Below are 57,671 nucleotides of genomic sequence, written 5' to 3'. Positions count from 1 at the left end.
TTGTGAAAAATCTCTTACCCTTTTTAACAAACGGTTTGCAATTCTAGGTGTTCCTCTAGATCGTCTCGCCAGTTCATACCCAGCTTCTTTTGATAAAACGGTATCAAATACGTTTGCTGACCGCTGGACAATTTGAGCTAGATCTTCTGGATTATAGTACTCAAGTCTCGAAAGTACGCCAAAACGATCACGTAATGGCGCAGAAATCATCCCCGCCCTCGTTGTTGCTCCAACTAACGTAAATGGTGGCAAGTCTAAGCGAACAGAACGCGCTGTTGGGCCTTTTCCAATAACAATATCCAAGCAAAAATCCTCCATTGCCGGATAAAGCACTTCTTCTACAACTCGATTGAGACGGTGAATTTCATCTATAAACAAGACATCCCCTGGTTCTAACGCCGTTAAAATCGCTGCTAAATCTCCCGCTCTTTCAATTGCCGGACCTGAAGTTGTTCGAAGTTCTCCTCCCATTTCAGCTGCAATGATCGATGCGAGTGTCGTTTTCCCAAGACCAGGAGGACCATATAATAAAACATGATCCAACGCTTCACCACGAAGTTTTGCCGCCTCCATAAAGACAGATAAATTATCCTTCACATTTTTTTGTCCTATATAATCATGGAGCGTTGCCGGTCTTAATTGCTGCTCAGATGTTAACTCCGTATTTGTTGCTTCACTCGAAACAAGCCGATCATCCAAAGTCACTATCACTCACTCCTAAGTTTTTAACATAAGTGCAAGCGCACGTTTTATATACTGATCTGTCTCTAATGTCTCAGACTTTAACTCTTTTTCAACTTTTTTCAGCTCTTTTTCCACATACCCTAGCGAGCGTAGCGCTTCTAAAGCGTCTTGAAGATTATCTTTTTTATCAATTTCAACCGTAGGATTAGTTGGATTTAGCAGCGATGGTGATAACTCCTCTAATTTCCCTTTTAGATCAAGAATAATTTGGCGTGCCGTTTTTTTCCCAATTCCAGGATAACGGGTAAGTAAGGAATCATTTTCTGCTTCAATTGCACTTACAACCTGTTCTGGCTCACCAGACGCTAAAATTGCTAAAGCACCCTTTGGACCGATACCAGAAACGCCTAACAGCTTTTCAAATAAGGTTCGTTCAATTTTATTTTTAAACCCATAAAGTCGTTGAATATCTTCACGTACATAATGGTATGTAGGAATTTGCACCTCTAATGAAAGATCAGTTGAAAATCGATATGGATTGGCGCAAATAAGTTGATAGCCAATTCCATTAACATCAACGACGAGATAAGCTGGCTCAATTTCGATGAGCGTACCTTTTATGTAATCAATCATATTTCCTTCTCCTTAGCCCTTAAAAAAGCGAACATTTATTTCTATTTTAGCATAGTGTGTGCGCATCGTCATTAATGGAACACTAAAAAAACTACCGTCTCCGGTAGTTTTCCTTTATTTTAATTCCAATAAAATTTGTTCTAACTCAGCTAAGTTCGTTAGCTTCATTCCTTGGTTTAAGCGATCAAGTTGAGCTGCAGTTAAATTTGAAACATCAATATCATCAAATGTCTTTACAATAGACATAGCCTCAGTTTGACCTGTATATAGCACTACATTCATTTGATCTGATAGCCCTAAGTAGCCATTTCTTTTCACCTCAGGGGATAAATCCAGTATTTCTTGCCGAAAATGTGCAGCACCAGGGCCATGTTCTACTAACTGCCACTCTTCATACTCATACCAGAAATCCTCCAATGAATAATAATCCTCTGTTACATGTTCTTCTCTTGTGTTTCCATCAGCAAAAACCGTTTCCAATAAAACATCAATAGTCTGTGCTGGTTGTTGCGCGACTGTCTCAGGTGGAGCCGATGGACCCTCTGTTTGTTGCATAATCTCTAGCTGATTCACGAGTAAAAAACTTCCATATAAGAACAAAACGGATATGGCCCCGAGAGCAAATGGCACACCATGACGGTTTACTAGTTGTTTAAGCATGATAATCTCCTTTAAAACAAGTCATGCATTTATCCTCGACAACTTTTTAGAAATTTATTCCATGTAAAAATATAAACTGACACACGATGCTCATACTTTTTTAATTTATCTTGTATAAAGCATTGTAAAATGGAAATAGTTGATAAAAGGAGCGTGATGGTATGAAAAAAATAATCATTCAATTAACAGGAATTGTTTTTATCCTTTTTCTAGCAGCTTGTGGAGGTAACGACGAGGGCGATCAACAAGATGCCGAACAACCAGAAGATTTCTCTGGAGAAACCCTCACCATTCAAGCAATGAATTGGCATTTTGATCAAGAAGAATATTCCGTACCTGCTGGAGAAACAATGATTGAATTACAAAATGAAAGCGGAAATCACGGTATCATAATTAGAGAAGCAGATTCTGGTGAAGATGTAGTATTAAACCGTTCTGGATCTACCACAGCAAATCTGGAGCCTGGTGAGTACACAATTATTTGCTCCATTCCTTGTGGTTCTGGACATAGTGAAATGGTCGCAACCTTAGTTGTCACGTAACATGAAAAAGCTTAAAAGGAGCTAACTCCTTTTAAGCTTTTTTGTTATCTGCTTTTTTCAAATGGACGTTTCGCAGCGTTTCCAAGATCTTTCATCATATCAGAGAACGTATTTTCAATTTCTTTAAATGCTGTACCTGAACGAAGTCGATCATCCATTTTTTGCATTGAACTATACATCTTTTTATCAGCTGTAACCATAACATGTTTTCCATCGCCAGCAGTTTTCTTCATATGGTCACGGATTTTATGATCCATATCGCTATGGTTCCCATCCGTTTCATATCCAATTACCACGTCATTATCATGCATCATTACTCGAGCACTTTTTATTCCATCCATGCTTTCAATGTCTCGCGTTAACGTTTGGACATGTTTTCCATCGTAATCATGATGATAATTCATGGATTGTTTTGTGGCTTTTTTATGCATGGTTGGGTTTTTAAAATTCATTCCACGCTGAATGTGATCTGTTTTTCGATTTAAAATACCGTTCTCATCAACCATACCTGAACGGTGGTTTCCTGTCATTCCACGAACCATTTCAGTACGGTTATGATTATAATGAGCTCTAGCATTATTCATACGTCCATTTTTTTCTGAGAATCGATTATCTTGATAGTATTCTTTGCCACCAACACCAGTACCATAATAAGGATAGTTTGCTGAGTAACCACCCTCATCGTAATTCATTTGTGCGTTAGAACCCCGGTACATATTGGCTTGACTATTGTCATTGTTTCCACACCCTGTTAAGCCGGATACAAGTACACTTGCACATAAAAACGATAACGTTATTTTTTTCAAATGAAAATCCCCCTTCTGCTGTTAGTGTGCACAATTAGGGGGATTCTATTTTGTTAGTTGTTGCCTTTAAGTCCAAAGAGGATAAAATTAATCGTCCTGCTCATCATAATCATTCAATGATTGTTTTGGCTCATATTCTTGAAAAACAGGACCTCTTTGCTGTGCGTTTGTTGTCGCCCAGAGAGGAGCTTGATGATGTTGAGGTGACTGTTGAGTTCTGTTAAATGGATACGGATACGGTTTATTTATATCTTGGGGTTGTTCCATGAATTGATTGCCAGAATCAGCATGACTTGTTTCAGCATACCAAGGCGCCCCCATTTGAGCCATCCACTGGTTATTCTCTTTCATAAAAGCATTCATAGGTATCATTTCAGCATGTATATTTCCAGTTTGTCCCCCCTGCTGGTGATTCATCATCCTCATGTTTGGTGACATTCCTTGTTGATGATTCATCATTCCCATGTTTGGTGACATTCCTTGCTGATGGTTCATCATCCCCATGTTCGGGGGCATTTCTTGCTGATAATTCATCATTCCCATGTTTGGGGTCATTCCTTGCTGATGATTCATCATTCCCATGTTCGGGGGCATTCCTTGCTGATGATTCATCATTCCCATGTTTGGTGACATTCCTTGCTGATGATTCATCATTCCCATATTCGGGGGCATTTCTTGCTGATGATTCATCATTCCCATGTTCGGGGGCATTTCTTGTTGATGATTCATCATTCCCATATTTGGGGGCATTTCTTGTTGATGATTCATCATTCCCATGTTCGGGGGCATTTCTTGTTGATGATTCATCATTCCCATGTTCGGTGACATTCCTTGTTGATGATTCATCATTCCCATGTTCGGGGGCATTTCTTGTTGATGATTCATCATTCCCATGTTCGGGGGCATTTCTTGTTGATAATTCATCATTCCCATGTTCGGGGACATTTCTTGTTGAGTCATGTTTTGTTGATTCCACTTGTTCATTTGATGGCCACTCATTTGTTTATTTGTCATGTTTCCTGATTGACAAGGTTGGCACGGTGGTTTTGGTGGCAATGGACCTTTATCAGTTGTTTTTACGTTCTTTTGCATCTCTTGAGTCATCTGTTTTTTTGGAGGCGCATCTAGATTCCATTCGTCATTCTTTGTTTTAACTTGCGGCTGCTTAACTTCAGGTTTATTCAACGGTTTTATTTTTTCTTGTTTTGGTTCAATGACTTTCTCTTTTCTAACTGCTACCGTTGCAGTCGGTACTTTTATTTTCATACCTGGCATAAGCATTTCCGGATTTACAATTGTTGGATTGGTTGCCTGAATTTGATCAGGGTCAGTGTCATACTTCTTTGCTAACTTCCATAAAGTATCTCCCTTTTGTACTATATGAATTCTCACTTTAAGAATCCCTCCTAAGGTAATTTGGGCATTCGTACAATGTATGCATCTTTTTGAAATGAGTTCTTCTCTCACAGCACACTTTATGTTAAAAAAACTTGCCTTATTACAGTTAGAACCCTTTATGTAAACAAATAAGTGATTAAACCGATTATTGTTCGTACAAAGAGAATGAAGCATGGTATACTAATTTCACTTTACTCCTAAAAAAGCAGTTTATTACGTAAACCGTATTAGTTATAATGAATTGATAACAGTTGTAGGTGATTAAAAATGAAGCAAAAAAAATTAGTAGCTGGAGAACGAAGAGAGGCAATTATCCGTTGGTTAGTAGAAGAAAATAACCCGATAACCGGTAGTGAACTAGCAAAACGAGCTTCGGTGAGCAGACAAGTTATTGTGCAGGACATGTCTATTCTTAAAGCAAAAGGAGAACCGATTTTTGCTACTGCGCAAGGATATCTTTATTTGAATCAAGAAGAATCAGTAAAAGTGCAACAACTTATTGCTGTTAAGCATTCACCTCAACAAACTGTTGAAGAATTATATATTTTTGTTGATTGTGGACTCAAAGTTCTGAATGTATCTATTGAACACCCTATATACGGAGAGTTAACTGGAGCTATGCATGTAACCAACCGACAAGAAGTGGATACATTTTATCAAAACCTTCAACAGACAAAGGCAAGTTTGCTTTCCGAACTAACGGATGGCATTCACCTACATTTGGTTGAGAGTAACCAGCAAGAACAAATTAATCAAGCAATGAAAAAGCTTGATCAAAAAGGATTTTTATTAAAATAAGAAGAGTAAGCACATCATGCCTACTCTTCTTATTATTGTTTTATTGCCGCAGATACTGATTGATCGCTATACGACGGGTAACTGCCTAATACCTCAACATGACAACCCAAAGCCGTAAGTTCAGCTATTGCTCCTGGTAAGAGCACATCATCCATTAATTGGTCGACTTCTATTATAAAGAAGTAGTTACCCAAGCCAGTCTTTGTCGGTCTTGACTCAATTTTCGATAGATTTAACTTTCTCCAAGCAAACGCTGATAACACTTGATGCAGGGCACCTGTAAAATCTGAAGGCAAAGTGATCATCAAAGAAGTTTTATCACCCAGATGGCGTGCGTTTTTTATTGTTATCGGTTGCTGCGTTTTCGCCGATAATACAACAAACCTTGTTTGATTGTGATCATAATCCTGAATATCTCGGGCTGCTATTCTTAAACCATATGTTTTAGCTGCCTGCTCGTTTGCAATTACGCAAACGTCTTCATTTGAATGCTGCGCTAACCATGCAGCTGCCTGCCCAGTAGAATCTGCATACTCAATTTCAACTTCAGGATAATGCATCTGCAAATAGCGATGACACTGAGCAATCGCTTGAGGGTGCGATAAAATCTTTCGAGGAATATAGGTTTCCACGTTTTTTGAAGGCGACATTAACAAGTGTTGATTAATACCAATAGATAAAGAAGCTACAATCGGCATTGGTTTTTGATGAATTAAGTAATCAAGGGTGACGTTAACAGTGCCCTCTATCGCATTTTCAATTGGTACAACAGCATAATCAATGGTTTTTGAAAAAGCATGATCAATGACCTTTGGAATAGATCGTATTGGAATAAGTTCATCTTCAGGAAACGCTTGTTTCGCTGCTATTTCTGTGAATGTACCGCGTGGACCTAAATAACCAATTTTTTTCAAACCTTTCATTCCCTTCTACGAACCTGAGCCAACCATTTCTACACTTTCTACAGCTTCTAATGACTCCATTTGGTCAAATAACTCATGTAAGTTAATTGTTAACGGTGCTGTATCGATTGATAACGTAATATTCGCTCGACCTTGTAATGGAATCGTTTGATTAATCGTTAATATATTTGCTCCTGTATCTGCAACAATACGCAGTAACTGCGACAATGTTCCCGAGCGATCCTCTAAATTAATCATAAGCGTTATGATTCGTTCTTTTGCGATAGCGTGAAATGGAAAAATTCCGTCCTTATATTTGTAGAAAGCACTGCGGCTTAAGCCCACTTGTTGGACAGCTTCATTAATTTTTTTAGCTTTTCCATTCGCTAATAAGGATTTTGCATCTAGTGTTCGTTGCATCGCATCCGTAAGCATATCTTCTCGTACAAGAAAAAACTGTATTTTTGACATTGTGCGGCACCTCCCTTGCTTTATAAAAACCGGCGGTGGATTGTTTACAATGGCAGGTAAGACAGAATAATCTGCCTTACGCTATTCAATAAATTCAAATTCATACTTCAAGATACGAACTAAATCGCCATCTTTTGCACCTCTCTCACGAAGAGACGCATCAACTCCCATATGCCTTAATTTACGGGCAAAGCGTCGAACAGATTCATCTCGTGAGAAATCAGTCATTTTAAATACACGTTCAAGTTCTGCACCTGTTAATTCATAGACTCCATCATCAGCTCTGGTGATAATAAACGGATCAACTGGGACTTCATGTTTGTAAATAACGCGCGCTTCTTCATCACTTTCCTCATCGTATAACGGGAATTCGGGCGCATGCTCAAGCTCATCTGCAATGGCTAGCAAAAGTTCACGAACGCCGTCCTTCGTTAGAGCAGAAATAGGGAAAATTGTCACATCTTCTCCTACTGCTTCTTGGAATTTTTCTAAATTAGTCTGTGAATCAGGCATGTCCATTTTATTCGCAACCACTATCTGCGGTCTTTCCGTTAATCGATAATTGTATTCGGCCAATTCTTCATTAATTTTATGGTAATCCGCAATCGGATCTCTACCTTCTAGAGCAGACATATCAATCATATGCACAATCACTCTTGTCCGTTCGATATGCCGTAAAAATTGATGCCCAAGCCCAATTCCTTCGTGAGCACCTTCAATTAAACCTGGTAAATCTGCCATAACGAAGCTTCGATTATCTTGTGTGTCGACAACACCAAGATTAGGTGTGATCGTCGTAAAATGATAATCGGCAATTTTAGGCTTCGCCGATGAAACAATTGACAGTAGCGTTGATTTTCCTACAGATGGAAAGCCTACTAAGCCTACATCAGCTAATACTTTTAGTTCTAGAACTAAATTTCTTTCTTGCCCAGGCTCCCCATTCTCAGCATGATCTGGAGCTGGGTTTACTGGGGTTGCGAAGCGAACGTTGCCTCGTCCACCTCGTCCACCTTTAACAACAATTGCACGCTGACCATGCTCCGTCAAGTCTGCTAGCATAATACCCGTTGCTTCATCCGTAACAATTGTCCCTGGTGGTACTTTTACAATTAAATCAGAGGCGTTTTTACCATGCATGTTTTTAGACATGCCATGTTCTCCTCTCTTTCCTTTGAAATGCCGATTATAGCGAAAATCCATTAATGTTCTTAATCCTTCTTCTACTTCAAGGATGACGTTCGCACCTCTTCCGCCATCACCACCCGCTGGTCCTCCATCAGGTACATATTTTTCTCGACGGTAAGCGGCCATTCCATTCCCACCGTCACCCGCTTTTGCATAAACGGTTACTTTATCTACAAACATGTTTATTCCACCTCATTAACTTTCTTTAAAGCTAAGCATTTATTAATATCGTTACAGCGTATCCTTCTCTGTCAATCGTCTTGAACTGAATCTCAGACGGAAGTGTTGCCCAACATGTATTAAACTTATCTTTGTTTAAATCGTAGTCAGAACTTACTTCAATTAAACATTTTGAATCAAAGAACGTAAAAGAAAGGGTTAAATGACCATTCACTTCAGACTGAAGTTGGTTGTATTGATCCAAAAACAAAGCGAAACAAGAAGCTAATGAATGATCATATTTACGTAAAGAAAACAATTCACCATCTACCTCAATCTCAAGAGGTTGCTTTGAATAACTCCATTTCTGCTGAAGCAATAGAAAAATCGTATTAGGCATATCCAAACTACACAATTTGCTTTCATTTGCCGAGTGTTCAACAGCCTCTTGAATAACCGCTTCAATTCGTTCTTCATTCCCTAACGCTAAATTCCCTTTGATTAATTGGAGGACATTCAACCAATCATGGCGAATCGCGCTAAATATGTCAATCATCTCATCATTATCGCTTCTCAAGACCAATTCCCCTTTCTATTCATTTAATAGCACATCTTTTCTATTATAGCATAAACTAAATAAGTCAAACAGCGCTGATTTTCAGTTGAACAGAACCATTTTCTCTTCTTTTCATTTTTTCTAAAAATAATTCTTTACAATTTTGTGAACGTAGATTATACTCTTAAAAGTAAGTAATTATCTAGTAGAGGAGAAGAACAAAATGAATGCTTTAAAACATTTGTTAGCACTAACTTTATACAGCTCATCTTGTTCATCTTTCGCTCGTTAATGTCTTATTTAGCTTGAAAACGATCGCAGGGGAACGCTCTCTGTCCAATCGTCGCGCAGAGAAACTGCGTTTTTTTTGTGTCGTTTTTTAATGGAAAATTTAGGAAGGAGAGAAGACAATGTGTTTTTTAGATTTAACTGCTTTGAATAACAAATGGTTATTATTAATTGACGAGGTGCCAGGCTGTACCTAAAGTGGCACCTTCTTTGAAAGGAGGCGAATAAGGTTATGACTTTTTCATTTATATTTTTTACGATCAGCATTAAGAAACGTTCATATACAGAAGAAGAGTTGAAATCGTTCATTCATTCAGAACAGGTGATTGAAGACATTGAACGATTAAGAAACAACTACTATTCACCGATGTAAAAAACGACGTGGGCATTTGCTCACGTCGTTTTTTTAGCTATTTTTTTAGCGTAGGCTACTCCTTGGTTGACACAATCAGGCAAGCCTACTCCTTCAAATCCAGCTCCAGCCATATACAAGTGAGGAAATTCTTCAATCAGAACTTCTCGTAAGCGAGTCAGACGCTCGACGTGACCAACTTTGTATTGCGGCATAGCCTCTTTCCACCTCGTTACTTTATATGAAGAGGGCCCATCAACAAATGACATCACTTGTTTTAAATCTTGAAGCACAGCTTTCACAATATCTTTATCAGCTCTATCCACAATTGCCGAATCATCCGGACGACCTACATACGCTCTTAATAGTGTCTGATTTCCTTTACTCGTATGTGGCCACTTAACATCTGTCCAAGTACAGGCTGTAATCGTCTCTTTTCCACCCCGAGCAACTACAAAACCTGTTCCTTCATAATTGTTCTTTATCGATCCCTCCGGAAAAACAAGGGCTACCGTTGCACAACTAGTCGAGATCATGTTTTCTGCTGCTTGATTTAAGCGGTTATTATTTAAAAGCATTGCTGCTTTTTTAGGAGTGAGTGTAATAAGAACATCATCATACGTTTCAGTATGACCACTAATCGTTTTAACTTGATAGCTATTATCATTAAGGCGAGAAATGTTGTTGACTTGCTCATTTAAAAGTACCGTATTCTCTTTTAATTGTTTTACAGCTGCTTCTAATACAGTTTGAAGTCCAGACGTTACCGTTAAAAACATCCCTTGTTTTGCTACGGCCGGATTCTTACTTGGATCTTTTTCTACCGCCCGTAAAATGCTGCCCTTTTCTTTTTCATATTCTAAAAAATGAGGGAACGTGGCCTCCATACTCATCTCGTATACATTTCCGCCATAAATACCACCTAGCAAAGGCTCAATGAGCGATTGAACCATCTCTTTACCGAATCGATACTCAAAAAAATGTCCAAGTGAGACATCTTTATCTCCTCGATTATATGCAGGTTTAGTGTATTCGTTTTGCACTTCCTCTTTCCCCTGTTTTGAAAGCAACTCCGTATTCAGAAATTCCTCTAAGTCTGTCGGAATTCCTAGAACGGTTCGTTTTGGGTTGGGATGCAGCTCTCCGTCTTTTAAAATATAGGCTTGGCCAACTTCATTACGAACAAGTTCGCTCTTTAAGCCAACACGCTCAATAAAGTGCGTCATACTCTCTTTTCGTTCTAGATACGAGTCCGCGCCACCTTCTACGACCAGATCTTCACTTGAATAGGTTACGACCTTACCGCCTACTCGATCGTTCGCTTCATAAACCGTGTATGTTACGTCTGAATGATCCTCTAACCATAAAGCCGCTGAGAGTCCAGTGATACCGGCGCCAATAATCGCAACACGACGGTTAGTCATTTATACTCACATGCGCTAAACGTTTTGATACTGCACTTGCCATCGCTGCTAAAAATAGAGGGTCTGCATTAGGCATTGGCGGTCTTAAATAGGTTGCATTTATTTCATCCGTGACAACCTTACATTCATAGTCATTGTCATAAAGGACTTCTAAATGTTCCGCGACAAAACCAACAGGGCAGTACATAAATGTTTTATAGCCTTTTTGCGCATAAACTTCTCTCGTTAAGTCTTGCACATCTGGCCCCAACCAAGGATCAGGAGTATTCCCTTCACTTTGCCAGCCCACTTCATAATGTGGAACGTTCGCTAGATCAGCTAAAAGCGCAGCCGTTTCATTAAGCTGTTCTGGGTACGGGTCACCTGCCGCAATAATTTTCTCAGGAAGACTGTGTGCAGAAAAGATTACGCATAGCTCATCAAGCGAAGACACCTTTTTCATTTCAGCTTCTATTTGCTGTTGCCAATATTGAAGGAATTTGGGTTCTTTATACCAGCTTTCAATTGAATAAATCGTCAGTCCTCCGACTTTTTCTGCTTCATCCTGAGCCCGTCCATTGTACGATTTCACACTGAATGTTGAGAAATGGGGTGCAAGCACAATGGAAACTGCTTCCTCCATTCCATCTTGTTTCATTTTCGCAACTGCATCTTCAATAAAAGGAGCGATATGCTTAAGTCCAAGGTATGGAGTAAATTCAATTTCATCCTGTTGTTCGTTTAAAATATGAGCCAAACCGTTCGCCTGTTCTTCTGTAATCTGGGCGAGCGGACTGATTCCACCAATTGCTTCATATCGATCGGTTAGATCTTGTAACGCCTCTTTGGAAGGTGGACGTCCATGTCGGATATGCGTATAGTAGGGCTCAATCTCTTCCTTCTTACGAGGAGTTCCATAAGCCATTACAAGTAGACCCATTTTCTTTTTCATTCGTACCTACCCTTTCTGTGTGCGCTTATAATCTGCTGAATACTCATGAATAAATGCCGTTAAGCGTTTTAATGTTGCTGGTTTCACTTCCGGGAAAACACCTTGCCCTAAATTAAAAATAAAATGATTTGATTTCATTCCTTCGTCTAGAATGTTACGCGTTTCTCGTTCAATGACGTCCCACGGAGCGAGTAATATAGAAGGATCTAAATTTCCTTGAACGGTTTTAGTAATACCAATTTCTCGTGCATCGGCTATTGATGTTCTCCAATCAAGCCCAATAACATCAGCAGGCATTTCTTTCCACTCTTTCATTAGATGAGGTGTGCCTACTCCGTGCAGAATGAGTGGTACACCATCTGTTTTCACTTCTTCTAGAATCCGTACCATCACAGGTTTAATAAACTGATTATAATCTGCTACGCTTAATGTACCTACCCATGAATCAAATAGCTGAATTGCCTGAGAACCTGCTTTAATTTGAGCCGATATATAGGCAATTGTCATATCTCCTAGTTTTTCCATTAAACGATGCCAAGCTGCAGGTTTTGAATGCATAAATGCTTTCGTTTTGTGATAGTTACGTGAAGGACCTCCCTCAATCATGTAACTAGCAAGGGTAAAAGGAGCTCCGCCAAAGCTAATCAACGGTACATTAAGCTGCGTACGAAGTAGCTTAATTGTTTCCAAAACGTGTGCTACATCTTTTTCTGGATTAAGAACCCCTAACGCCTCTACATCCTTTTCCGTTTCAATCGGGTTATAAATAACCGGACCAACACCTGATTTAATTTCAACGTCTACCCCAATGAATGGAAGCGGAGTCATAATGTCTTTATAAAGAATGGCTGCATCGTTGTTGTATTGATCAACCGGTAGTTTTGTCACATAAGCACAAAGCTCTGGATCATGTGTAATATCAAAAAGCGAGTGAGTTTCTTTAATTTTCAAGTATTCAGGTTGTGTTCTACCTGCTTGTCTCATGTACCATACCGGGACGTGATCGTGCGCTTCCCCCCTACATGCTTTTAAAAACGTATCATTAAATAAATCCGTACTCATTTGTTCGTCCACCTCTCCAACACACCAAAATTCACAATATCTATCTTACTTTATAAATGAGAGAAAATCATTGATTCTGCTTACATCTATGAACAATCTACTCTACTATAATAACCCACAGACCTCTTGTATACACCTTTATGGGAATTGTCACGAATTTGAACTATTCATCCAATACAAAAAACCCATTCGAAATTATGCATAATCAAAAAACCTTGAGAATAGGATCACTCTCAAGGTTTTAAATAGTCATTTGTTTTTATTAAACAGACGCAAGTTCCGGCTCTTTTTCTACTGGGCGGTTCCAGCTAGGATTAGTGCCAAAGTAAATTTCATACCAGACTAAGAAACTATAGACGGACCAGATTTTCTGCATATTTGAATGGCCTTCTTGACGATGCTCTTCAAGTAAAACAAGCAGTTCATTTTGTTCAAAAAAGTGGTTCGCTGCTTCTGTCTGGAATTGGTCTTTGACCATTTGAAAATAAGCATCCTCTTTTAGCCATTGGGCAAGTGGAGATGGAAAACCAAGTTTTCTCCGATTTGCCGTTTGCTCTGGCAGTTCTCTAATGGCTGCTTTTCGTAAAGCAACCTTTGTTTGTTCCTTAGTAACGCGATACTCAGATGGAATACGCAGCGCAATGTTTAACATTTCCTTATCTAAGAAAGGGACTCTCAGTTCTAATGAATGGGCCATGCTCATCCGATCCGCTTTTACCAAGATGTTGTGATTTAACCATGCTTGGATATCAAAATACTGCATTTGTGATTGGGCATCTAAATGACTGACTTGATCAAAGATCGGGCCAACAATTGCTTTACAGTCACGATTTAATGCTTTGTTTTTTAACAAACGTGCGCGATCTTCATACGAGAAGACATAATCGATGCGGAAGTAACGCTCCTTAAACGACTGTGCACCACGCAGAAGAAAACGACGCCCCTTCATTTTTGGAAGTTTCTCCGCCACTTTTCCAGCCAGTTTACGGAAAGCCAAAGGAATACGCTCATAACGCTCAAATACAGCCGCTTCTTTATACTGGTTGTACCCGCCAAACAACTCATCCGCACCTTCCCCTGATAAAACAACCTTCACATGCTTACTTGCTTCTTCTGCTAAATAATACAAAGGAATAGCAGACGGGTTTGGCAGAGGCTCATCCATGTAATACTGAACATTCGGTACTGCATTGAAAAACTGTTCCGCAGAAACTCTTGTTTCATAGTTCCGAACTCCGATTACTTTTGCAAACTCGGATGAAGACCCTAGTTCACTATACTTCGATTCCTCATAACCGACAGAAAAAGATTTTACATCGCTTTCTTTTGCTACTTCGTTCAGTACATAGCTTGAATCAATTCCTCCGGACAAAAAAGCCCCAACTTCTACATCGCTTACTTGGTGATGCTTTACTGAATCACGAAAGGTGTTGACAATCTGGTCCACATATTGATCCATTTGCTGGCTATCATCTCGGGTAAAATTAACCGTATGATAAGGATGCGTTTGAAATTCACCCTTTTTATATTCAAAATAGTGACCTGGAAGCAGCGAATAAACATCTTTAAAAAGTGTTTCGTTTGTTGGAATATATTCGTAGCTTAAGTACTCTGGTAAAAACTCTTCGTTAAACGTTTTTTTGAAATGTGGATGGGGAAGTAATCCTTTGATTTCCGAACCGAAAATAAATTGATCTTCCTGATTAAAATAAAAAAACGGCTTAATACCGAAAATGTCACGTGCACCAAATAATTTATCTTCTTTTTTATCCCAAATAACGAAAGCAAACATGCCGCGTAGCTTTTCTAAAAACATCGTACCGTATTCTTCATATCCATGAATAAGAACTTCAGAATCAGATTCTGTCGTGAACTGATGTCCTTTTTCAATTAAATCTGTTCTTAATTCTTGGTAATTATAAATCTCACCGTTAAAAACCAAAACCATTGATTCATCTTCGTTGAATAACGGTTGTTTTCCATGATCAAGGTCAATAATTGATAGGCGTCTGAAGCCTAAAGCAATGTCTTGATCCGTGTAGTACGCTTCATCGTCAGGACCACGATGAATGATTTGATCAGCCATGTTTTTAATGATTTGATTTTGCTCTATATTATTAGTGATAGTGTTTTTAAATCCAACGAACCCACACATAACGTCATTCCCAACTTTTCATAATAGATTTTAAAATCAATGTACTTGTTTCAGTAAGCAAGTACTGAATTATTGACGGTACTGAAAACCTATAGAGTAGTATAATGGATAGGTATTTAATTGTCGATGCAACTTACTAACTAATTCCAATTGTGTAAGGAAGGTTTCCAAACCTTCCTTACTTCTTACCATGAAAATTGTGGTTTTAGTATTTCAGACTTTGAGCCTTCCGTTTCCGTCACTGGGTCATAGGCAACAATTTGGTAGCTTGGCAGTGCAAATGGATTGTAACGCCCTTCATTAAAGAAAGGTTCTTTTAAATTTGATGCGACTCGTTCCGTCACATCATCTTTAACCTCATAAACATGGAATTCAATTCGGTCATCATCAAAATCCTCCCATGTTAGCTCAACACTAATTAAACCACTCCCGCCGAGGGAGTAATGAGCATTAAAACCAGCTATATCTTCCATTGCTATTGGAGGTGAAAGATCATCGGTTCCTTCAGGCTGTTGGAATGCTGTTGCTTGTAAAGAAGCAGGAAGGCTATTAACCATTTCTTTAAAGAGTTGCGTTGGATACCGACTCCCCCCCGTTAAGTATTGATTCTCATTCGTTTGGTCATACCCCATCCAAACTGAACCAATTACCTCAGGTGTATATCCGACAAACCAGGCGTCTCTAATCGCCCCATCAATTCCAGGGTAACCCTGTGTTCCCGTTTTTCCTGCAACAGGAGACGTTGTTGTCCCCCCTGATACACCCGTACCGGCAACCATGACGTTCTCGAGCATTCGCGTCATTGACCATGCAGTTTGTTTTGAAATGACTTCAGTCTCGACTCGATTGGTCCCACCAACGCGCTTCCCATCGCGATCATATAAGTCTTTAATAAAGTGCGGTTCAATCATCTGACCTTCATGAGCAAAAGCTCGATACGCTTTTGTCATCTCATATGGTGTAACACCTTCGGATAAACCACCAAGTGCAATCGCGAGTTGGCGATCAGGCAATTGGAACCCAAATTTACGTAACTGTGAAATTGAATCTTGAATCCCCATTTCATTTAATAGCCATACCGCAGGGGCGTTTGCTGACTCCGTCAACGCATCATACATCGTTAATTCACCTTTGTATTCACCCGTTACGTTTCCAGGTGCATACCCTGATGTTTCATCATCTTTATAAATTAATTGTTCATCTCTTAAAAGTGAATAAGGGTTGTACATCCCACTTTCTATTGCTGGAGCATAAACGGCAAGCGGTTTAAACGTCGAAGCAGGAGGACGCTTCACATTTACTCGATTTAACCCTCTTCGAACATAATCCCGACCACCTTGTGCGGCAAGAACACCACCTGTTTCAACATCCATAAACATCATAGCGGCTTGTGCATCTTTGCTTCCGTCTGGAAAATAGGAATCATCTCGAATCGCAGTATAGGTTTTATGCTGAAAATCTAAATCAATCGGACTAACAATCCGATAACCACCTGTTAATAATTCTTGATGACTAATATTGTATCGATCTCGCGCTTCATCCATCACCATATCAATGTAAGTAAATAAAGCTTCATCAAGCACATATTCTTGTCGATCTGTTGCAATTGCGGTTTCTTTGTAAGCCTCGGCCTCATCCGCACTTAAATAATTTTGCTGTTCCATAACGGTTAGGACAACATTACGACGTTCTTTATTACGCTCTGGATTATCAAATAACGAGAAAGTACTTGGTGCATTAACAACCGCTACAAGTGAAGCTCCTTCAGCTACAGTTAACTGTGCTGCTGGCTTATTAAAATAGAGGTTAGCGGCAGCTTCTATACCATATGCACCATGTCCAAAATAAATTTGGTTTAAATACATTTGTAAAATCTCGTCTTTACTATAGCGACGCTCCAAGTTCATCGCAATTAAGACTTCGTTCGTTTTTCGTAACCATGCTTTATCGTTCGATAAAAACATATTTTTTGCCAATTGCTGCGTGATGGTTGAACCACCTTCGACCTTGGCTCCAGCTAAAATATCTCGGTATAACGCTCGTCCAATCGCTCGAAAATCAATTCCTTGATGTTCGTAAAAGCGTGAATCTTCCATTGCTACAAATGCTTCTTGAACATGTTTTGGTATTTCATCAATCAAAATCACTTCTCTATTTTCCATATACAAATTCGTAATAACCGTACCTTCAGCATCAACTAGTACACTAGAGTTATTCATCACAAGTTTCTCTTCATCAATTTGATACGTACCTGCTAAAATAACCATTGCAAAAATAATAAATGACAAAGCCAGCATACCAGCTAGAATGCCACCAACTATGCTTATTTTCTTAATCAGCTTGATGACCCCCTTTAGGTCATTTTTTCTCTAGAACTCCAATAGTCCTATCATAGCGAAAAAATAGGCATTACGCATAAAGTTTCCTTCTTTTACATGGTATTTATTACTTATTTGACAATTGAGCTAGGAAAATCAATTCTTTTTTCACTAATACCGTTTATGAAATGTTAACATCATTTGTCTTTTCAGGATCAATTCGCCGCACTAGGCTTGAACATGTTACACTACCGTTAGTCATATACATGTACATAATGAAACAAACAGATAAGGAGCTGTACGAGAATGGACGTTACCTTGAGCATTGCTTTTTTCGCAGGGCTTGTTTCTTTTTTTTCACCTTGTATCTTCCCGCTAATGCCCGCTTATTTGTCTCAATTAACGGGATCAACTGTTTCTGGAGGAGCCATAGCTGCACCTAGAAAAGTCATTATGTCGCGCAGTTTAGGTTTTATTGGTGGCTTCACACTCGTATTTATGTTGTTTGGCCTTGCCAGTACGATGGTTGGTCAACTTTTTATTGGGAATCGCTTTCTGTTAGAACGGTTAGGTGGCATTGTTATTATTTTATTTGGTTTACAAATGACAGGCCTTATCTCTATTCGAGCTTTGTTCTCAGATAAACGAATGGAAGCAAAACCTAATTCATCAGCTAGTTTTTCCAAATCATTTCTACTAGGTTTTCTTTTTGCAGCAGGTTGGACTCCTTGTATTGGTCTCGTGTTAGCAGCTATCTTAACATTAGCAAGTACGTCAGCAACCATTTGGAGTGGAATGTTTTTACTTCTTATTTACTCAATTGGTCTAGGTATTCCTTTCTTCTTAATTGGCTTAATATGGGCGCGATCGTTAAATAAGATCAAACGGATTCACAAATACCTACCACTCATTCAAAAAGTGAGCGGCTATATCATGATTCTACTTGGTATTTTGTTATTTACTGGATATTTTTCAATTCTTGCTGGGATGATGGCTCAATATACTCCAAGCTGGCTTCAATAAAAAAGTGCGCATAATGCGCACTTTTTTATTGAAGCGTCCGGATTCTTTCATGATATTGATTATTCAAGCTACTTATTTTATTCTTGGTTTCGTTGCCTTGAATCTTTAGACGATCTACTAATTCCCCCACTGCCTGCTTTGTGTTACTGACTTGCTTAATTGAATCTGTTATTTTTCCGTGTACCATCCAATCTACAACAAAGCCATCAAAGAAGTAATCGGCAAACGTCATAAATCCGCCAATAGCTATTGTATGGTCCGTAAACTGATTTACATCCTTAAGCTCATCCTCAAAATGCCGTAACGCTCTTTGAGCTCGATGGACATGCTTTTCTGCATCATCCAGATGGCTATGCTTAATAGCGGTTGAAATGACGCCACCACCAAACATATCCCATGTTGACCATCCTTTCGCGGAGTCAAGAGCATCAAGCGTTATGCTAAGCGCTGATTTTGCATTTTCACCAGCAGCTATCGCTTCTTTTAATTCATTTTCTTGAAGCTCTAATCTCGTTTGTTCGTCAGTTAATAAGAGTAACTCAGCATGAACCTCTTTCCGCTCTATCTTAATTAACTCTCTTTTTTCAAGAAAAATCCCCTCCAACTGCTTCTCTAGATTACCAATCTTAGCAATTTCTTCATCATACCTGCTAATCTCCATTTGCAGATCATCAATCGTTTGTCGATTTTCATCGTATTTTAGTTTCGCCGATGCAATTTTTTGCGTGTGTTCGTCAACACGCTCAAGTTTTCGACCGGATATAGTTACTAATACATTACGAAACGACAAACTTTCAAGTTGACTTAACCCTTTTTTTTCATCTTCCAAAACGCTTTTTAACTCGTTTGCCTTTATTTCAAACTCCTCGAGCTTCATTTTCGAATCATCTCTATGCTTCAGCCATTTCTCCTGCAAGCGCTTCTTTTCACCTATTTTAAGTTGACGCTGTCTTAATTCTTCAAACATCTTCATCACCTCAGTATTTTATACGTAAGATTTGCAACAAGAGATTCAAAAAAAGGTAGACGTTCAATATAGAAAAAAAACGTCTCATTCTGGGCTAGTCGTTCTACCACAAGTAGTTTGAATTCATAAAGTATGGTATGCACTAAAAATCAAATAGGACGAGGTAGGTTCTTGTCCTTTTTTAAAAGGTGATTTATGTCAAAGATAAAAGAAACACTTGAAATTGCCAATCAAGAAGTTGGCTCAGAAGAATTTCCTATTAATTAAATAAAATACAATGATTGGTACTATCATCAAACCGTTAATGGAGATGACTATCCTTGGTGCGCAACTTTCGTATCGTGGGTTTTAAATCAAGCAGGCCTTCTCTCAACAATTGGAGGTAAACATGCTTCCTGTTGAAAAATGTTCTCTTTGCTAGAGAGAAAAGGACAAGTAGTGAGATACCCACTTGCAGGTGATCTTGTATTTTTTTGCTGGACTGGTGATAGGCATATTTGATACATTGGGTTTGTCGATGAAGTAGGCCCCTTCTCAATTATGACAATAGAAGGCAATTCTAGGAGACAAAGTTCAACGGTTAGAAAGAGAACTACTTTCCTATCAATACGGCCTTTCTTTTGTCCGTTTAGTTGAACGCTAGCGTAGCTGACTCTCTAAAATGGTATTCAACTCTTGCACTCAGAACCTGGAGCATAAAGGAGATAACACAAAACGTCGTATTCTACTAGAAATCACGAACACGAATACAAGCGCTACAGGAGAAACACCCGCTTTTCGCCGGCACGGTCACAATCTCTTCCGCTAAAAAGCACTGCTCGAGAGGCTTCAAGCATGTGCTCTCCCTGCAGAAATTTCCGTTTCTCCTTACGCTCGTTCCGATAAATGATACGAAAAGACGATTAATCCTAATTTAGATTAATCGTCTTTCCATTCTGTTCATATCCTATTGTGCATGCCTCTAAAAAAATTAACGCACTCGACGATACTTTCCTTTTTTCCGATGCACGAGAGTCTGACTGCCGTAAAAAGCAAGCAATCCTGCTAAAGTTAGCGCTGCAAATGCATAGACTGGAGGAGCCGTGAAGATTGTCACTGTACTATAAACAACAACGAGGACAAACAATAACCGCAACGTAATTAAACTAAGTGCTTGTTTCTTTTCATCCGATCGAATTGGATAAAGGTCTACCCAAATACTTGAAACGTGGTGAAATGACAGCGTCGATAGTTGCATCATTGTGATGTGAGTAAACAATAACGCTATTGCAAGTTTCATCCAACCTTCTGGAAGAAAATAAATCATGATGCCACCCACCGCCATTAAGCGGACAAACATACCTAAATAATCATTTGCACGGATAAAGGTACGGGCATATAAGTAATGATATACAGCTTTTTTTGTACCACCAAGTAAAGGAATTGCCCATTGCAGATATGTACGTTCTCTTACTTTATTACGTAATTGAGGTACATCCGTAAAAGCATTTGCAATTCGATAAAAGAACATAACCATGCTGTTTTCCACTTCAATTAAACGATCCCACTTTAACGCATATTTCTTTTGAAACGAGCGCCAATAAAACATGTATAAACTAATCATTAAAACAAGTAATATGCCCGTTAACCAAATAGTTGCTTCAGAGAAGAGCAAATAAGCCGTAACCCCATTTATGATTAGTCGCAATATAATATGCGAAAGGCGATCTCCTCTTGAGACTAGACGTTGTTCTTCCCAGACGCACAGTAGGTTCCAACATTTTACGATACATAAAACAAGTAAAACGGACCAAAAGACCGCACCAGAGCCAATGAGAGCCGTAAACATCGGACCGATTGCCATGAATAATAAAAGAATATAAGCTAATTGCCACAAGCTCGAATAAGCGATTGCCCGTTTAAAATAGTCTGTTAAATGGGCCTCATAGGGCAATAAGAAGACGACATCTGCTGGCTTAACAAATGTCCGAATGGACCCAGCTGTTAAACGCCATGCAAAAAGAGCCGTTAATAATGGAACAAGTGGAAAATCTGGTGAAAGGTCGGCAACAAACTGTTGGTAATAAACCGTCAAAAATAAAAATAAGAAATAAGCGGAAACAACAAACCCACTATTTAAAATAAGCTTTAAATAACTTCTTGCTTCACGCCAATAATGATGGCGCCTGCTCTCCCATAATGTTTTTGCATCCGTCATTGGCGATCTTCCTTAGTCATCTCAATATAAATATCATCAAGGGTCGCATTAGGCTGTTCAATTGCTACTCTCATTTCAGCTAGAGTTCCGGTTAAAACAACCTCACCTTGATGCAAAATAACAAACCTGTCACAGTAGCGCTCAGCAGTCGCTAGGATATGTGTAGACATCAAAACAGCAGCACCTTGTTCCTTCATTGCTGAGATCCAATTCAAAAACGATTGTATGCCCACAGGATCTAATCCAACAATTGGCTCATCAACAACATATAAAGAGGGCTCAGCTAAAAAAGCACTCATAATCATTACTTTTTGACGCATCCCTTTTGAAAAATGATTCGGATACCATTTTTTCATTTTTGACATATGAAATTCTTTTAACAACTTTTCTGCTCGTTGGACAAAGACATCGTGTTCAATTCCATATGCGACACTTGTTAACTCTAAGTGTTCCCAGAGCGTCAATTCATCGTAGAGCATTGGTGTTTCAGGTATGTATGCAAAAGATCGACGGTACGTATCTGCATCATCGGAAAACTGTAAATCATTGATCTTTACTTGTCCCTTTTGCGGATCCATTAGCCCAAGAACATGCTTTATTGTTGTACTCTTTCCCGCCCCATTCAGTCCGATTAGACCGACAATCTCTTCTTGTTTCACCGTAAAGGAAACATTATGCAAAACAGGTTTTTTCGGTGTGTAGCCACCCGTTAATTGTTCAATTTTCAATAAATCAGACATGCAAATCATCACTCCCTTGTTGTAGTTTAGCAAAAATAAGCTTGAAGCGCACTTTCAACACCTAGATATAAGTAATTCCCCATATTTTTCAATATTCCTGTAGTATATTATTTGATCTTTTTTTTCGATACACGTACACTAAAATAACAAAAAACATAGAACGAGGTGTTTTGATGTCGGACTGTATATTTTGCAAAATTATTGATGGTTCCATTCCGTCAGTTAAGCTGTATGAGGATGATCAAGTTCTTGCTTTTTTTGATATTTCTCAAGTAACAAAAGGGCATACTCTTGTTATTCCAAAAGATCACCATGAATCCATTTATGAGCTTCCTGAAAAAGTAGCGACTCATCTATTCTCAGTTATTCCGAACATTGCTAACGCATTAAAACGTACTTTTGAGCCTACAGGTTTAAACCTTTTAAACAATAATGGTAAAGACGCTGGACAAACAGTCTTTCACTATCATATTCATTTAATTCCAAGATATGGTGAGCCAGGGCTGCACGGCGCACTATGGGAGAACGCTTCCAATGACGTTAATGTCAATCAGTTAGCGGACTATGCTCAAGAAGTAATGAAAAATTTAACGCAAAAGTAACAGACAATCTGCTAATCACGTATTAGCAGATTTATTTTACCAGAAAATAAATTTCACTTGAAAAACTTTTAAAATTGAGTCCGTATTTCTTACAAATATGATATGATCTAAACATACTTTAAAGCAATAAAGAGGAGTCGTTTCGCATGAGTACTATTTATAATTTTAATGCCGGACCGGCAGCATTACCTAAAGAAGTTTTGCAAAAAGCTCAAAGAGAAATGGTGGAATACGGAAATACAGGCATGTCTGTAATGGAGTTAAGCCATAGAAGTAATGCCTATGAGGACATACATAATCAAGCAATTTCTCGTTTAAAGTCGATTGCAAATGTAAACCAGGATTACCATGTACTTTTCATGCAAGGTGGTGCGAGCCTTCAATTTACGAGCGTTGCCCAGAATTTTCTGAAGGGTCAATCTAATTATATTCTTACAGGTGGTTGGTCTGAGAAAGCAGCAGCAGAAGCTCAAAAAATCGGAAACGTCGTAATAGGCGCTTCTAGCAAAGAAAATCAGTATAGATCAATTCCATTATCTGATACGCTGCTATACGATTCTAACGATTCCTATATGCATGTCACGTCAAATAATACGTTATATGGCACACAATGGCAATCGTTCCCAGACGCTTCAATACCTCTCGTATGCGATATGTCAAGCGACATCTTATCACGATCAATCGATATGAATCAGTTTGATCTCGTTTACGCTGGTGCCCAAAAAAACCTTGGCCCTGCTGGTGTTACCGCTATATTTGTGAAAGATTCTTTTCTAAAGCAAGCCAATAAAAACATTCCAACAATGCTATCCTATCAAACCTACGCGGATTCTAATTCGTTGTATAACACGCCACCTGTTTATTCTATTTACATGCTTAATTTAGTACTTGAATGGATTGAAGAGCGTGGCGGCATTGATTATATTGAAGATCAAAATGATCAGAAAGCAAAGATTGTCTATGAGGCCATTGATTCAAGTGACGGCTTTTACAAAGGCCACGCACAAATCGATGCACGCTCAAAAATGAACGTAACCTTTACGCTAGCTACGGAGGCATTAACCACTACCTTCTTAAAAGCGGCAGCTGATGCTGGTTTTGTTGGACTGCCTGGTCACCGATCTGTTGGGGGCTGTCGTGCTTCCATCTATAATTCGGTCTCACTTGAATCTTGTGAAGCTTTAGCGAAATTCATGAATCAATTTAAAAAAATGGTTTAACTAAGGTCATTCAAAACCTAGTTTTTTACCAGAAGATTTTGCTTTATTTCTTTTCAATTATTCTGCATAATATAAGAAGGTATTTAAGAATAGTATATGACTATAATCGTTTATTCTGTTTAAGGGGGATCGTCCATGAATCATGTTCTAAAAGACTCCGTTATGTATAGCTATAAGATGGCTGTATTAAGCAAAGCGTTATGGAAATCAGTTGAAAGAGATTGGCAAGCATGGATTAAACCTTTTGACCTTAATCTAAATGAACATCATATTTTATGGATTGCTTATCAATCCGATGGAGCATCGATTTCGGATATAGCGACACACGGAGTCATGCATGTATCTACCGCATTTAATTTTTCTAAGAAATTGGAATCACGAGGTCTTCTCACATTTTCAAAAAAAGAAGAGGATAAAAGAAATACATATATTTGTTTAACTAGTGCTGGGAAGGCACTTTTCTGCGAAACAATGAGTCATTTTAACGAAAAGACATATAATGTCTATCAAGGGACTCTTCCAATCAAAGAGTTATACGGTAAATTTCCAGAGTTCTCTGAGTTAATAAGTGTTCTACGTCATTTGTACGGCAATGATTTTATTGATCAATTCGATCACCAACTTTTAAATTTCACCAATGAACTTGAAGAAACAGAAGGCAAGCTTTCATTAAACCCTAATTAAGAAGCGTCTTCTTTAGTCAGAACATAAAAAACCGCAACGATTAGTTTTCCGTTGCGGTTTCTTTGCGGATTAAACTTAATTCAATTTGATCATCTGCTAAGGCTACTTGTTTAAACTGAAGACCGTATGGAGACAGTTCATCCATCTCATTCAGCTCGAGCAGGATGGCTTCATCTTCAGGATGGATGTGTATCCACTCAGGTAGTTCCGCAAACTGATTAAACATTCTTAATGCGTTGCTAGCTGAGATTGAAACCACGCCAGCCGATAAGCTATTTGCTTGTAACACTAACGAACCATCGTCACGAACAAGCGGATCAAACATCATATGTATATCCACTTCAGAAAATAGAACATCTAATTCACCTGTTAAATGAATTCCATCTTCTTCTAATTGAAACTGAAAAGGCATCTCGTCCTCACTAACTAAATCGGTTAATAAAACATTGGTTTGTTCCCGGTCCAACTGAAACGTGACTAATTCGGCTAAATTGCCGTCACTCGTTGCTGGAGGCAATGATTGACTCTCACCTTCAGCAAATAATCTGGACACAATGATAACGATTGTTAGGATGAGTACAGTAAACAACGTAAGGATTGTAAAAAATCCAATCCGATAAAAACGATTTCTACTACCAGTTTGACTTGCATCTCTTTGCACGATATACCTCCGCTTCTTCTCCTAAATTGGTCTAAGAGTAAACATACATTTCTTATACCCTAACTTACTTGATTTGAATAGCCATTTTTATGAATTACAAAAAAAAGCCTGAGTTTCCTCAGGCTGAGTACATTAAGCTATCCAAGAAGCCCCAATAATTACCAATAAGATAAATAAAACCACAATTAAAGCAAACCCGCTATTGTATCCTCCACCTGCATAACTCATGTACATTTCCTCCTTTGATAATTTCACATTGTTTTTGATAGAAAGCACCTTGTAACAAAGACTTTTGTTGAATTATTACAAGGCTTTCAGTGAAGCAGTTGCTTACACCTGCTTTACACAAGTGCTTGAAACACTTCTCTGTGCTTTGTTACCATATCCTATGCAGAATTGAAATATGGGTACTGGGCGTTTTACCCAATTTTAGTGACTTCCCCGTGATTGTTGACTATTTTTTTTTATGGTATAGTAGGTTTTGTGTACGAAAAGATTGGGTAAATTATCTAATTGTCCTTCTTTGATTGTACAAGCTATTGAACGACTAGATACGACCAAGGAGTGTGCCAAATGAAGAAAATCTCACTAATTGCTTTTAGCGCCGTTTCTCTTACAGTACTCGCAGCTTGTAATAATAGTGATGACCAATCACCTATTGCGACAATTGATGGTGGAGAAAACATTACAGCGCAAGATCTTTTAACTGAATTACAGGCAAACCAGAATGGAGCACCACTTCTACAAAATGCTTTTTTCGGAGAACTTTCTTCTCAGCTTTTAACGCTAGCTAGCGAGGATATGGATATTACTGACGAAGAAATTGATGAAATGATTGCTTCCATGCAAGAAGAATACGGAGCTGCCGATGAAGAAGAACTTATTAACATGTTCTCAATGGTCACATCAATTGAAGATCGGGAAGGTTTAATTAATGACGTTGTCTTACCTGAGCTGACGTTAATGAATCTACAATCAGAAGGCGTTGATTTGTCTCAGGAAAATCTTGAAGCTCATTACGATGAAAACAGTGATGAATTCGATACAATCTCTGCTCGCCATATTTTAGTTGAAGATGAAGAAACAGCAAATGAAGTATTGGATCGCTTGGAGAGCGGCGATGACTTTGCTGATTTAGCTGCTGAATTTGGTACAGATGGAACGGCACCAACAGGTGGTGAACTTGGCCAGTTTAGTCGTGTTGCCCCTCCAATGGAGCCTGTTTTCTTAGAAGCAGCTTTTGGATTAGAACTAAACGAAGTAAGTGAACCTGTTGAAACAGAAAATGGATTTCACATCATAGAAGTGACCGAACAATCTTTTGGTTTTGAAGCAAATGCAGAAATGGTGGAACGTGCTTATATTGAGCAAGAAGGCACCAATATGATGGTTGTTATTCAACAGTTATTAGAGACGTATGACGTAAATGTGGAAGATGAATTCTATCAAGGAGTCATTGATCAAATTACAGCGACCCCTGCCGAAGAGGAACAACCAGTTGAAGAAGAACAACCAGCTGAGGAAACACCAGACGCTGATGAAGAAGAAACGCCTGCTGAAGGCGAAGAAGAAACAGAGGCACCTGCTGAAGAAGAATCAACTGATGAATCTGAGGAAGAGTAAAAAAAAGACAGCTGGCTAAGTCAGCTGTCTTTTTGCATTGCATTTCTGCGGGCTTCTTCTATTCTTTCCATATACACATTGCCTTCTTGCTCAATCCATTCTTGATCCACTTCATTTTCGTCTCTAATCGTTTTTACCCACATATAGCCACTAAAGCCAATTCCAACAATTAATAAGTAAATCCACCAAGGGCTTGCAAGAACAATTGCTCCAATTGATGTTTGCGTGAGAATGAATGCCACGATAAGTGCGGCAACCGTACCTAGTGCTACTAGTTGGCTTGTCTGTTTCGTTTTCATTAGAAAGTCACCCTTTTTCGTAAAGTTTGGATTCTATTCTAATTGTATTCAGACAAGCAATGAAATAGAACGTTACTTATAAATCAAGTGGTTTTTTATGAAAAGTAGGCTTATAGAAGCTGCGATTTTCAAGAGCCATAACGCGTTCAGAGAACTCTCCAGGTTCTACGCGTTCAAGTACACGGTCCATCATATTAATTTTTGCGTCTACATTATCAATAAGGTGAAGTACCTCTGCTTCACGAATAACTGGAGCTTTTGGACTCCCCCACTCACCTTTTCCATGGTGACTCAACATTAGATGTTGTAAGATCAATAGCTCTTCTCCATCAATACCTAATTCTTTGGCTGCTTCAGCAATTTCATTCGCACCGATTGAAATATGTCCCAGCAACTTTCCTTCTAGTGTATACGTTGTATCAATAGCACCCGATAATTCACGTACTTTTCCTAAGTCATGGAGAATGACCCCTGCATAAAGTAAGTCCGGATCTAATGATGGATAAAGTTGAGTGAGACTTTTAGCAATCCGTAGCATTGAAACAACGTGGTAGGCTAACCCCCCCATAAATTCATGATGGTTTTTAGTAGCTGCAGGTGATTCAATAAATGCTTGCTGATGTTTTTTGACTAAAAAACGAGTCACTCTTTGAATGCTTGGATTTTGTATCTCAAAAATATATTGATTAACCTCATCTAGCATTTCTTCAGCAGATAGGGGAGCAGAGCGAACGAAATCATTGATTTTCACTCCATCCATTGGGGATGTAGGACGAATGCTTGCAATCTTTAGCTGTAACCGTCCACGGTAATCTATGACATCTCCTTGGATATGTACAATAGTCTTGTTTACAAATGTGGTTTCGTCCTCTGGCGATACTCCCCATAATTTCGCTTCAATCTCACCAGTATGATCACCTAATATCAATGTTAAAAAAGCTTTTGAATTGCTAGCAATTTGCTTTGTAGCCGTCTTAATTAATAAGTATCGATCAACCGCTTCTCCGACTTGATGATGCTTAATTCCTTTGTCCATCATAATCACCTCATACTGTCTAATCTTCATTCTAGTATAGCATACATACGTAGCGAAACTGTTGATCGATTTACACAAAAGAAAACAAGAACTGGTTATTCCATGTTCTTGTTTCCTTGGTCACGCTTCTTCTCTTTTTTCTTGCTTTTTCCTTCCGATAATAAGCTTGTTTTCGGTATTCTTATGGTAAAGCGAACACCCTTCTCAACATTTTCAACAGTTGCAGAACCATGATGCAGCTCAGCTATTTGTTTTACAATAGCCAACCCTAGCCCAAACTGCCCCTTATTTCCTTTATAAAAAGGACTGAAGAGTTTATTTAGGTCTGCTTCAATCGGATCGCCTTCATTCTCGACAATGAGATACGAATTAAACTCATCCTCATCTGCTCGAATTAACAACGTTTCATGGGCGTAGCGAAGACCATTCTCAACTAAATTTTCAAGTAAAACTTCACATTGTTCAGGGTCCACTTGAATCATTCGCTCTGCACCTTCGACTTCAATCGTCACATCTTCTCGCTGGTATCGAAAGCGCTCTTCAATTTGATAGGCTAATCTGCCAAAAGGAAAGGTCTCCACGTTGAGCTGATCTTTTTTCATTTGATCTAACTTCGTGTAATAAAGCATATCAATCACGCGACGTTCCATCCGGTTTGCTTCTTCCGTAATCACGTCCATCGTTTGATTCAAATCTTCTTTTGGTAAGATGCCATCTTTAACAGACTGCGCATAGCTTTTTATAACCATGATTGGCGTCTTCAACTCATGGGAAGCATGCTGAATAAAGGTTTTTTGCGCTCTGTCATAGCTATTCAAGTTCTGACGCATCCGCTCAAACTGGTAGGACAAGCGTTCAAAGTCTTCATCTCCTTCCCAGCGAAGCGGTTCCTGCCAATTGCGATTGGCAATTTGTTCTAAGTGATTTTCGAGCACAGCTAACGGTTGACGTAGATAGTGTTTTAGCCAGATTGCGGGAAGTAAGCTCAAAGCACTCGTTAACAACAGTAGATAGAGAAGTCGTTCCCATAAATTTTGGACCATCTCATCACGGTATGTGTCCCACATATACGTAAACAAATAATCTTCATTTGTGAACTTATTTACGACATAAAACAAGGTTTGGTCATCATAGGTTAATTCATACTCGCCTCGACTACTTGTTTGTTCTCTCGCATTCGTAATCATTTCTTCGAACGTTGACTTGGGTGGTGGCAATAAGATGTCGTTAACCCTTATTCCTACGGGACTATCACTTACGAAAAAAGAAACGGTCGCTCTTTGCTCTTGCCTTGATTCATGAAAACCGGGTTGCCCAGGTAAATATTCTGGTGTTTGATTCTCTCCAGAAAAAATCTGTTCAACGCTATTATCAATAATTTGGTATGTCTCTTCTGTTAAGGCTCCGCGTATAGATAATGGATACACAATGATAATCGATAACGCTACAAGCACAATTAACGAAACGAATGCTAACCAGATTCGTCTCGTCAAATTTATTTTTATCATGAGGATAAGATACGGTAGCCATACCCGTAAAGCGTCTCTAGATGAATTCGCGGCATTTTTTTACGAACCCGTCGAACAACATCGTCAACTGCACGCTCTGAACCGAAATAATTTTCGCCCCAAACATGTTCAATGATTCTCTCACGTGAAAATGCTTTACCTACTTCAGCAGATAAAAGTAGCATTAAATCCATTTCTTTTGTCGTTAAATCTACAGCTTCATTATCTGCTTCAGTGTCCAAAATGGTTCGCCCGATCGGATCAATACTATACGCATTTAAATCAATCTTTTGAACTTCCGAGGAGCTTGTCCCATAAACACGATTTAAAAGTTTCTTTGCCCGAATAATTAATTCTTGTGGCAAAAACGGTTTTGATAAATAATCATCACTTCCCATTTCCAAACCAAGAACTCGATCCAGATCTTGATCTCTTGCTGAGATAAAGATGACCGGTGTATCTTCTTTCTCTTTAATTGCTTTTAATACTTGGTACCCATCTGTTCCCGGTAACATAATATCAAGCACCCATAAATGTGGTTTCCCTTCAACAGCCTCAACAGCAGCATCACCATCTGCAAATATAGTGATGTTCCATCCTTCTTTTTCCATATATGCTTTTAATACTTGCGATAAGTTCGCTTCGTCTTCAACTAAATAGATGTTATATGTCTCCATCTAAAGTCCTCCCTTACATCCTTCTTGTACTTTTCATTTTACATAATTTCTGGGCTGAGCGCGAACTTTGTGAACAATTTACGCAATCTCCCTAATTTTTATCAGTTTTTCGTGCAAATATGTAAAAGAGGCATGCTCATTTGAGCTGCCTATAAAAGAGCAATCGCCGTTAATGCTGTTAAGGGCAAAACCCAACGTCTCCATCCATAAGGTCTAAAGCCCGGGTAACCACCATAAGGAGGATAACCAAAGCCAGGACCGTAACCAGGACCAAAACGACTTTGTTGATTCATCGATTGAAACCCCTCTAGTAGAGTGATTTGCATTGGATACTCGTTTTGATCAACCGGATAAAGCACATGCACGTTTTCTTGATCAACATACTCAACCACTGACTCGAACTCTTCACCGTTCTCTAGGTGAAGTTTAACAGGATAATTTGTATACTGTTGACAAAGCGAATGAAGTTCCTTGGTTCCCATCTTTATTCCCCCTTTTCTTCTACTCTATTCAGTACTTTTTAATAGGTGAATGCACAAGCATTCCATGATATACTGATGAAAACGCTATCATAAAGGAGTGGATTTGAAATGACCTATTACTTGACCGCATTCAATAAAGATAGCTCTGTCGTTTTAAACGAAAAGATTGAAGCAACTTCTGAAAATGAAGCCATTCAAGAAGCAAAGACTCGATTAGAAAACGCAGAAGCAACAAAACTAACACATCGACTCACGCATAATGGAAAGATGATTTTATTTGCACGCTAAAAAAAGCAGACGATGTCTGCTTTTTTATTTTTCCACTTGCAGGCGCAATTGCTTTCGAAACACTTCATGTACCATGTAAGCAAATCCGTCTTGTTCAATTGTTCGTGTTACCCAATCAGCTGATGCTTGCAGACGATTGCTGCCATTCCCCATCGCAACACCTAAACCTACCATCTCGACAAGCTCAATATCTTCGTCATCAACACCGATATACACAATTTGATCCATTTCAAGCCCTCGTTGATTAATTAACCATTGCAGCGCACGCGTTCTTCCTGCGCCACTGCCAACAATCGTACATGACGCATTCTCGTTTTTCGTTATCTCCACTTCTTCAAGTTCTTGTTTTAAAATAGAACAAATATGATCCATATCCGCTTGTTCATCACATTTTAGTGAGACATTTAATGGTCCTTCACCTTCTTTTAAAACCTGTTCATAAAGTGATTCTACATAAGTAGTTGGATATAGAATTTGTTCACCAGGTGCACTTAACGACATCCTCGCCAGCAGCGTTTGTTTTTGAATTGGTCGTTGCGTTACAGAATGATCTTTGTACATTAACCGTACTTCACAATCAAAACGTTCCAAGACATGACACAAATCTAGCGCTGTATCCATACTTAGGGGACGGTTAAACCACTCATTTTGTTCTGTATCAGAAATAAAAGCGCCGCTATGAGCGACAACAACACCTTCTAATTTCAATGAACGTATCGCTTTTTTGGCATAAGAAAAGGATTGCCCTGTCATCAATACGACAGGTACACCTTTCTTTGCCAAATAAGATACCGCATTTTTGGTTTTTTTGCTCATCTTGTTTTCTCCACCAAGAATCATCTTATCCATATTGACAGCTACCAGTTTGTAGGTTTTCACTCGCTGTTCCTCCTCAACGTTCTCTTGTTGTCTTTCGTGCGTCCTTGCCCTGCCCTTGTTTAACTTTTATGCAATTTTTTTTGAAGTAGAACATTCTATAGATCAAAAAAATCCCTGCTAGAAAATAGCAGGGATTGAAAGGTCATTATTGTTCAGTTGATGGATCGCCGTAAATTTTTTCAAGTGGTTCAGTAATAATTTTGTTCAAGTCTGTAATGATGACACTTAGACTCTGCTCCGCTTCCATTAGCTTAGAGATAAGCTCATGCTGCTGTACAAGTTCAAACTGTTGCTGAGCTTGTTGTGCTTCTTCTTCAGAAATTTGCATGCCTTGCATTTGCTTTTGTTGAAGTTCTAATTGTAGTTTACGGAAATTCTCAAGCATTTTTTTAGCAATTTCATCTGTTTCGATTTGTTGATGAAGTTCTAATAATGACTGAAACTCGTCACTAGCTGCCAATGCGTCTTTCAGTTCGTGTGCTTTATCGTACGTCGTGCTCATTCATAATCACTCCTCATATCTAGTCCAACCGACTATAACATGTGTAGACACTTAAATCACGTCATAAGGGTCGATTTAATAAAAAAAGTGAACAATAATGGCTTGTACAAGGCCAACAATACCTCCAATTAAGCCACCTAAAAACGTAATCATCCTCAGTTCTCGTTTCGTAATGTTCATAATCAACTGTTCTAGGTGAGCCATTGAAAAGGAAGAAACCTGCTGTTCAATGATTTCTTCTAAATTTAAACGCTTAAGGACACTTCCCATATTTTGTTGCAAATTCTGGGATAAAATCTTAACGAGCTCAGGCGCCCATTTGGAAGCAATCGGTTCAATAAACGGTTCCGTCCACGTATGTAGAGGTGCATCATACCAATTAAGAACCGGAATTTGACCTTGAAGTCCATCCGTAACGCGGTCAATTACCCCATCGACATACTGTTCTGCCTGATAGCTTGATAAAGGTCGATCGAGCATCTGATTCCACTCTCGAGCAAGTAATCCATGTAGCATATCTCTCGTCCGCTCATCATCTAAAAACTTTCGTATTTCTGGCAATGCTAAATCAACTAATTTTTCACTTGATAAAAACATTGAAACCATACCGCCTAACTTGCCGCGTGAAGACAAGAACTGTTTCGCCATTGCTCTACTTTTAGCCATTCCTTCTTCGCTATCAACATAAGCACGAGCTTTTTTCAAGATGAGTGAGGAAGCTTCTGGCAACCATGCGGTGATGTTCGCTTGTAATTCAATCGGAACAATTTTGCGTGCTGAAGTCGTTCCGTTATCGCGCAGAAACTGTAAAATTCTTTTCCTCAACCAGTCTTTGGACCGAATAACAATTTGCTCTTTACCATTGTCAAAGCTCAGAAGAGGCTTAAGTAAAGATTCAACCGTATGTTCGCTTCTTAACCATATATAAATCTTTGATTTTAACCAAGCATTTATTTCATTTGTAAATAGTTCGCTCCCTATTTTTTTCCCTAAACCCTCAGCTGTAACTAGATGGTTTGCAACAATGTTTCCTAACTGCTTAGAAAGCTCTCCTTGTCTTCTAGGCAGTAACCCTGGTGTAAAAGGAAGTTGCCATTTCCCAATATAGTAAGCACGATGAGGTCGAAACAACATTCTTATAGCAAGCGCATTTGTCGCTGCCCCGACGATTGCTCCAACAACCGCTAATAAACCGACTAGTGATATCCACTGCACATTGTACGCCTATTGCCTTAATTGCAACAGACTGCCTCCTTTAAATAAAAAATCATTTATCTTCTATTATAGCTGATTTTTTAAAGCGCGAACATGATGCATATGGTAAACTAAAAATGAAAGCCCTTTCATCTTTTTAATTGGAGGTTTTTTTCATGATTGTACATTTTCAATATAAGCCCTTGACTGTTTTAGGAAGAAAGCAAAAATGGGCATTTTCTTGTTACTACGAAGGAAGCTTTGTTTCGGGAACCTATCATCATAACGGTGATATTCTTTGGCAGTCTGGTCCACATGAACCAGAAAAGCAGAAGTTTTTAAAAGAAGCGATCCATGATTTAATGCTGTACCATGTATACGAATCCGAGCATCAACCAAACGTATAAAGCTTTAGTTAGACGGCATGCTAACCAAGAAGGAGGCATGTTCATGGTAGAAAAAAACAAGGATAAAGAAAGTCGATTAGCCTATGAATTAGACGTTGATCGCTATGTGAACGAAGGTCTAAACGGCGGTCGTGTTGACCCACATTCAGGTGGATTGATCGAAGAGTCTCTGCCAACACCAAAACAAAATAAAGCAGATCGCGACACAAAATAGAGAGCCAAGCTGGCTCTCTATTTCTGTTATACTGAAAGTAAGAGCTGGTAAGAAAGGTATGTGAACTATGGAAGAACTGCTAAGAAAATCCTTTGAGCATGCATTATGGGTTAATGGGGACTCTCTTGAGCATCGCTGGGTTCTCCAGCATAATCAGAGCATGCTTTATTTAAATCGCTCGAAACTAACCGAGCGCGAACAACTATTATTATCACTATTCCTATCCGAATCAGCAAGTGTACCGCCACCTCAAACACTCATTGAAAAACAATGGCATGCTTTTTTATACGGAGAGGGGACTATTCCTGACGAGCACACTCTTTTCACCGCCGTTCACTTTCATTTAGAGCAGTCATTAGACGATGTTCTTTCTTTTCGTGAAGCTGTTTTAGCTTCTTTTCCAACGCAAACAACAATTATTTGGAAAACACCCGTTAATGGCATGTTTTTATTTAAAATGGAAGATGAATTTCTCGATTTACAAGCAATTGTTGAACTCATCGAGGCCGATTTTTATACAGGAGTGCAGTTATTTTTAGGTGTACCGACAAAGGGATTACGACTTAAAGAAGCCTTAACCTTTGAAGGCGAATTATTTTTGCGACGCTTGAATCAACGAGCTGGCCAAACCGTTTTTAATGCGTCTGAAGCTGGACTAGCTGAATTAACTGCTGGAATTCCGATTGAGCTTTTCAAAAAAATGCAATCTCACTTTTTCCCTAACGATATTCTAAATGATCGCGAGCTAATAAAAACAATTCAAGTTTTCTTGAAGAATAATATGAATATGTCTCAAACGGCTAAAGAGCTACATCTGCATCGAAACAGCCTTCAATATCGACTTGATAAATTTAGTACACAAACAGGAATAGATGTTCGCGTATTTTATCAATCCGCATTAACCGCTCTACTTTTGGCGAAAAAATAACTTTTTGGACATTGTGCACAAGGTTATCTTCTGTTTTTTTGTGCACAATGAACATAGTTTTTTCAGATGTAAGGGGTTACAATTTAGACAGTTAATAAAGAGGGGGAACCGAAATGTCGTCGATTCAACTTAATAATGTGTATAAAGTATATGATGGAGATGTAACCGCTGTAACGGACTTCAATTTAGATATTGAAGATAAAGAATTTATTGTATTTGTTGGTCCTTCAGGTTGCGGAAAATCAACAACCTTACGAATGATTGCAGGTCTTGAAGAAATCTCACAAGGAGATTTGATTATTGGCGATAAGCGCATGAATGATGTTGCACCAAAAGATCGCGACATTGCAATGGTTTTCCAAAACTACGCGCTTTATCCTCACATGAATGTGTATGATAATATGGCGTTTGGCTTGAAATTACGTAAATTTAAAAAAGAAGAAATTAAAGAGCGTGTAAACAACGCAGCTAAGATTCTTGGTTTGGAAGAAATGCTTGACCGTAAACCAAAAGCAATGTCTGGTGGACAACGGCAGCGTGTTGCGTTAGGACGGGCAATTGTTCGTGATCCACAAGTATTCTTAATGGATGAGCCACTATCAAACTTGGATGCCAAGCTTCGTGTGCAAATGCGTGCTGAAATTACAAAGCTACATAAAAGGCTGCAAACAACAACAATTTATGTAACGCATGACCAAACTGAAGCGATGACAATGGCAACGCGTATCGTTATTATGAAAGACGGTTTCATCCAGCAGATTGGTACACCTAAAGATGTCTATGACAATCCAGAAAACATCTTTGTCGGTGGCTTTATTGGCTCTCCTTCAATGAATTTCTTGACAGGTAAATTAGACGGGAATGATTTCTTAATTAATAACCAGCGCATTCGTGTTCCTGAAGGAAAGCTCTCGGTTCTTCGTGAACAAGGGTTTGTTGACCAAGAATTAGTACTAGGCGTACGTCCTGAAGACATCCATGATGAGCCTGTATTTATCGCTTCTTCTGAAGATACGAAGATCAGTGCTTTAATTGATGTAGCTGAGTTAACAGGAGCAGAGACCGTCTTATACTCTTCTCTTGAAGGGCAAGAATTTGTTGCACGTGTTGATTCTCGTACAACAGCTCAAGGTGGAGATACAATTGAACTAGCCTTCAACATGAACAAAGCGCATTTCTTTAACCCTGAAAATGAACAACGCATTCGTTAAATAAGTTGAAAAGAGGCGATCAATGATCGCCTCTTTTTTTCCATTTTATAGAATTATTTTTGGTATCCGCCACCCATTTGTTGTTCAGCCATTTGAACTAGGCGCTTAGTGATTTCCCCACCTACTGAACCGTTCGCACGAGCTGTAGTGTCAGGACCAAGGTTCACTCCAAATTCTGAAGCAATTTCATATTTCATTTGATCAATTGCTTGTTGAACGCCAGGTACAACAAGATTGTTTGAGCTTTTGTTATCTGCCATGATTGTTTCACCTCCCTGTGTACTTATAGAATGTCTCGCTAAAAACGTTTATATGTATCATAAATCATAAATTTATTGAGGGAAAAAAAGGAAGCAACGCAAGCGTTGCTTCCTTTCAAACTGGGTATACCGGATGTTTTCGCTCGGTAAATTGAATATCCTTTGTTTCATAAAGTGAAAAGCGGTCAATTAATTCCGAGCGCAAATCATTTCCATTAACAATACCATCAACGATTAGTTCAGAAGCTAATCGATACACATCAATGTTCTCTTTATACTCTTCCCGCTTGCTTGCGATAAATGACTGCCTCTCCTCTTCTGGTAGCTCAGCAATTTTATTCGCATATACAGCGTTAACAGCTGCTTCTGGTCCCATAACAGCAATTTGAGCTTGTGGTAAAGCAAGGCAACAATCTGGATCAAATGCTGGACCAGCCATAGCATAGAGACCAGCTCCATAAGCTTTTCTGACGATAATTGATATTTTAGGAACGGTTGCCGATGCCATTGCAGAAATCATTTTTGCGCCATGTCGAATAATCCCAGCACGTTCAACTTTTGTCCCAATCATAAACCCAGGGATATCTGCTAAGAACAATAATGGTATATGAAACGCATCACATAAGGTGATAAAACGAGCTGCTTTATCAGCTGAATCGTGAAACAATACCCCACCCTTTGCTTTCGGTTGGTTGGCAATAATTCCAATCGCTCTGCCGTTTAACCGAGCGAATCCAGTAATTAATTCCGGAGCGAATTTCTTCTTCATTTCAAAAAAACTATCGTTATCTACTAATCGATCTAACAAGTCATACATGTTAAAAGGGGCGTTTTGGTTTTTGGGAATAAGGTCCTCGATTGTTTTAGGTAAATCTTTTGGACTTTCTCCGCCAATGTGAGCTACGGTTTCTTTATAGCTTTTTGGCATATAGCTTAAATATGATTTGGCTTGGGCAATGGCTTCATGCTCATTTTTAGCTAGGATATCACCACAGCCTGATACAGAACAATGCATCGATGCGCCACCCATCTCTTCTAAAGAGACATTTTCACCGATGACCATTTGCGCCATACGAGGTGAGCCTAAATACATGGACGCATTGCCGTCAACCATAATCACGACATCACAAAAAGCTGGGATATAAGCTCCTCCAGCTGCTGAAGGGCCAAATAGAACGCAAACCTGAGGTATTTTTCCTGAAAGCTTTACCTGATTATGAAAAATTCTTCCCGCTCCTCTTCGACCTGGGAACATGTCAACTTGATCGGTTATTCTTGCTCCTGCAGAATCAACGAGATAAAGCATTGGAACGGCCAGTTTCTCAGCAGTTTCTTGAATGCGAATGATCTTTTCGACCGTTCTCGCACCCCACGAACCAGCTTTTACCGTTGAGTCATTGGCCATGACACAAACTGGTTTTCCATCAATTGTTCCCATTCCGCAAATGACACCATCCGCTGGTAATCCTTCTGCTTCATTATTGGCAAATAAGCCGTCCTCGAAAGTTAAACCATTATCCAGCAGCAATGTTAAGCGATCTCTTACAAATAGTTTTCCTTTTTCTGCGTTTTGCTTATGGTATTTTTCCTGCCCGCCGTGATAAATAGCTGATTCTTTATCCGTTTTTAAATCTTCTACTTTCATTTCAATCACTCCTAATGGCCTTGATAATGCGGCTTTCGTTTTTCTTTAAACGCCGTTAATCCTTCCATTCGATCTTTGGTATTAATGGTCCGTTCATAAGCTATGTTTTCTTGTACTAATCCTTCTTCAAGTGTTAAAGACCTGCCAGATTCAATTGCATATTTAGCTGCTCTTACGGCAATCGGACCATTTGCTGAAATTTTAAGAGCCAACTCCATTGCTGTTTTCGCAACTTCTTCATGAGGGACTGCATACTCACATATCCCATAAGCCAACGCATCTTTTCCATTGAAGCGTCTCGCCGTATAAATTAATTCTTTCGCTCGACTCTCACCAATCAATCGTGGCAGTCGCTGTGTTCCCCCGGCTCCCGGAATAATCGCAAGGCTTGTTTCTGTTAATCCATAAAGCGAGTCTTCAGAAAATACCCTTATATCACCAGCCAAACTCAATTCTAAACCTCCGCCAAACGCATGACCATTTGCTTCAATAATGACTGGTTGAGGTAAGTTTGCGACCATTTCGATTACTTCACCAATACGTTTAACAGCTTTACGAGCTTGTTCTTGTGACATCTTTGCCCGTTCTTTTAAATCCGCTCCTGCACAAAAGCTTTTCTCACCGCTTGATGAGATAATGACCACATGTACATCATCTCGGTGCATTAGCTCTTGACAAGCTGAAGCCAAATGATCAAGTAGTTCTGATGACATTGCGTTTGCGGCATCTGGTCGATTTAAGGTAAGTTTGCATATTTGTTCACCTTCAACTTGAATTAAATTAGTCTTCAAGTTCAATTAAAACGTCTCCTTCATTGACGAAATCACCTTCTGGCTTATGAATCGTTTTTACTTTTCCACTCACCTCGGCTTCAATTGGGATCTCCATTTTCATTGATTCTAGAATAACGACCTCTTGCCCCTCTGTGATTTGATCCCCTTCTTTTACCGTTACTTTCCAAACGTTACCTGCCATCGTTGCTGTAATTTGACTCATTTCTTCTCCTCCTCTAGTTTTACTAATTCAGAACCATATTGTTGGATAAATGACGTCTGTGCATCTCCACTTTTAAAAACCGGGTGCTGACTAATTCCTCTTAAAGTTGGTAAATTTGTTTTAATGCCATCGACAATATACGCTTGCAAAGCATCTGTTAATTTAGCAATAGCATCCTCCCGACTAGTACCAGTTACAATGAGTTTTGCGATCATCGGGTCATAAAATGGCGTAATTACACTACCAGCTTTCACTGGACATTCATGCCTAATGTAATCCGCAACAGGTTTTTTGATGTCAGTTATTGTTCCTGGTGATGGTAAAAAACGGATCGGGTCTTCCGCGTAAATTCGAACTTCTATTGAATGACCTTGAGGCTTTAACTCATTTTGTTTCCATGGCAATTGCTCTCCGTTTGCTATTCGAATTTGCCATTCAACTAAATCCACATCGAATATTTCCTCTGTAACAGGGTGTTCTACTTGTAAACGCGTGTTCATCTCCAAGAAATAGAACATTCCGTCTTCATCTACTAAACATTCAATGGTTCCAGCATTTTTATACTGAATAGCTTGAGCAGCTTGTATCGCCATCTGACTCATGTCTCGTTGTGTTTCTTCGGTTAGAAACGTTGCAGGAGCTTCTTCTAACACTTTTTGATGTCTTCTTTGGATCGAGCAATCTCTTTCTCCAAACGTTAACACGTTCCCCATATGATCAGCTAGAAGTTGAATTTCAATATGTCGAGGATTTTCAATTTTCTTTTCTATATACAGTGAGCTGTCACCAAAGAACATCGTTGCTTTTTTACGGTTCTTTTCAAAGGCATTGCGGCAATCTTCATCAGAATAACAAAGGTCAATACCAATGCCGCCACCACCAGATGCAGCTTTCAACATTACAGGATATCCAATGCGATTGGCTTCTTTTATCGCCTCTTCAATAGTTGTCAACATTGAACTACCTGGAACAACAGGTATTCCCGCTTTAATCATTGACTCACGGGCTTGCAGCTTGTCACCCATTAGAGCAATTGCTTCAGCAGAAGGGCCAATAAACGTAAACCCTTTCGATCGACAGTTTTCTGCAAATGAAGCTTGTTCTGACAATAAGCCATACCCTGGATGAATCGCATCTACTTTTGCTTGTTTTGCCACTTCAAGAACCCGATCTTGATTTAAATAACTTTCATGAACCCTTGACCCACCAATATGATACGCTTCGTCCGCTAGTTGAACGTGTTCAGCATGCTGGTCTGCTTCAGAATAAACAGCGACAGAGCGTAAGCCCATTTTTTTACATGTCCGGATAATGCGCGAGGCGATTTCTCCCCTATTTGCTATTAAGACCGCTTTAATCATTAGTATTCCTCCTATCTTCCAAGACCTAAGTGACGTGCAATAACTAGTCGTTGAATTTCAGAAGTACCTTCACCAATTTCAAGCAGTTTAGCATCCCTTAACATGCGCTCTACTTCGTATTCCTTCATATAACCGTAACCACCGTGAATTTGAATGGCTTGATTACACGTTCGTGTTGCCATCTCAGAAGCAAACAATTTAGCATAAGCAGCTTCTTTACCAAATGGCTTGCCATTGTCTTTTAAATAAGCTGCTTTCTGAACCATCGTCCGCGCTAACTCAATTTCCATCGCCATATCGGCGAGCTTGAATTGAATGGCTTGAAACGAACTAATTGATGTTCCAAATTGCTTCCGTTCTTTTGAATAAGCGAGGGCGCGATCAAATGCTGCCTGTGCAATTCCAACGGCCAGTGCGGCAATGGAAATGCGTCCTCCATCAAGTGTATATAAAAACTGACTAAACCCTTTTTCCGGGTCGCCGAGAACATTTTCTTTCGGAACTCTAACATCTTCAAGGATAAGCTCACATGTATTTGATGCACGAACACCCATTTTGTCATAATTGGATGAAATCTTAAAACCCGGAGAATCGGTAGGCACAATGAAAGCAGAGATTTTCTTTTTGCCATTTTCTCGCTGACCTACTACTGCTGTTACTATGACAGTCCTTGAATATTCTGCATTCGTTATCCAGCATTTCTCACCGTTAATAACGTATTCTTCGCCTTCTAACCTCGCCTTTGTTTGCGTACCACCTGCATCTGACCCGGCATTAGGCTCTGTTAAACCAAAGGCACCCAGAGATTGCCCCATTGCAAGTGGCGTTAAGTGCTCTTCTTTTTGCTTTTCGGTACCATAATAATAGATCGGACTTGCCCCAAGCGAAACGGCTGCTGCATAACTTAGGCCAGTACCACCGCATGCATAACCAATTTCTTCAACAGCAAGCGCATATGAAATGGTATCACCACCAGAGCCACCATACTTCTCTGGAAAAGGAATGCCAAGAACACCAAGTTCACCAAGTTTCTTAAAAATGTCGGAAGCAAAGCGTGATTCTTTATCTAACTCAATTGCAAGTGGAGCAATTTCTTTTCTCGCGAATTGTCTAACCATATCGCGAATCATCGTTTGGTCTTTTGTTAACGTCATTGTCATAGTCTATACTCCTTCATTTGTATTCTGAACGACCGCTCAGAATTATTCATTACGAAATTAATTAATGAAAGCGCTATCAAAATCGTAACGTACTCCTATAAGGAAGTCAAATCATTTCTCTTAAACATATGGCGCTTCCGTCTGTTAATGACACTATTCTTTACCGTTTAAAGGAGATGTGCTAGTATTTCTTGTTAAAAAGGAAACCATAAGGAAGGCAAACTCGTACTTAAAATAGAAAGGTGGAATGACCATGTTAATTGGTGTGATTTTAGCAATTGCTATTGGGGTTATTATCCTAGCTTGGATTGTAAGCTATAACTCCCTCGTTAAACATCGAAACTGGGTCGAAGAATCTTGGGCCCAAATTGATGTACAACTCAAGAGACGTTTTGATCTAATTCCTAATTTAGTGGAAACCGTAAAAGGCTATGCAACACATGAACAAGAAACATTAACAAAAGTAATTGAGAAGCGCAATGTGATTGCTGAGCCTAATGCTAGTCGAAGCGAGCGAGTCGAACAAGATGCAGAATTAAATGGTTTGTTAAGGCAATTGTTTGCCTTAAGTGAATCGTATCCAGATTTAAAAGCCAATCAGAATTTTCTTCAGCTTCAAGAAGAATTGGCTGGTACCGAAAACAAAATCGCTTATGCTCGGCAAGCTTACAACTCAATGGTCATGCGCTACAATACGAAGGTCGATTCCTTCCCAAGTAACTTCATTGCTTCTGTTCACTCTTTTACCCGCAACGATATGCTTGATATTCCTGATGAAGAAAAAGAACCTGTTCAAGTTCGTTTTTAAGGAGTGAAGACCTTTGTTTTATACTCAAATATCACGTAATAAACGAAATACGGTCTTACTCGTTGGCTTATTTATTATCATTGTATTAGCAATTGGTGCTGCTGTTACCTATGTCCGAACGGGTAATTACATTAGTGGCATAATTATTGCTGCAGTCATTGCGGGAATCTATACCATTATAATGATTGCTTCGAGCACAAATGTTGTTATGAGGATGAATCATGCGAGAGAAGTAACTTCTTCAAAAGATCAAGCATTCTTATGGCATACCGTTGAAGGTCTTTCAATTGCAGCTCGAATTCCAATGCCTAAAATTTTCATTATTGAGGATTCAAGCCCCAATGCTTTTGCAACTGGTATTTCACCAAAATCTGGTGCAGTTGCTGTAACAACCGGATTAATGAATCGGTTATCGCGAGAAGAAATTGAAGGAGTCCTCGCTCATGAAATCGCTCATGTCCGAAATTATGATATTAGGCTATCTACAATTGCCGTAGCGCTTGTATCAGCAATCGCCATATTAAGTGATCTTGGAATGAGGTTTTTTATATTTTCCGGTGGCCGCAATAACAATAATAAACACCCGCTTGTAATGGTAATAGCGATTGTCCTTATTCTCCTTGCTCCTGTTGTTGCGGTTGTCATGCAGCTTGCTATTTCTCGTAATCGCGAATACCTAGCTGATGCCAGTGCAGTTGAATTAACGCGAAATCCCGATGCACTAGCAAGAGCATTAGAGAATATTACGAATGTGGAAAGACCGGTAGAAGAAGCATCTAGCTCAACTGCCTCACTTTACTTTGCTGATCCACTAAAAAAGAAAGCGGCGCAATTGTTTTCAACGCATCCCAACCCAGAAGAAAGAATTCGTCGGTTGCGAGCAATGTAGGCACATAAAAAGAGCCACTGTCAAACTGACAGTGGCTCGCTTTATTTCAATAACACGCTTTCTTTATTCACTTCACGAAACATCGATGTTAATAATTCCATACCAACCTGAATTTGTTCTTCTGTAGCATGTGTAAAGTTAAGGCGTAACGTATTTTGCATAGGTTTACCAGCAAAGAAAGGAGCTCCGGGCACGTATGCGATTCCCTTTTCAACTGCACGAGGCAATAAGGCTTCCATATTTAACATTGGCTTTGTTTCCAACCATAAAAACATTCCGCCTTTTGGTTCCACAAAATGAATTTCGCCTTCTTCTTTCGCCCTTGTTAAACTTTCGACCATTGCTGTCTTCCGTTTAGCGTAGACGGAACGAATAGAATCTATGTGCCCATCTAAATCAAAATGCGTGCATAACTCAAACAACGCTTGATGAGCCAAAGAATTAGAGTGTAAATCATTTGCTTGTTTAGCTTGGGCCATCATACGAATAATTTGATAAGGTCCAACAATCCAACCTGTTCGTAATGCCGGTACGGCTGTTTTCGAAAATGTACTTGTATATAATACATGTGACCCTTTATCAAGTGCTGCGATAGGCGTATAGCCTTCACCAGTAAATTGAATATCTCCGTAAGGATCATCCTCAAAAACGAGCACGTGATACTTGTGGATTATTTTAACAAGGTCGATACGACGCTCTAACGTCCAAACACGTCCAGATGGGTTTGAAAATGTTGGGACAACATACATCATTTTTGGTTTGTATTGCTTTATTTTATCCTGCAAATCCGCCATAACCATTCCGTCCTCATCACATTTCACTGGAATAATTCTAGCTTCATATGATTGAAAAACTTGCAGCGCAGCTAAATAAGTTGGTTCCTCTGTTAAGATGACATCGCCAGGGCTAATCATCACTCTAGCAAATAAATCAATTGCCTGTTGAGAACCTGTTGTTAGTAAAACATCATCTGCTGTAAAGCCAGTAATTGCTTTCTTTTGCATTCTTTCAATGATCACTTCTCTAAGCGGCCTATAGCCTTCTGTCTCTCCATATTGAAGCGCCTTATTGCCTTTTGCCAGTGCTCTTGAAAAGGCATCTGTAATGGCTCTTGTTGGAAAAAGTTCATCATCTGGAAGTCCACCGGCAAATGAAATGACATCACCTTGGTTAACAATTTTCAAAATATCGCGTACGGCTGATGATTGTAGATGTCGTACCCGTTTAGCGAACGCATATTTCATCTCTTATCTCCCGCTTTCTCTTTTTTCTGTCTCTTTAAATCAGTGAAGTGTTTTCATTCTAAAGCATTTCACGAAAAAGTCAATCTATTTAAAGAAAAAGCCTTCTCTCTATTTTATTAGAAAGAAAGCTGTGTCTTTTTACTCTTTAATTGCTGAAAACTGCGATTTAACAAGGCCAAAATAAATCCCTTTTTGATCAATTAATTGATCATGCGTTCCTTGCTCCATCACATTACCTTGTTCTAACACAATGATATTATCTGAATCACGAATTGTTGAAAGACGGTGGGCAATCATAATGGCGGTTCTTCCCGCTAAGAGCGTTTTTAATCCTTCTTGAATTTTCAGCTCTGTTTCCGTATCAATACTCGCGGTTGCCTCATCCAAAATGAGAATTCGCGGATCTGCAAGCAGTGCACGAGCAAATGATAAAAGCTGACGTTCTCCAACCGATAAGATGCTCCCCTGTTCCTCGACTTCCGTTTGATACCCATTATCAAGCTTTTCGATGAAGCTATGAGCGCCAATTGCTTTTGCTGCTTCAATAATGTCCTCATCTGTTGCATGTGGATTACCAAAACGAATATTCTCCATAATTGTGCCAGCAAAAATAAAGGTATCTTGTAGAACATAGCTGACATTTTTTCTCAAGTCATCAATACGAATGTCGCGTAAATTCACACCATCAAGCATCACATCTCCGCTTGTTGGGTCATAAAAACGACTCATTAAGTTTACAATGGTTGATTTTCCCGAGCCGGTGTGACCCACTAACGCAACCGTTGTACCTGCATCAAATTTTAAATTGATGTTGTTTAAAGCTTTTCTCTTATCATCATAAGAAAATTCAACATTTTTGAATACAAGTTCACCTTTTACATTTGTTAACGGTTTAGCATCTTTTTTATCGACTACATTCGGTTCTTCGTCAAGGAATTCAAAGATGCGCTCACTTGATGCCATTCCAACGAGCAGTTGGTTATAAACTTGACCAAGCCGTGAAATAGGTTCCCAAAACATCCCAATATAAAAAGCAAAAGAGACAAAAACACCTAAAGTCAGATTGCTTGCATCACTTTGAATTAAGAAGGCTCCGTACCAAATTAAGATTGCTCCACCAAGGGCGCTTGCCATTTCAACAAACGGTCTAAACAATGCGTTTTGTTTCGTTGCCTCTCGCCAGCTTTCATAGTTTTGCGTGTTTACTTCATCAAAGAATTCCATATTCTCATGCTCTTGCGCGTAAGCTTGCGTGACTCGTATTCCTTGAATACTTTCATTTAAATGCGAGTTCAAGCGCGATTGACGCAAGCGCACGGTTTGCCAAGCACGACGAATTTTGCGGCGTAGCTTAGTCGAAATAAAGAACATGATTGGTAAAATGACAAGAATAAGGATCGCTAACTCTGGACTTAAGTAAAATAAAATCGCGACAATACCGATAAGCATGACAATGTCCATTAATAAATTGATTACACCGTTTGTAAACAAATCCTGTAATGAGTTCACATCATTTATAACACGAACGAGAATAGAACCTGCCGAACGTTGATCAAAAAAGCGATGCGATAAGTGCTGGATATGATCAAAAAGCTTTTTCCGGATGTCAAATATAACAAATTGACCGAGTCTGTTCATCCATCTGATTCGAAGGATATTTGCCACATAGGAAAGAATGTAAAGAATTAATACAATTCCTGCATAAAGCAGCATATCTGAGCCAGTAGCTGTGCCATTCTCTAGTTGTCCAACAGCGAATACACCGATAAAAATTGGCACAGCTAGCCTAACTGCTGTTGCAAGAAGCATCATTAGAATCGTTTTTGGCAACAACGTTTTGGCATAGGGCTTGATAAAAGTAAATAAACGCATCATTTGTTTCCAGTTAAATGGTTTTTCAATGATTTGTTCAGTTGGATAATGAAACCGAGATTTTTTTCTTGCTTGTTCCATGAATAATCACGTCCTTATGCCTTTTGGAGCACGTATTGTTGATCTTTGTTTTGAATATCATAGATTCGTTTGTATAATCCATGCTTCTGTAACAATTGCTCATGTGTTCCTTGCTGTTCTACTTCACCTTCATCCAACACATATATTTGATCACAGTGCTTAACAGATGAGATTCGGTGTGCAATAATAAACGTTGTTCTACCTTGCATTATTTCTTTCATTGCTTTTTGAATTTTCGTTTCTGTTTGCATATCGACAGCGCTAGTAGAATCATCTAACACTAGAATACTTGGGTTCATGATCATAGCTCGAGCAATAGCAATTCTTTGTTTTTGACCACCAGATAAACCTAAACCTCGTTCACCTAAGACCGTATTATAGCCATCTGGAAGAGAATCAATAAATTCATGCGCATCTGCTCGTTTTGCTGCTTCAATAATTTCCTCCATTGATGCGTTTGGATTTCCATACGCAAGATTATCACGAATAGATGAAGAGAAAAGAAATGTTTGTTGAAGGACGATACCGACATTTTGTCTTAATTCTTTTACATCGTATTCTTCAATAGGCTTGCCATCTATTACGATTTCACCGCCTGTTTTTTCATAGAAGCGAAGAATGAGCTGAATGATGCTTGATTTCCCAGCTCCTGTTGCTCCAACCAATCCAATTGTAGAACCTACAGGCGCATGTATAGTAATATTTGTGAGTGCATTTTTTGATTTATTGTTGTAGCGAAGATCAACATTTTTAAATGATACTTCACCAGCTAATTTACGGTAAGCTCCTGTTTGCTCTGGACCATTGCTTCTCTCTGGCTCATCAAGAATCTCTAAAAGTCTTTCTCCTGAAGCTTTAGATTGTGAAAACATATTAATAATAAACCCTAAATTCATAATAGGCCCAATAATAAACCAAACGAGACTAAAAAATGCGGTTAATTCACCTGGAGTTAATTGACCTTGAACGGCTAAATAACCACCAAATCCAAGTAATAATACCGCTGATATATTCCCGATTAATTCCATCAGCGGAAAATAGGTTCCCCAAATGTCTGATATATTTATGTTTTTTGTGCGGTAATCATCATTATTTGTCTCAAATCGATTTTTCTCTGTAGTTTCCTGAGATAACGCTTTTACCGTGTGCATGCCACTAACATTTTCCTGTACTTTTGTATTTAAATTAGCAAGTGACTTACGTACTTGGCGAAACCCCGGATGAACTCTTTTATCAAATTTATAAACTGCTACAGCTAAGAATGGAAGAGTAACCATTGTTACAAGAGTTAGTGGAACTGAGTAGTAAAACATGACAATCATTGCGAATCCGACGAGTAGTACGAAGTTTACAAGCTGTGCAAAGCCGAAGGAAAGAAAGAAACGAAATGCTTCTACATCTGCAGTAAGTCGTGACATTAAGTCACCGGTTTTTGCATTATCATAATAGCGAAAAGGAAGAAATTGCAGTTTTTCATACAGCGTTTGTCTCACACGATAAACCGAACGCACACCGAACAAATCACCAAAGTATTGATTTACATAAGTTGCTCCCCCTTTTAAAGCCATGATTAAAATTAACCCAACAGCTAAATAAGGAATAATACCATATTGACCATCACGAATCCCCACATCAATTGCAATCTGTAAGATTACGGGGTAAATGACGGTAATCGCTGTCACAAAAACTAACGCAACTAACGACAGAAAAAAGAACTTTTTATCTGGAAGATAAAATCGCGCAAGACGTTTAAAGGTCTGCATGCTTACATCACCTCTTTGAAAATTTACTTAGATAACCGAAATACTTTGGAGTCACAAAATTTATCTTACTCTGAAAATCTTTGACAGTCAATTGATTTGCGGGTTTTTTTTGAAAATTTATTTTTGTATGTACTTACCAATAAAAAAAGGGCTGAGCGCCCTAAAGATATTTACGGTGTATTTTGATTCCGTCATAAATAAAGGCTATTTTTTTGTCATTTACCATCGTTTCTAAATGAACCGTTCTCCCCCAGAGCTGATAGATGTAAGGTACAACCTTTTCAACATAACTGACATCTAATTCTGTTCCTTCAAACTGGTGAGAAATATACAGTTCACCATTTTTTAAATAATCCCCATCAGTGACCACCAAGTAAGGAAAACCTCCGTTTACTCTTGATTGAGTTAGTTGATCACGGACCTCTTCCCACCCTTTGTCTACAATCTTATAATCACTGCCTTGCTTTTGAAACAAATACATATCTTCTTCATGAACTAACTCTTTCGTTAAATAATTTCTGAGAAAAGACGTGTCCGATTCAATCTCTCTCACTTCGAATATTTTTTCTCGTCCACTACCTTTTTTCACACTTTGTGCACGTTCCATTTCTTTTGTTGGATTATCGTACCGTCTTTCAATATCCTCAAACATTTTCAATCCCAAGTAATAGGGGTTTATGGACGTGCGTGAAGGCTGAACCACCCCTGCATTTAATTTTGCAAATTCAACGGCTTCATCACTTGTTAGATCCATTTCACGGATAATTCTGGCATGCCAATAAGAAGCCCAACCTTCATTCATAATTTTTGTTTCCAACTGAGGCCAGAAGTAAAGCATCTCCTCCCGCATCATTGTTAGAACATCACGCTGCCATGGCTCCAACTCTCTGCTGTGTTCCTCAATAAAAGACAAGATATCTTTTTCAGGCGATGCAGGAAATCGAAGTTTATTAGTAGGCTTTTCGGGTTTTGGTGTGAATTCTAAGTTCCAAAGATCCTCATATTCCGTCTTTTTATTAACTGGACTTTCATTACGCTCATCATTCTTTACCTGCTTTGGAGTCATTAAACTGGGGTCAACATGTTCTTGAATCGCAAGTACTGCATCGAGAAAGTTTTCAACCGCTTCTTTTCCAAACTGATGTTCATAATGAGCAATTCGTTCCGCAGTTGCACTCATACTTTCTACCATGTCTTTACGAGTGTTTAAGAAGCGAATATTATTTTTAAAGAAATCACAATGAGCTAATACATGAGCAACAATTAATTTATTTTGAATGAGCGTATTACTATCTAATAAAAATGCATAGCAAGGATCTGAATTAATGACGAGCTCGTAGATCTTACTTAATCCTAAGTCATACTGAAGTTTCATTCGATGATATTGCTTCCCATAAGACCAATGACTATAGCGCGTCGGCATGCCATACGCCCCAAATGTATAAATAATATCTGCTGGACAGATTTCATAGCGCATTTGGTAGAAATCAAGACCAAACCCAGTAGCAATTTCTGTTATTTCTTGAATTGCATACTCTAATTCCTTCCATTGATTATCCAAATGTTCCCCTCCTTTTACCTCTTATACTATGAAGCGATTAAGTCGTTCATGAAGCGAAACTAGAAAAAGCACTTATCGAATTCGATAAGTGCTTTAACAATTAATTCGTAAATGCTTCCATATAGTGCATGACTGCTTTTTGTAGCTGCTCCAGTTTCTGTGTACTTTGCTCAAGTGAATGGCCTTTAACACCAAAGTAAAACTTTATTTTCGGCTCTGTTCCAGATGGCCTTACACAAAACCAAGATTCATCTGCAAGAATATATTTTAAAACATTTGATTTTGGTAATTGAATATCTTCTGTTCTATGAGTGGAGATCGATAACGCCTTACTACTTTGATAATCTTCCACACTCACGATGTCAATATCAGCCATCGTTGTTGGCGGTTGGTTTCGTAGGCTGGTTAAGATTGCAGCCATTTTCTCCGACCCTTCTTTTCCTTTAAGTGTAAGTGATTGTAAACCTTCACGGTAAAAACCATACTTCTCAAACACTTGTTGTAATGCTTCATAAACAGTTAATCCTTTGGATTGATAATGAAGTGCTAATTCTGCTGCAAACAAACAAGCTTGAACAGCATCCTTATCACGAACAAAATCTCCAATTAAGTAACCATAGCTTTCCTCATAGCCAAACAAATATTGAAATTCTCCAGTCCGTTCATATTCACCCATCTTCTCCCCGATGAATTTGAACCCTGTTAACGTATCAACTGACGTTAGTCCATGTGCTTTTGCAATCGTAGCTCCAATTTCTGAAGTAACGATGGTCTTGAGTATAATTCCATTCTCAGGTAAAGTGCCATCCTTCTTTTTTTGTTCAAGTAAATAATCAAGCATTAATGCACCTGTTTGATTCCCTGTTAACACTTCGTATTCGCCAGTTGCATTTTTTACAGCTAGTCCAACCCGGTCCGCATCTGGATCTGTTGCTAATAATATATCTGCATTCTCCGCTTCTCCGTATTCTATAGCTTTAGCAAAAGCCGCATGTTCTTCTGGATTAGGGGAAGCGACAGTTGAAAAGTTCGGATCAGGTAATTCCTGCTCTTTAACAACAGATACATTCGAAAAACCAACTTCTTCTAACACACGTCGTACGGAAATATTAGCGGTTCCATGAAGCGGTGTAAAAACAATCTTTAATTCAGATCCTTTTTCTTGCAATAGTTCTGGTTGAAGAAGAATTGACTTTAATTCTTCATTATAAGCGTCGTCAATTTCAGTAGAAACAACTTCATAAAGTTGAGCAGCTTTCAACTTAGTCTCATCTTCAACCTCAATCATTAATTCATCTTCTATTGAATTTACGCATTCGACTAGCTCATCAGCTAATTGTGGTGGAAATTGTCCGCCGTCCGCTCCATACACTTTAAATCCGTTGTATTCAGGTGGATTATGAGAAGCCGTGATTACAATACCTGCTTCTGCTTGTAGATAGCGGACTGCAAATGAAAGTTCTGGAGTTGGACGCAAGTCATGAAAAACATATGCTTTTATTCCGTGTGCTCCTAACGTGAGAGCTGCCTCATGGGCAAACTTAGCCGATTTATGCCTTGAATCAAACGCAATGACAACTCCTCTTGCTTTCCCGCCTTCTCCACGTTTTGAAATAAACCGAGCTAATCCTTCTGCTGCTTTTCGAACCGTGTATGTATTCATTCGATTTGGGCCGGGGCCAATTTCACCACGCATGCCTCCAGTACCAAATGCTAAAGTCTTATAAAAGCAATCTTCAAGTCTTTTTTCATCCTTTAGAACCTGATCCAGTTCTTGGCGGACATCTTGCTCTAACGTAGGAAATTCATCCCAGCGCTTTATTTCTGCTGCTGTATTCACAGCCTCACCCCTAAGTTCAATTTGTCATATGTCGAATCTATTGTACATGCTTTTTATATGCTAAGCCAGTTAATCTAAATCAGTCCTTCTATAGACTAATTCGATTTCACCTTCAAGTTCATCGCGATAACGGCCTTCCTGTTCTTCGGTCCAATTAAATCGATCTCTCATATATCTAAAGATAGGTTCTTTTATCGTCATGACATAATCCTTATCAAAATAGAAATATCCAGTTCTGCGAATAAGGAAATCTGCAGGACTCGTTGCCATTTCTTCTTCAATACTATAAAGCAATTCTGCAAAGACAGATTTGTTTAAACCAAATAATGTCGCTTGCTTTTTAAATGCCCACGTTCGCGCATAGAGCTGACCAACATTTGATCCGTAACGATCTACAAGCCGTTCTGCTTCTAATCGCGTTAAGTCAAACTGCAAACCTTCTTCAGCTCTTTTATTACGATAGGCACTAAAATCATTTTGTCCGCCTACATAGCCCCCAGATAGTGTTAACATATCGGTCTCACAGTTAGCAACCACTTTTAATTCTTTACAAATCCAGCTTGTGATCTGTTCAGCAAATAAACGATATCTTGTATGTTGACCACAGACAACCGTTAGTAAGCCAGACTCAGACACAAACCAATCATTTCGTTTTACAATTCCTTTTTTATTTTTATATTGCTCCAGCACAATTGGACGATGTAAGAGCCATTTTGTTTCAATATCTTTTTCGGTTAAGTTTATCTCTTCCAACAATTGATTGAGCATCTCAATTATTTCAATCCAGGTAACTTTTTCAATGATCTCGGTAGAAGTTAACGAGATAATAACGTTCTTATCTCTTGGAATAATACTAAGCAAGCGGCGTTGATCCATTTCTAGATAGACAATATGTTGAAAGGGGATTTTTTCTTTGGAGATGGTCATAAAGCGATCTGTTAAATAACTAATTGTCTTTGTCGTTTTAGACCGATCCTGCTCTCTGAGTGAATCTACCCATGCTCCACTGGCATTCACAATTTTCTTGGCAAACACTTTGTGCATTTCACCCGTTAATTGGTCAATCATTAATACACCTGTAGCCATTCCATTTTCATAGAGAAAGCTTTCTACTTTAAGGTAATTTAATGCAATGAGACCTCTATGTCTGCCCTCTTTTAATAGATCAAATGTTAAACGCGTCTCATCTCGACAATACTCAGTAGAGACAGCAGCACCTTTTATTGTTTTTTTTGATAAAGCTGGAGCTAATTTCAGCAACTCTTTTCTAGAAATCGATTTACGTTTCTCTCTTAATGCCATATCAGAAATTCGTTCAATCATCTTAGAACTAATTGAATGTTTACCAAAAAAATTTGTGCGATACGAAGGCAAAATTAATGGAGTTTGTCTCATTAAATGAGGAGCATTCTCTTGTAAAATCAATCGTTCTTTAATTGATTCTGTGTGCCATTTCATATCAAGTTGACTTCCTTGTCTCATTTCGTTATGGAATAGACTCGCCCAATAGCTTGAACTTCCTGAGGCAAAATCCTGCATATCAACAAGACCTGTTTTTAACCCTCGAACCACAGCGTCCAATGCGATACCTGCACCGGTTACTCCTCCACCAATAATGAGCACATCAAGTTCGGTTTCTTTTAATGAATTGATATATGCTCCGCGGTCTTCATTCGAAAAAGAATGAACCATAAGCCCTCTCCTTACTTTAGCGATCTACATACCTAAATCATAACATTATTTTACAGTCAAATCAGACGAAAACAGGAATTTGTTTAGAAATCTCTATTCTTTCAGTATTGATAACAGTTCCTACAGCAAAAACGTGTACGCCTTGCTCCACAGCATCTTCTATTGCTTTAGCGAAAACCGGATCTATTGTAGCTTCCATTGAAACAGACTGAATATCTTCTCGTTGAGCTACGAATAAAATACAAGATTGATAGTTTCCTAATTGAGCAAGCTGTGTTAATTCTTTGACATGCTTAGCACCACGATTTGTCACTGCGTCAGGGAAAAAACCTTTCTCATTTCTAGCTAATGTAACACTTTTCACTTCAACAAGTAATTTAGCTCCGTCATGATTTGCGAGTAAGAAATCAAATCTAGAATGGTCCACACGATATTCTCTTTTTTCTAAGGTCCACCCTTTAAAAAATGGCAGGCGATCCGTCAATAAAGCCTCTTCTATAAGCGTATTGGCTAATGTTGTTTTTAATGAGACAAGAGTACCAGCATCTGTCTCGCATAATATAGCAGTCCAGTTTGTTTTTCGTAAAGGGTTGTCTGCATATTGTATCCAAACAACCGCATCTACTACTAATAATTCTTTTAATCTTCCCGGATCAGGCAAATGCGCTTCAATTTGTTCACCTGTCTGATCGATTTTCAGTACTAATACAAACCGATTGAGTCGCCTTATAAAACGCGTTTTAGTTAACCGATCAAACATATACAAGAATGGTCACTCCTTATTTTCCACTTACTTATTTAACATCTATTATCATATCAGCCGTAAAATTATTTGAAAATGTTTTCGCTTCCACGGCACCACGCCATAAACCAGCTTGATCAAACCTTGCTTCTCCTTCATATAAACCATCTTCAACATGATGAAATAATACGTTAATGAGGCTACCTTCTAATTCAAAAGTAGCTGTAACAGTTGCTCGCTGAAAGCCACTCCCGGTCTCTTCAATTAAGAAGAGCTGCAAGTCTGTTGTCGTATATGCAAACACATCTGTAACAACTGGTTGGATGACGAGTTGATGATCTTGATCATATGATTTGATTGATACGATAAACCAAACGGCTGAAATAAGAAGAATAAATAAACTCACTTGACGCAAATGAATAGGTTGAATTGAGGGATTCAAGATGAATACTCCTTTTCTCATCCATTCTACCCACAGCATCATTCGATTAATCAAAGAAAGACGCCTAAATTAAGGCGTCTGCTTACAGTTATTGTTTATATACGACATGATAAATGTCATCTCGACGGTCTCTTAGCTGATTTACACTGCCAGAACGACGATGACGACGAAGAATTTCTAGATCAACATCTCCTACTACAACGGTCTCGATATTTGGGCTGCATTCCCCAACAATTCCATCTCGTGGGAAAGTGAAATCCGAAGGTGTAAATATACCGGATTGAGCGTATTGAATGTCCATGTTTGCTACATCTGATAAGTTCCCGACAGTTCCAGAGATAACCGTGTAGACTTGGTTTTCAATTGCTCTTGCTTGCGAGCAGTAACGAACGCGCAAATACCCTTGTCGATCGTCTGTACAGAATGGGGAAAAGATAATGTTCGCTCCTTTATCAGTCGCAATTCGACCAAGCTCGGGAAATTCAATGTCGTAACAAATTTGAATCGCTATTTTTCCACAATCTGTATCAAACACTTTTACTTCATCTCCACCGTGGATCCCCCAAAACAAGCGTTCATTAGGCGTAACATGAAGTTTATATTGTTTTTCAATTGTTCCATCTCGTCTAAACAAATAACTAATATTATAAATCTTACCTTCTTCTTCTACGTAATGAGAACCACCAATGATGTTCACATTGTATTTCACGGCTAAAGTTGTGAAAAGCTCAATATAGTCTTCAGTAAACTCAGTTAAACGTCTTATTGCTCGACTTGGACTTTTCTCAGGGAGAAACGATAACAATTGTAATGTGAAAATTTCTGGAAATACCGCAAAGTCTGATTGATAGCTAGCTGCCACATCCGTGTAATATTCACATTGAACAGCAAAATCTTCAAACGAAGAAATTTTCTTCATCTCATATTGAATCGTTGTTATCCGAACAGGAAAAGATGTTTTGAACCGCCGTTTTGGTGTCGATGGTTGGTAGTCAATGTTATTCCACTCCATCAAGGTCGCGTAACGCATACTCGCTTTATCATCATCTAAATAGTTCGCATTAACACGTTTTAGCGAAAAACCATTAATGACTTGGAACGTTAAAACGGGGTCATAAATGTTGTGCATCGTCACTTCATCAACGTATTCCCGCGGTGTATACTTGTCGGCATGTTTATAATAATTTGGAATTCTGCCGCCGATAATAATACTCTTTAAATTCCACTCGCGCGTTAGTTCTTTTCTTGCTTCATATAAGCGACGCCCAATTTTCATTCTACGATAATCGGGATGAACCATTACCTCAATTCCATAAAGGTTGTATCCATCTGGATCGTGGTTCGTTATATATCCTTGGTCTGTAATTTCATCCCATGTATGCTGATCGTCATACTCATCAAAGTTAATAATTAAACTAGAGCAGGATCCAATAATTTCTCCGTCATACTCGACACAAAATTGACCTTCCGGAAAAACAGAGATATGGCTTTTTAGCTCTTCATAGCGCCATGGCTCCATATTTTTAAAACATAAGCTTGATAACTTAATAATATCTTCAAAATCCTTTTCTTCGATATTACGAAGAATGATTTTCTTTTCAAATTTAGATACATCTATTTCTTTCATTTTAACTGATCACCCCTTGCAAACATATGAAATTAATTCATTCAGTAGTGTACCTTTTTTCACTCCATTTGAATAGTATTTTACCCGCTTTTTACTGATTTAAAAGAACTAAGGTAACAGAGGAAAAGGAAAGCCAGCGCGGCTTTCCTTCTTCTATAAATGATCACGGACATGAATAGCTCTGGCCGGAAAATCACTAAATATTGTAGCGATCCCAGTATTCATTAACTTTTTTAGAGTCAATGTATCGTTTGTAGAATGGGCACCGACAGACATATCATACTCTTCTAGTTGATGAACCAACTCTCTAGAGACATATTGAGCCCCGAGAAAGTAACTTTTTGCCTGCATACTGTTTAAATAATGCACGGCATCCCATAACCGTCCCTCCATTAATGGAGCAATGGTTAACTGATGACTAGCCGTTTTGATCTCGCTTAATAAAATATGGTCATAAGAGGCAAGGACTACGCGATGTTTCATTTCCTCTTGGTCAACAAGAGGAATGATTGTATCCAACAATTGTTTAGAATTGACGTTATAACTTCTTAACTCCATAACTACTTGCAGTTTTGATTGATCCTTTAACCAACTAATACAATCTTCTAGCAGCAAAACAGGCTCTCTTATTTGCGCATTGTGGTGCGCAGCTGCATTTAGTTGTTTCAATTCATTCGCTGTATAATGACTAACAAGCCCTTGACCATCCGTGGTTCTGTTCACTGTTCGGTCATGGATTAGAACGGGAATAAAATCTTTAGAAAGCTGAACACTTAAAGTAACCCCGTCTGCATTCGCTTTTACCGCTTGTTGAAATGCCTTTAATGTATTCTCTGGAAATGAACCCGAAGCGCCACGATGAGCAAAGATTAATGGCTTCATTGACTGCCTCAACTCCTTTCTCAAGTCCGCTTTTATGATTCAATCTTCACCAGGAATTGTCCTTTTAAATCGCCTGCAAAATACATCTGAAATTCATCTTTATTCTGAATTGGACCAACCCCTTCTGGTGTACCAGT

Annotated in this window: 59 protein-coding genes (2 of these 59 cut by a window edge); 15 read left to right on the top strand and 44 right to left on the bottom strand. The window is 38.8% G+C overall.

Annotated features, from left to right (window positions below):
* The 3 genes from ruvB to JOC54_RS05935 form a co-directional block, all read right to left on the bottom strand.
* Positions 1 to 699, bottom strand: partial view of a Holliday junction branch migration DNA helicase RuvB gene (gene ruvB / locus JOC54_RS05945; protein WP_204465423.1) — the 5' portion only. The gene continues 303 nt to the left of window position 1, outside the view; only the first 699 of its 1,002 coding nucleotides appear in the window; its start codon is at positions 697 to 699; the stop codon falls past the left edge of the window.
* A gap of 18 nt (positions 700 to 717) precedes the next feature.
* On the bottom strand, positions 718 to 1,317 hold the full coding sequence (gene ruvA / locus JOC54_RS05940; RefSeq protein WP_204465129.1) for a Holliday junction branch migration protein RuvA: 600 nt from the start codon (positions 1,315 to 1,317) through the stop codon (positions 718 to 720).
* A 114-nt stretch (positions 1,318 to 1,431) separates the two neighbouring features.
* Positions 1,432 to 1,977, bottom strand: coding sequence for a BofC C-terminal domain-containing protein (locus JOC54_RS05935; RefSeq protein WP_204465126.1), 546 nt, complete (start codon positions 1,975 to 1,977; stop codon positions 1,432 to 1,434).
* Positions 1,978 to 2,138: 161 nt separating this feature from the next.
* On the opposite strand from JOC54_RS05935, the gene JOC54_RS05930 reads away from it, so the two are divergent.
* Positions 2,139 to 2,519, top strand: coding sequence for a cupredoxin domain-containing protein (locus tag JOC54_RS05930; protein ID WP_035418589.1), 381 nt, complete (start codon positions 2,139 to 2,141; stop codon positions 2,517 to 2,519).
* 44 nt (positions 2,520 to 2,563) lie between these two features.
* Here the strand turns inward: JOC54_RS05930 and JOC54_RS05925 are convergent, their stop codons facing one another.
* Together JOC54_RS05925 and JOC54_RS05920 are read right to left on the bottom strand one after the other, a co-directional pair.
* Entirely contained in the window at positions 2,564 to 3,325 is a 762-nt protein-coding gene (locus tag JOC54_RS05925) for a YhcN/YlaJ family sporulation lipoprotein (protein ID WP_035441879.1), read from the bottom strand.
* 87 nt (positions 3,326 to 3,412) lie between these two features.
* On the bottom strand, positions 3,413 to 4,717 hold the full coding sequence (locus JOC54_RS05920) for a LysM peptidoglycan-binding domain-containing protein (protein WP_204465124.1): 1,305 nt from the start codon (positions 4,715 to 4,717) through the stop codon (positions 3,413 to 3,415).
* A gap of 273 nt (positions 4,718 to 4,990) precedes the next feature.
* On the opposite strand from JOC54_RS05920, the gene JOC54_RS05915 reads away from it, so the two are divergent.
* Positions 4,991 to 5,521, top strand: coding sequence for a transcription repressor NadR (locus JOC54_RS05915; RefSeq protein WP_204465123.1), 531 nt, complete (start codon positions 4,991 to 4,993; stop codon positions 5,519 to 5,521).
* Positions 5,522 to 5,553: 32 nt separating this feature from the next.
* Here JOC54_RS05915 and pheA read toward each other — a convergent pair whose 3' ends face one another.
* The 4 genes from pheA to JOC54_RS05895 form a co-directional block, all read right to left on the bottom strand.
* The gene (gene pheA / locus JOC54_RS05910; RefSeq protein ID WP_204465120.1) at positions 5,554 to 6,444 is read right to left on the bottom strand and encodes a prephenate dehydratase; all 891 of its coding nucleotides are present in this window, start codon (positions 6,442 to 6,444) and stop codon (positions 5,554 to 5,556) included.
* Between the two features lie 6 nt (positions 6,445 to 6,450).
* Positions 6,451 to 6,894 (bottom strand): ACT domain-containing protein, encoded by a 444-nt coding sequence (locus JOC54_RS05905; protein ID WP_204465117.1) that lies wholly within the window; start codon positions 6,892 to 6,894, stop codon positions 6,451 to 6,453.
* A gap of 81 nt (positions 6,895 to 6,975) precedes the next feature.
* Complete coding sequence (gene obgE / locus JOC54_RS05900) at positions 6,976 to 8,262, bottom strand: GTPase ObgE (RefSeq protein WP_204465115.1); 1,287 nt, start codon at positions 8,260 to 8,262, stop codon at positions 6,976 to 6,978.
* A gap of 31 nt (positions 8,263 to 8,293) precedes the next feature.
* Positions 8,294 to 8,818, bottom strand: a complete 525-nt coding sequence (locus JOC54_RS05895; RefSeq protein WP_051991136.1) for a Spo0B domain-containing protein — start codon at positions 8,816 to 8,818, stop codon at positions 8,294 to 8,296.
* Between the two features lie 499 nt (positions 8,819 to 9,317).
* Between JOC54_RS05895 and JOC54_RS05890 the strand changes: the two genes are divergently transcribed.
* Positions 9,318 to 9,458 (top strand): YrzI family small protein, encoded by a 141-nt coding sequence (locus JOC54_RS05890; RefSeq protein WP_081761145.1) that lies wholly within the window; start codon positions 9,318 to 9,320, stop codon positions 9,456 to 9,458.
* Positions 9,459 to 9,478: 20 nt separating this feature from the next.
* On the opposite strand, the gene hemG is transcribed toward JOC54_RS05890, so the two are convergent.
* From hemG to JOC54_RS05865, 5 genes are all read right to left on the bottom strand, one after another.
* Positions 9,479 to 10,861, bottom strand: coding sequence for a protoporphyrinogen oxidase (gene hemG, locus JOC54_RS05885; RefSeq protein ID WP_204465112.1), 1,383 nt, complete (start codon positions 10,859 to 10,861; stop codon positions 9,479 to 9,481).
* A complete protein-coding gene (gene hemH / locus JOC54_RS05880; RefSeq protein WP_035418582.1) occupies positions 10,854 to 11,792 on the bottom strand; it encodes a ferrochelatase in 939 nt (312 codons plus the stop codon). Before hemH ends, hemG begins: the two co-directional genes overlap by 8 nt.
* Positions 11,793 to 11,798: 6 nt before the next feature.
* Complete coding sequence (gene hemE, locus JOC54_RS05875; RefSeq protein ID WP_204465110.1) at positions 11,799 to 12,854, bottom strand: uroporphyrinogen decarboxylase; 1,056 nt, start codon at positions 12,852 to 12,854, stop codon at positions 11,799 to 11,801.
* Positions 12,855 to 13,116: 262 nt separating this feature from the next.
* On the bottom strand, positions 13,117 to 15,009 hold the full coding sequence (gene asnB, locus JOC54_RS05870) for an asparagine synthase (glutamine-hydrolyzing) (protein ID WP_204465107.1): 1,893 nt from the start codon (positions 15,007 to 15,009) through the stop codon (positions 13,117 to 13,119).
* Between the two features lie 185 nt (positions 15,010 to 15,194).
* The gene (locus tag JOC54_RS05865) at positions 15,195 to 17,306 is read right to left on the bottom strand and encodes a transglycosylase domain-containing protein (protein WP_204465105.1); all 2,112 of its coding nucleotides are present in this window, start codon (positions 17,304 to 17,306) and stop codon (positions 15,195 to 15,197) included.
* A 327-nt stretch (positions 17,307 to 17,633) separates the two neighbouring features.
* On the opposite strand from JOC54_RS05865, the gene JOC54_RS05860 reads away from it, so the two are divergent.
* Positions 17,634 to 18,350, top strand: a complete 717-nt coding sequence (locus JOC54_RS05860) for a cytochrome c biogenesis CcdA family protein (protein WP_035418580.1) — start codon at positions 17,634 to 17,636, stop codon at positions 18,348 to 18,350.
* Between the two features lie 25 nt (positions 18,351 to 18,375).
* Here JOC54_RS05860 and JOC54_RS05855 read toward each other — a convergent pair whose 3' ends face one another.
* The 3 genes from JOC54_RS05855 to JOC54_RS05845 all read right to left on the bottom strand — a co-directional run bounded on the left by JOC54_RS05855 (position 18,376) and on the right by JOC54_RS05845 (position 22,254).
* Positions 18,376 to 19,317: a hypothetical protein gene (locus JOC54_RS05855; RefSeq protein ID WP_204465103.1), complete on the bottom strand. Its 942-nt coding sequence runs from the start codon at positions 19,315 to 19,317 to the stop codon at positions 18,376 to 18,378.
* Between the two features lie 970 nt (positions 19,318 to 20,287).
* Positions 20,288 to 21,514 carry an ABC transporter permease gene (locus JOC54_RS05850; protein WP_204465100.1) on the bottom strand — a complete coding sequence of 409 codons (1,227 nt, stop codon included), beginning with the start codon at positions 21,512 to 21,514 and terminating at the stop codon, positions 20,288 to 20,290.
* Positions 21,511 to 22,254 (bottom strand): ABC transporter ATP-binding protein, encoded by a 744-nt coding sequence (locus tag JOC54_RS05845; protein WP_035418578.1) that lies wholly within the window; start codon positions 22,252 to 22,254, stop codon positions 21,511 to 21,513. Before JOC54_RS05845 ends, JOC54_RS05850 begins: the two co-directional genes overlap by 4 nt.
* A 173-nt stretch (positions 22,255 to 22,427) precedes the next feature.
* Between JOC54_RS05845 and JOC54_RS05840 the strand changes: the two genes are divergently transcribed.
* The 3 genes from JOC54_RS05840 to JOC54_RS05830 all read left to right on the top strand — a co-directional run bounded on the left by JOC54_RS05840 (position 22,428) and on the right by JOC54_RS05830 (position 24,760).
* Positions 22,428 to 22,856, top strand: a complete 429-nt coding sequence (locus tag JOC54_RS05840) for an HIT family protein (RefSeq protein WP_204465098.1) — start codon at positions 22,428 to 22,430, stop codon at positions 22,854 to 22,856.
* A 146-nt stretch (positions 22,857 to 23,002) separates the two neighbouring features.
* A complete protein-coding gene (gene serC, locus JOC54_RS05835) occupies positions 23,003 to 24,076 on the top strand; it encodes a 3-phosphoserine/phosphohydroxythreonine transaminase (protein WP_204465096.1) in 1,074 nt (357 codons plus the stop codon).
* Between the two features lie 135 nt (positions 24,077 to 24,211).
* On the top strand, positions 24,212 to 24,760 hold the full coding sequence (locus JOC54_RS05830; protein ID WP_035418575.1) for an HTH-type transcriptional regulator Hpr: 549 nt from the start codon (positions 24,212 to 24,214) through the stop codon (positions 24,758 to 24,760).
* A gap of 40 nt (positions 24,761 to 24,800) precedes the next feature.
* Here the strand turns inward: JOC54_RS05830 and JOC54_RS05825 are convergent, their stop codons facing one another.
* Positions 24,801 to 25,421, bottom strand: coding sequence for a YpmS family protein (locus tag JOC54_RS05825; protein ID WP_204465094.1), 621 nt, complete (start codon positions 25,419 to 25,421; stop codon positions 24,801 to 24,803).
* A gap of 132 nt (positions 25,422 to 25,553) precedes the next feature.
* Positions 25,554 to 25,649 (bottom strand): YjcZ family sporulation protein, encoded by a 96-nt coding sequence (locus JOC54_RS05820; RefSeq protein ID WP_081761143.1) that lies wholly within the window; start codon positions 25,647 to 25,649, stop codon positions 25,554 to 25,556.
* A gap of 345 nt (positions 25,650 to 25,994) precedes the next feature.
* On the opposite strand from JOC54_RS05820, the gene JOC54_RS05815 reads away from it, so the two are divergent.
* Positions 25,995 to 27,044 carry a peptidylprolyl isomerase gene (locus JOC54_RS05815; protein WP_204465080.1) on the top strand — a complete coding sequence of 350 codons (1,050 nt, stop codon included), beginning with the start codon at positions 25,995 to 25,997 and terminating at the stop codon, positions 27,042 to 27,044.
* Between the two features lie 20 nt (positions 27,045 to 27,064).
* Here JOC54_RS05815 and JOC54_RS05810 read toward each other — a convergent pair whose 3' ends face one another.
* From JOC54_RS05810 to JOC54_RS05790, 5 genes are all read right to left on the bottom strand, one after another.
* Positions 27,065 to 27,343 carry a sporulation YhaL family protein gene (locus tag JOC54_RS05810; protein ID WP_204465079.1) on the bottom strand — a complete coding sequence of 93 codons (279 nt, stop codon included), beginning with the start codon at positions 27,341 to 27,343 and terminating at the stop codon, positions 27,065 to 27,067.
* Between the two features lie 76 nt (positions 27,344 to 27,419).
* On the bottom strand, positions 27,420 to 28,379 hold the full coding sequence (yhaM, locus tag JOC54_RS05805) for a 3'-5' exoribonuclease YhaM (RefSeq protein ID WP_204465078.1): 960 nt from the start codon (positions 28,377 to 28,379) through the stop codon (positions 27,420 to 27,422).
* Positions 28,380 to 28,474: 95 nt separating this feature from the next.
* Positions 28,475 to 29,887 (bottom strand): sensor histidine kinase, encoded by a 1,413-nt coding sequence (locus tag JOC54_RS05800; protein ID WP_204465077.1) that lies wholly within the window; start codon positions 29,885 to 29,887, stop codon positions 28,475 to 28,477.
* Entirely contained in the window at positions 29,884 to 30,564 is a 681-nt protein-coding gene (locus JOC54_RS05795; RefSeq protein WP_204465076.1) for a response regulator transcription factor, read from the bottom strand. Before JOC54_RS05795 ends, JOC54_RS05800 begins: the two co-directional genes overlap by 4 nt.
* Before the next feature lie 149 nt (positions 30,565 to 30,713).
* Entirely contained in the window at positions 30,714 to 31,046 is a 333-nt protein-coding gene (locus JOC54_RS05790) for a hypothetical protein (protein ID WP_204465075.1), read from the bottom strand.
* Between the two features lie 108 nt (positions 31,047 to 31,154).
* Here JOC54_RS05790 and JOC54_RS05785 point away from each other — a divergent pair, with 108 nt between their 5' ends.
* On the top strand, positions 31,155 to 31,334 hold the full coding sequence (locus JOC54_RS05785; RefSeq protein WP_035418567.1) for a YhzD family protein: 180 nt from the start codon (positions 31,155 to 31,157) through the stop codon (positions 31,332 to 31,334).
* Positions 31,335 to 31,358: 24 nt separating this feature from the next.
* Here JOC54_RS05785 and JOC54_RS05780 read toward each other — a convergent pair whose 3' ends face one another.
* The 3 genes from JOC54_RS05780 to JOC54_RS05770 all read right to left on the bottom strand — a co-directional run bounded on the left by JOC54_RS05780 (position 31,359) and on the right by JOC54_RS05770 (position 33,930).
* Complete coding sequence (locus JOC54_RS05780) at positions 31,359 to 32,213, bottom strand: HAD-IIB family hydrolase (protein WP_035441563.1); 855 nt, start codon at positions 32,211 to 32,213, stop codon at positions 31,359 to 31,361.
* Positions 32,214 to 32,358: 145 nt separating this feature from the next.
* Positions 32,359 to 32,715, bottom strand: a complete 357-nt coding sequence (locus JOC54_RS05775; protein WP_035418565.1) for a YlbF/YmcA family competence regulator — start codon at positions 32,713 to 32,715, stop codon at positions 32,359 to 32,361.
* A gap of 75 nt (positions 32,716 to 32,790) precedes the next feature.
* Positions 32,791 to 33,930, bottom strand: coding sequence for a DUF445 domain-containing protein (locus JOC54_RS05770; protein ID WP_204465074.1), 1,140 nt, complete (start codon positions 33,928 to 33,930; stop codon positions 32,791 to 32,793).
* A gap of 155 nt (positions 33,931 to 34,085) precedes the next feature.
* On the opposite strand from JOC54_RS05770, the gene JOC54_RS05765 reads away from it, so the two are divergent.
* The 4 genes from JOC54_RS05765 (at position 34,086) to JOC54_RS05750 (ending at position 36,669) form a co-directional block, all read left to right on the top strand.
* Positions 34,086 to 34,316, top strand: coding sequence for a DUF5342 family protein (locus tag JOC54_RS05765; RefSeq protein ID WP_035418563.1), 231 nt, complete (start codon positions 34,086 to 34,088; stop codon positions 34,314 to 34,316).
* Positions 34,317 to 34,359: 43 nt separating this feature from the next.
* Positions 34,360 to 34,530, top strand: coding sequence for a hypothetical protein (locus JOC54_RS05760; protein WP_162831875.1), 171 nt, complete (start codon positions 34,360 to 34,362; stop codon positions 34,528 to 34,530).
* A 67-nt stretch (positions 34,531 to 34,597) separates the two neighbouring features.
* Positions 34,598 to 35,458 carry a PucR family transcriptional regulator gene (locus JOC54_RS05755; RefSeq protein ID WP_204465072.1) on the top strand — a complete coding sequence of 287 codons (861 nt, stop codon included), beginning with the start codon at positions 34,598 to 34,600 and terminating at the stop codon, positions 35,456 to 35,458.
* 113 nt (positions 35,459 to 35,571) lie between these two features.
* Complete coding sequence (locus tag JOC54_RS05750; protein WP_035418561.1) at positions 35,572 to 36,669, top strand: ABC transporter ATP-binding protein; 1,098 nt, start codon at positions 35,572 to 35,574, stop codon at positions 36,667 to 36,669.
* Between the two features lie 53 nt (positions 36,670 to 36,722).
* On the opposite strand, the gene JOC54_RS05745 is transcribed toward JOC54_RS05750, so the two are convergent.
* The 6 genes from JOC54_RS05745 to JOC54_RS05720 all read right to left on the bottom strand — a co-directional run bounded on the left by JOC54_RS05745 (position 36,723) and on the right by JOC54_RS05720 (position 42,091).
* Positions 36,723 to 36,929: an alpha/beta-type small acid-soluble spore protein gene (locus JOC54_RS05745; RefSeq protein ID WP_035418559.1), complete on the bottom strand. Its 207-nt coding sequence runs from the start codon at positions 36,927 to 36,929 to the stop codon at positions 36,723 to 36,725.
* Between the two features lie 115 nt (positions 36,930 to 37,044).
* Positions 37,045 to 38,574 carry an acyl-CoA carboxylase subunit beta gene (locus JOC54_RS05740; protein ID WP_054793557.1) on the bottom strand — a complete coding sequence of 510 codons (1,530 nt, stop codon included), beginning with the start codon at positions 38,572 to 38,574 and terminating at the stop codon, positions 37,045 to 37,047.
* Positions 38,575 to 38,585: 11 nt separating this feature from the next.
* Positions 38,586 to 39,371, bottom strand: a complete 786-nt coding sequence (locus tag JOC54_RS05735; protein ID WP_437183516.1) for an enoyl-CoA hydratase-related protein — start codon at positions 39,369 to 39,371, stop codon at positions 38,586 to 38,588.
* A complete protein-coding gene (locus tag JOC54_RS05730; protein ID WP_035418557.1) occupies positions 39,355 to 39,570 on the bottom strand; it encodes an acetyl-CoA carboxylase biotin carboxyl carrier protein subunit in 216 nt (71 codons plus the stop codon). Before JOC54_RS05730 ends, JOC54_RS05735 begins: the two co-directional genes overlap by 17 nt.
* Positions 39,567 to 40,931: an ATP-binding protein gene (locus JOC54_RS05725; protein WP_204465070.1), complete on the bottom strand. Its 1,365-nt coding sequence runs from the start codon at positions 40,929 to 40,931 to the stop codon at positions 39,567 to 39,569. The genes JOC54_RS05730 and JOC54_RS05725 overlap by 4 nt, the downstream gene beginning before the upstream one ends.
* 11 nt (positions 40,932 to 40,942) lie before the next feature.
* Positions 40,943 to 42,091, bottom strand: coding sequence for an acyl-CoA dehydrogenase family protein (locus tag JOC54_RS05720; RefSeq protein ID WP_204465067.1), 1,149 nt, complete (start codon positions 42,089 to 42,091; stop codon positions 40,943 to 40,945).
* Between the two features lie 253 nt (positions 42,092 to 42,344).
* Between JOC54_RS05720 and JOC54_RS05715 the strand changes: the two genes are divergently transcribed.
* Positions 42,345 to 42,899, top strand: a complete 555-nt coding sequence (locus JOC54_RS05715; protein WP_094190068.1) for a LemA family protein — start codon at positions 42,345 to 42,347, stop codon at positions 42,897 to 42,899.
* Between the two features lie 13 nt (positions 42,900 to 42,912).
* Entirely contained in the window at positions 42,913 to 43,788 is an 876-nt protein-coding gene (htpX, locus tag JOC54_RS05710; RefSeq protein WP_035418553.1) for a zinc metalloprotease HtpX, read from the top strand.
* A gap of 41 nt (positions 43,789 to 43,829) precedes the next feature.
* On the opposite strand, the gene JOC54_RS05705 is transcribed toward htpX, so the two are convergent.
* The 11 genes from JOC54_RS05705 to JOC54_RS05655 form a co-directional block, all read right to left on the bottom strand.
* Positions 43,830 to 45,032: an aminotransferase-like domain-containing protein gene (locus JOC54_RS05705; protein ID WP_204465065.1), complete on the bottom strand. Its 1,203-nt coding sequence runs from the start codon at positions 45,030 to 45,032 to the stop codon at positions 43,830 to 43,832.
* Between the two features lie 138 nt (positions 45,033 to 45,170).
* On the bottom strand, positions 45,171 to 46,985 hold the full coding sequence (locus tag JOC54_RS05700; RefSeq protein WP_204465063.1) for an ABC transporter ATP-binding protein: 1,815 nt from the start codon (positions 46,983 to 46,985) through the stop codon (positions 45,171 to 45,173).
* Between the two features lie 14 nt (positions 46,986 to 46,999).
* Entirely contained in the window at positions 47,000 to 48,748 is a 1,749-nt protein-coding gene (locus JOC54_RS05695) for an ABC transporter ATP-binding protein (RefSeq protein WP_204465061.1), read from the bottom strand.
* A gap of 160 nt (positions 48,749 to 48,908) precedes the next feature.
* Positions 48,909 to 50,309, bottom strand: a complete 1,401-nt coding sequence (locus tag JOC54_RS05690; RefSeq protein WP_204465060.1) for a SpoVR family protein — start codon at positions 50,307 to 50,309, stop codon at positions 48,909 to 48,911.
* A 100-nt stretch (positions 50,310 to 50,409) separates the two neighbouring features.
* On the bottom strand, positions 50,410 to 52,149 hold the full coding sequence (locus tag JOC54_RS05685; protein WP_204465059.1) for a phospho-sugar mutase: 1,740 nt from the start codon (positions 52,147 to 52,149) through the stop codon (positions 50,410 to 50,412).
* 69 nt (positions 52,150 to 52,218) lie between these two features.
* Positions 52,219 to 53,841: a glycerol-3-phosphate dehydrogenase/oxidase gene (locus JOC54_RS05680; protein WP_204465058.1), complete on the bottom strand. Its 1,623-nt coding sequence runs from the start codon at positions 53,839 to 53,841 to the stop codon at positions 52,219 to 52,221.
* Positions 53,842 to 53,902: 61 nt separating this feature from the next.
* Positions 53,903 to 54,601: a DNA/RNA nuclease SfsA gene (gene sfsA, locus JOC54_RS05675; protein ID WP_239586617.1), complete on the bottom strand. Its 699-nt coding sequence runs from the start codon at positions 54,599 to 54,601 to the stop codon at positions 53,903 to 53,905.
* Between the two features lie 34 nt (positions 54,602 to 54,635).
* Positions 54,636 to 55,025 carry a hypothetical protein gene (locus JOC54_RS05670; RefSeq protein ID WP_051991123.1) on the bottom strand — a complete coding sequence of 130 codons (390 nt, stop codon included), beginning with the start codon at positions 55,023 to 55,025 and terminating at the stop codon, positions 54,636 to 54,638.
* Between the two features lie 88 nt (positions 55,026 to 55,113).
* Positions 55,114 to 56,652: a bifunctional GNAT family N-acetyltransferase/carbon-nitrogen hydrolase family protein gene (locus tag JOC54_RS05665; protein WP_204465056.1), complete on the bottom strand. Its 1,539-nt coding sequence runs from the start codon at positions 56,650 to 56,652 to the stop codon at positions 55,114 to 55,116.
* A gap of 153 nt (positions 56,653 to 56,805) precedes the next feature.
* Positions 56,806 to 57,534 (bottom strand): glycerophosphodiester phosphodiesterase, encoded by a 729-nt coding sequence (locus JOC54_RS05660; protein ID WP_204465054.1) that lies wholly within the window; start codon positions 57,532 to 57,534, stop codon positions 56,806 to 56,808.
* Positions 57,535 to 57,566: 32 nt separating this feature from the next.
* Positions 57,567 to 57,671, bottom strand: the end of a protein-coding gene (locus JOC54_RS05655) for a fumarylacetoacetate hydrolase family protein (protein WP_204465052.1). It continues 537 nt past the right edge of the window; the window shows 105 of its 642 coding nt (coding positions 538-642); the start codon falls outside the window, past its right edge; it ends in the stop codon at positions 57,567 to 57,569.

The sequence above is a fragment of the Shouchella xiaoxiensis genome, from assembly GCF_016907895.1.
Taxonomy (GTDB): domain Bacteria; phylum Bacillota; class Bacilli; order Bacillales; family Bacillaceae_D; genus Shouchella; species Shouchella xiaoxiensis.
Note: the sequence above shows the minus strand (reverse complement) of the source record. Positions and strands in the feature narration are given on the sequence as shown.

Excerpts from the sequence above, each read along its gene's own strand:
- JOC54_RS05700 (WP_204465063.1), bottom strand. The coding sequence starts at position 46,985 with ATGGAACAAGCAAGAAAAAAATCTCGGTTTCATTATCCAACTGAACAA.
- JOC54_RS05860 (WP_035418580.1), top strand. The coding sequence starts at position 17,634 with ATGGACGTTACCTTGAGCATTGCTTTTTTCGCAGGGCTTGTTTCTTTT.
- JOC54_RS05705 (WP_204465065.1), bottom strand. The coding sequence starts at position 45,032 with ATGAAATATGCGTTCGCTAAACGGGTACGACATCTACAATCATCAGCC.
- JOC54_RS05785 (WP_035418567.1), top strand. The coding sequence starts at position 31,155 with ATGACCTATTACTTGACCGCATTCAATAAAGATAGCTCTGTCGTTTTA.
- JOC54_RS05850 (WP_204465100.1), bottom strand. The coding sequence starts at position 21,514 with ATGACGGATGCAAAAACATTATGGGAGAGCAGGCGCCATCATTATTGG.
- JOC54_RS05820 (WP_081761143.1), bottom strand. The coding sequence starts at position 25,649 with ATGAGTTATGCAGGTGGAGGATACAATAGCGGGTTTGCTTTAATTGTG.
- serC (WP_204465096.1), top strand. The coding sequence starts at position 23,003 with ATGAGTACTATTTATAATTTTAATGCCGGACCGGCAGCATTACCTAAA.
- JOC54_RS05755 (WP_204465072.1), top strand. The coding sequence starts at position 34,598 with ATGGAAGAACTGCTAAGAAAATCCTTTGAGCATGCATTATGGGTTAAT.
- JOC54_RS05660 (WP_204465054.1), bottom strand. The coding sequence starts at position 57,534 with ATGAAGCCATTAATCTTTGCTCATCGTGGCGCTTCGGGTTCATTTCCA.
- JOC54_RS05890 (WP_081761145.1), top strand. The coding sequence starts at position 9,318 with ATGACTTTTTCATTTATATTTTTTACGATCAGCATTAAGAAACGTTCA.
- JOC54_RS05800 (WP_204465077.1), bottom strand. The coding sequence starts at position 29,887 with ATGATAAAAATAAATTTGACGAGACGAATCTGGTTAGCATTCGTTTCG.
- hemE (WP_204465110.1), bottom strand. The coding sequence starts at position 12,854 with ATGAGTACGGATTTATTTAATGATACGTTTTTAAAAGCATGTAGGGGG.
- JOC54_RS05775 (WP_035418565.1), bottom strand. The coding sequence starts at position 32,715 with ATGAGCACGACGTACGATAAAGCACACGAACTGAAAGACGCATTGGCA.
- JOC54_RS05790 (WP_204465075.1), bottom strand. The coding sequence starts at position 31,046 with ATGGGAACCAAGGAACTTCATTCGCTTTGTCAACAGTATACAAATTAT.
- JOC54_RS05935 (WP_204465126.1), bottom strand. The coding sequence starts at position 1,977 with ATGCTTAAACAACTAGTAAACCGTCATGGTGTGCCATTTGCTCTCGGG.
- JOC54_RS05665 (WP_204465056.1), bottom strand. The coding sequence starts at position 56,652 with ATGAAAGAAATAGATGTATCTAAATTTGAAAAGAAAATCATTCTTCGT.
- JOC54_RS05740 (WP_054793557.1), bottom strand. The coding sequence starts at position 38,574 with ATGAAAGTAGAAGATTTAAAAACGGATAAAGAATCAGCTATTTATCAC.
- JOC54_RS05905 (WP_204465117.1), bottom strand. The coding sequence starts at position 6,894 with ATGTCAAAAATACAGTTTTTTCTTGTACGAGAAGATATGCTTACGGAT.
- JOC54_RS05865 (WP_204465105.1), bottom strand. The coding sequence starts at position 17,306 with ATGCTGGCTTTGTCATTTATTATTTTTGCAATGGTTATTTTAGCAGGT.
- sfsA (WP_239586617.1), bottom strand. The coding sequence starts at position 54,601 with ATGTTTGATCGGTTAACTAAAACGCGTTTTATAAGGCGACTCAATCGG.
- JOC54_RS05725 (WP_204465070.1), bottom strand. The coding sequence starts at position 40,931 with ATGATTAAAGCGGTCTTAATAGCAAATAGGGGAGAAATCGCCTCGCGC.
- JOC54_RS05930 (WP_035418589.1), top strand. The coding sequence starts at position 2,139 with ATGAAAAAAATAATCATTCAATTAACAGGAATTGTTTTTATCCTTTTT.
- JOC54_RS05730 (WP_035418557.1), bottom strand. The coding sequence starts at position 39,570 with ATGAGTCAAATTACAGCAACGATGGCAGGTAACGTTTGGAAAGTAACG.
- yhaM (WP_204465078.1), bottom strand. The coding sequence starts at position 28,379 with ATGGACAAAGGAATTAAGCATCATCAAGTCGGAGAAGCGGTTGATCGA.
- hemG (WP_204465112.1), bottom strand. The coding sequence starts at position 10,861 with ATGACTAACCGTCGTGTTGCGATTATTGGCGCCGGTATCACTGGACTC.
- JOC54_RS05715 (WP_094190068.1), top strand. The coding sequence starts at position 42,345 with ATGTTAATTGGTGTGATTTTAGCAATTGCTATTGGGGTTATTATCCTA.
- obgE (WP_204465115.1), bottom strand. The coding sequence starts at position 8,262 with ATGTTTGTAGATAAAGTAACCGTTTATGCAAAAGCGGGTGACGGTGGG.
- JOC54_RS05680 (WP_204465058.1), bottom strand. The coding sequence starts at position 53,841 with ATGGTTCATTCTTTTTCGAATGAAGACCGCGGAGCATATATCAATTCA.
- JOC54_RS05745 (WP_035418559.1), bottom strand. The coding sequence starts at position 36,929 with ATGGCAGATAACAAAAGCTCAAACAATCTTGTTGTACCTGGCGTTCAA.
- JOC54_RS05765 (WP_035418563.1), top strand. The coding sequence starts at position 34,086 with ATGATTGTACATTTTCAATATAAGCCCTTGACTGTTTTAGGAAGAAAG.
- JOC54_RS05695 (WP_204465061.1), bottom strand. The coding sequence starts at position 48,748 with ATGCAGACCTTTAAACGTCTTGCGCGATTTTATCTTCCAGATAAAAAG.
- JOC54_RS05840 (WP_204465098.1), top strand. The coding sequence starts at position 22,428 with ATGTCGGACTGTATATTTTGCAAAATTATTGATGGTTCCATTCCGTCA.
- ruvA (WP_204465129.1), bottom strand. The coding sequence starts at position 1,317 with ATGATTGATTACATAAAAGGTACGCTCATCGAAATTGAGCCAGCTTAT.
- JOC54_RS05845 (WP_035418578.1), bottom strand. The coding sequence starts at position 22,254 with ATGTCTGATTTATTGAAAATTGAACAATTAACGGGTGGCTACACACCG.
- hemH (WP_035418582.1), bottom strand. The coding sequence starts at position 11,792 with ATGAAAAAGAAAATGGGTCTACTTGTAATGGCTTATGGAACTCCTCGT.
- JOC54_RS05795 (WP_204465076.1), bottom strand. The coding sequence starts at position 30,564 with ATGGAGACATATAACATCTATTTAGTTGAAGACGAAGCGAACTTATCG.
- JOC54_RS05760 (WP_162831875.1), top strand. The coding sequence starts at position 34,360 with ATGGTAGAAAAAAACAAGGATAAAGAAAGTCGATTAGCCTATGAATTA.
- JOC54_RS05915 (WP_204465123.1), top strand. The coding sequence starts at position 4,991 with ATGAAGCAAAAAAAATTAGTAGCTGGAGAACGAAGAGAGGCAATTATC.
- JOC54_RS05720 (WP_204465067.1), bottom strand. The coding sequence starts at position 42,091 with ATGACAATGACGTTAACAAAAGACCAAACGATGATTCGCGATATGGTT.
- JOC54_RS05815 (WP_204465080.1), top strand. The coding sequence starts at position 25,995 with ATGAAGAAAATCTCACTAATTGCTTTTAGCGCCGTTTCTCTTACAGTA.
- JOC54_RS05855 (WP_204465103.1), bottom strand. The coding sequence starts at position 19,317 with ATGTTTGAAGAATTAAGACAGCGTCAACTTAAAATAGGTGAAAAGAAG.
- JOC54_RS05810 (WP_204465079.1), bottom strand. The coding sequence starts at position 27,343 with ATGAAAACGAAACAGACAAGCCAACTAGTAGCACTAGGTACGGTTGCC.
- pheA (WP_204465120.1), bottom strand. The coding sequence starts at position 6,444 with ATGAAAGGTTTGAAAAAAATTGGTTATTTAGGTCCACGCGGTACATTC.
- asnB (WP_204465107.1), bottom strand. The coding sequence starts at position 15,009 with ATGTGTGGGTTCGTTGGATTTAAAAACACTATCACTAATAATATAGAG.
- JOC54_RS05830 (WP_035418575.1), top strand. The coding sequence starts at position 24,212 with ATGAATCATGTTCTAAAAGACTCCGTTATGTATAGCTATAAGATGGCT.
- JOC54_RS05750 (WP_035418561.1), top strand. The coding sequence starts at position 35,572 with ATGTCGTCGATTCAACTTAATAATGTGTATAAAGTATATGATGGAGAT.